Genomic DNA, 55,036 nt, shown 5'->3' with positions numbered 1-55,036 from the left:
TTTTGTAATTTCTAAGCTACCCTCAATCTTTTTGTTTTTTACGATGTGTTTAATAATTTCTCCATCCGTTTTAATTTCAAAGGAGAATGTTTCTTCATGTGACACATAACCTTGTGGTGCAAATGTTTCTTTGTATGTGTACTTTCCTGCTGGGAGTTTATCGAACTTCGCAATGCCTTGTTCGTTTGTTTTTCCTTTCACGACTTCCTGTCCTTGCTCGTTATAGATCGTAAACTCTGCACCTGGTAACTTGTTGTTTCCATCGGCTACGTCTACTTTTGTAATTTCAATTGTTCCTCTAATCTTCGTATTCTTTGCAACTAGCTCAATTGTTTTCCCATTTTCAGTGATGCTAAACGGAATCGGCTCTTTTACCAGCACATAGCCCGCTGGTGATGTCTTTTCGATGAATTGGTACTTTCCGAATGGAATATTATCAATTTTGATTAACCCGTTTTTGTCTGTCTTATGCTCACTGATCTTCTTACCTTTTTCATCAGCTAGGATAAAAACAGCACCTTCTAATTTCGTTTTTCCGTCTTCATCTACTTTTACAAGCTGTACATTTCCTTTTACTTGATCGTTTTTCACTTCAAACGTAAGTGTTTGATTATGCTCTTTTACTTCAAATGGATACTTTGTTTGATTTAACAAGTAACCTTCTAATCCTTTCGTTTCCTGGAAGTAATACTTTCCAAACGGAAGAGAATTTACTTTCGCAATCCCTTCTTGATCTGTTGTTACTTTTGTGACTACCTTTCCTTCTGGCGTAAATACTGTAAACTCAACGCCTGGGAGAATCTTGCCTGTATCACTTACCTTTTTGATCTCAATATTGCCTTTAATTTGTACATTTTTCATTTCAATAACAGCAACTTCACCTGTTTTTACTTCAAAAGGCTTTGGTGTAGCATCTAACACATATCCAACAGGTGCTTTCACTTCTTTTACAGTGTATGTGCCAAGTTCTAAGTTACCCATTTCAGCGATACCGTTTTTGTCAGCTGTAATCGTTCCCATAACTTGTTGATTGCTGTTTGCGATTTCAAATACTGCGCCTGGTAGCGGCTTTTTATTTTCATCCACTTTCATGACTTTTAAGGCGCCATTTGCTTTCCAGAATACTTGTAAGTCTGTGCTGACTTGTTCTGTACTACGCTCTAATAATACAGTTGCATCTTGAATCGTACTTGTTCCTTTGTACACAACTGCATGGATATTTGTTAGATTTGAAACGACTTTTAGAGATAGTTCACTACTCTTAGAGGATTTTGGTACTTGAATACGGAACTTTTCTCCTAATTGGAACGTTTCTTTTCCTTCACCTTGTTCTGTGACAATACGAGTGCCTTGTGGTGCGTTGTTCATTTCTACGTGGAATGTACCTTTTTTTGCATTTGTTTGAACGTTGTATGTTGTTGTTTCAAAATATTCACCGTTTAATTGTGCTTCTTGTTTATCCGTTGGGATGACATTCATCCAGACATCTTGTGTATCCTGGCTTTGATTTGCCGCATGAATGATGTTCTTTGCCGCTTTTTGAACAGCCGCATTTTTGAACTGTAATTCATCAACAGAAATCTGGCCAAGTGCATTCCAAAGAGCTAATTGTGTCGCGTAATGGGCTTCTTTCCAATTAGAAACACCTAAATTTTCTGGTGTTTTCTGTGGGTACCCGTTCATTAAGACACGATAGGATACATCATCTGTTTTACCTGCTTCGGGTAAATCCTCTCCATTTGGGGATTTTAAACCGTACACTAGACAATACGCAATTTGACCACTAGCGTTCTTTAGAAGCTCTGTACGAACATCTTTGCCATACTGCGGACTATAGGCCCAATCCATCTGATACCTTTCTCGATTGATTACCTCCGCACTGGCTTGATTCAGTGGAATCAAGAAGCTCATCACAAATAAAAGTACACTCGTAAAGAGTAGTAGTGTTTGATACGATCGTTTCAAAACCATTTTTTACAGCTCCTTTAGGATTATTCAGTTTTCAAAGGACAGGATATTTAGAATTTTACCTTTCTAAATATAGAACAATATACTTTAGTCATAATTATTTCGTCTTTTAGCCGAATTTCATTTACAATACAGTTAGATAGATGTAATCAATAACATGAGGTTTATTCATTCTGTGATGGGTATTGCACGATAATATGTTGGTCTGAAAAGTTTCTCGATCGGAACTTCAAGGAAATCAGCTATTTTTTTAGCTTTATTGTCTTTCAGACTCCTTCTTCCAATTTCAACATCATATAATGTGCTGATCGGAATTTTAGCGCCTTTGGAAACTTCCTTAATACTTAAACCTTTGGATTCCCTGTATTCTCGTACAACGGTTTTGTTTTCATGTGACGCTAGCATTTTTTCACCCTCCCTTCCCTTAATTACATTGTATTCGGCTTAAAGCCGAAAGTCAACACAAAACGAATAATTTTTATTCAAAAGCGCAATTTTATTTTAAAATCCATGCAAAGGAGTTTAATTATGACCAATACATTTCTAGGACAAAACCTTAAATATCTCAGAAACTCACAAAAGCTAACTCAAAAAGAGCTAGCTTCCAGAATTGATATCTCTTATTATGCTTATAACAATTGGGAAAATGATTTAAGGGAACCAGATTTGCTATCTTTAAAAAAGTTTTCTATTTACTATGACCTTCTTATTGATGAATTAGTTAATACACAAATAATTTCATCAGATTCTATAGAAATACAAAATCAAAAACTAGATATGATAAAAAAATTAGAAAAAAAAGATGTACTAAAACCACTTGAAGAAAACTTAAAAAGACTAAGATCATTAAAAGGACTAAGTCGCAAGAAAATCGCAGAAGAATTAAATACTCCCTATAGTACCTATGCTGGTTGGGAAAATGGATTCAGAGAGCCTGACATTTCCACGCTCAATAATATAGCTTCATACTATAAAGTAAGTATAAATGATTTATTGAATCCAGAAGCGGCCGTTAGGGATGAAGATACATTAAAGCTCATCTCGCGCTTATCTAAAAACTTATTTGAAACATACATAAGCGTTCCAGATGAGCATAGAGCTGAATTAGAGAAAAAATTGATTGCCTATATGAATGAATTTAAATCTCAAAAAAAGATCAAATGAGTTTAGTTAAAGTAAGTACGTTTAAATTAACCTGTCTTTTCTATATTTTTTCCTGTACTTTCTTGTTTACATATTTGAATTAAGTCCATATATAGGTTGAAAATAGTATATACATCAGTTGTACAACAATTATTCTTAATGTTTTGCTCTAACCAACGAATATTTAATTCCATGACAATGCCACGTCCTTTTCTTATAATTTAAGAATCAGTGTCAAGGTGGTGTATTTTTTTTACAGAATCAAAAATCGCACCACCCCCTACAAAGTACGAAAGACGCTACAATAAGTAGCGTCTAATCATTTCAAAATTCAGTTTTTTAAATTTACACTCAACCAGTCCCAGGGTCTACCATCATATAAGATGTAGTTAAAGAGGGATTATCTTGAACCTTAGCAAACTTTTGAACAGGTTCGTTATGTAAGGAAGTTACTGAAATCCCTAAGATAAGTAACATGCACATTAAATATTTAGTCAACTAAATTCACCTCGCTTTTCAATAGCGCTTGTTTCACACCTCTAGCATAAAACAAGTTTCCAGATCTTTCAAAAGATATTAATGCCTCTTTTAAACCTTGTATGTCTCCAATTACTTTTGAATAAGAATATAATTGATGTGCACTAAATTCATTTTGTTCCAAAATTTTATACATTGCAAGCCCTTTTTCTCGATCTCCATGTAAACATTCATAATGAGCGTGTTCGCCAATATGAATATAATCAAAATCAATCTTATGAAGATTAAAATTATTTTCAATATAAAGATGTGCCAATGTTGTTTTAAAAGCAAAATATTTTTGAGATTTTCTAGGGACATGGATATTATCAAGAAGCTCCAAAGCTGATTCCATGTGCATTTCTGCCTTCAAAGGGTCCTCATATATGTAACTCTCTCCCAAACAACCTTTTGCAACAGCCTTAATCATCGGAATTTCTAAGTCTGATTTTAAGATTGATTCACAAACTTCTCTACATTTGTCAATTTTGTCACTCAACAAATATATATAAGCAAGCCTCTCTTTATATTGCATATATAAATGATCTTTTATATATGTCTGTTTAATGTCTTTTATAAATTTTTCAGCGTCTTTTGCGAAGGGAGCAACTGCATTTGATTCGTCCTCATCATACATAGCCACAGTATAAAGCAAATTTGATAACGCTTGACACTCTGCATTAGAAGAAAGTTTCAAATTTTTAATTTCATCAACTATTTTTTGCCCCTTAATTTCATTTTTATTTCTTCGATTAAATAAATCATAAATTAATAGGTACTGACTCACACTATCCGTATTAATATGTTTTTTTATTAATACATCTATAATCTCATAATCTCCAGAAACATGCGAATAACACAAGGCTTTCCTAATGTTCAAAGGACTTTTTATTAAGAGTATAAAGGTATTAATTTTTTGACGTCTTACCTCTAAATTGTCATATAAGATACTAACCACTTTTAAAAAGCTGTCTAATTTCATTTCATATTTGTTTTTACATTCAATTGCCCTAGTTATCTTTTCTCTACTTACTCCCGATAATTTGGCTATTTTACGTAATGTATATTTTTCGTTTATTTTTTGTGATATTTCATCCATAAGATGTTTCATTGTAGTTTCTTTTGTAATGATCTCGTTCATAGTGACAATTCCTCCTCACTAAACCCTATTAGCCCTTTACAAAATTTTAACATATCTTCATGTTTTTTATTTTAGAATATTACGAATCTTTGTCAACGTGGTTGAAAAAATAAATACTGAAAATTCTGAAAATTTATATTGGAATTTCGAATAGGTTTTATTCATCTTTTATTGATATTTTGCGAGGAACGTTTTACAATACAAATATAACAACAAAAAAAATAAACCCACCTCGAGCTTTTATCTGGCTGAAGTTTGGCGACGACACCAGATAAAAGCTCCCTAACAGGGTTCATTCACATAAAAAATTTATATGATTTTTTTTAGTATCATACTTGATACTGAAATTATACCATATTGTATATGTAATGTGAATATAGAACCTCTGTTTTTCCAGCATTTTTCTGTTTATTTTAGGTGGGAAAAATAGGAGGTTTTTTTATGCTACTAAATAACTTTTTGCTAAGTACAGCAAAACGAGAATTAAGTCCACACCTGGTTCATGTTCCGCGAGGTGCTATCAATAAAACAGTACAAAAAGTAATTAAAAATATTGATATTATTCTGTTCGATTGTGAAGGCAAAACCACTAAAGAATACTTCGTACAAACACCACGCCGCTATCAGGCATTGGAAGTTGTTTTATCTTACCTTGTACAAGAAGGATATTCTCAAATGAAACAAAATCAAATCAGTGAAAAATCGGGTATTTCTGTGCCGATCATCAACTTTATTCTGAATTGGTTAGAGGACCTTCAAGTATGTCATCAAATCAAAACAAGACGTCATGGTAAGAAGGCACCTTCTATTTACATATTAAGCCTCAATACCAATTATTTAAAAATCATTGAATACTTTAAACAAAAATGGGCGTTTTCAATTGATATGTTTTCTACATTTACAAAGTTTCTATCTAAAAAACTAAGTAAAAAACAGGAGCAATCTACAGAACAAGCCGAAAAACCAACTGTGCCTACATGCCAGGGAATAGACATATTAGATTCTGTTGCTCCTTCAAATGAAGAAGTAGAAGAAAAACAGCCAATAAATGCCCCTGATTTGGGTGAAAAGTTAGAACTAAGATTCCGCGAAATGGATGAGTTTATGAGTAAAGATCAAAAGAAACTGTATATGTATATCATAAGTAAAGATACAAATATTACTGAAAAAGATGCTTATACAATCGCATTGCGTATGCCGCCAGACGTAGATTGGGAAGCACGAAAGACTTTTGAGGATTGTGTACAGTTTTTTGAGATAAACAAATCACAAGAAAGTACGCCTGCACATTTCATAACAATCTATACAAAACAGTTAACTGCAAATAGGAAGCGTAGACAGCAACAAGCGAAAGAAAACATAAGAAATATAGGATTGAGAAAATCAAATAAGAGTAAAATCCCGTTTGATTTATTCAAAAAGATGCTCGATCCAAACGCTTAAATCGTATTTTTCACAAAAAAATAATTGTTTTATAGCCTTGTTCAAAAAAATCCCCCCTAACAAGGCTTTTTGTCATGCCATTCTTTATTTTAATAGATTAAACATATTATCAATCTATTATATTTTTATAAATTAAGGACGTTTTTCACAACAAATCCACTATGAATTTAAACCCGAATTGAACCTGCTTTTAAATTAGTAATTAAATAAGAAAAATTTTCTAATCCCTTGTGAGAGTAAGGCTTATTGAGCAAAAATAAATCCTAATGTATTTAATTGTTTTAATTTTTTTTAAAACAAGATTTATTAATAAAAAGTATCCTATATTGGGAGTTTCTTTTTTTATAAACTTCTACATATCATCACTAAATTGATCTATATACGAAAATAAAATCCTCATTTTCTCTTAATATGCAAATCTACAATATTTTAGTTACTCAACATATTTCCGAACAAACACACTATTTATGAGTAGCTTTATTCGTTTATTTTCCTACATATCATGATGATCTTTTATCTATTATCATTTCTAATCCTATCTAAACATACAGCAAAAACACTGATGTCTTAGTTATGTCAAAGTGATGCAAATATGATTCCTATCTAGTGTATACATGATGATAGGCGGCATCATTTCGGCATGAGTGAAAAGTCAGTTTGATATATGTAAACTCTAGCTTTTTTCTACTTACATAAAGAAAAAGAAAAACGAAGCTCTCCTGGTAAGGGTATCTTGATTCAGCTATGAATCAGATTCCGTTGCCAGGCAGATTTTCAAAAAACTACGTAGGCGGGGCGGCGGCCATTCCCATTCCTCGCATATCGTCCTCCCTCAATCTCGGCCCATCATTCGCCTTCTACACATTCCCATACATCTATATATTCCCCTATATCACAACTACACGTCCTGTCTAGCCAGGCCCATATGTCTCCGCATAGCCCCGCAATGTCTCGGCTATGGCATCTCACACAAGCCTCCTCGAAAAACGTCACGACCTAGAATCCCCTATTGCTTGTTTGTATGGTTCTCGCTTATAATTGCGGTACACAATTTTTAGGGCAAAGGAGTATATAAAAATGACATGGGAACTTTCTGTTGATGTTTTCCTTTCTGATTTATTAAAACATGGCCGTAAATCTTCCACCGTTAAACAATACCGCTACGATCTCACACTTTTTACATCTTGGATTCAGAAACACGTCAAATTGCCTCCAGAATCGTTTTTCCGTTCTTTTGATACAAATGTATTAGACAGATACTTAAAAGCGTTTAAAAAGGAACGTGGAGCGTCAATTTCTAATATCAAACGTGTACGAGGTATTCTAATTAACTTTTTACAATTTCATGGTGCGGCCCAGGATTTAAAAAGTAATGTCTCCCCTCCTGGACTGACTTCCAAACACTTTGCATCAGACAAAGAAATTAGAAAGCTATTCCGCGTCATGCGTAGTTATAACGGGTTAACCGACTACCAGGCATCAGGCAGAAAGTTTATTCTGGAACGTAACCTTTTATTGATCCACTTCATGTTAGATTATGGGCTATCTATCCAGGACATTCTCACGCTATCCATGCATGATATACACTTTGGGAGTAATACGATTACCCCAGGAGGGCTACACGCCCACAAACGATCCATTACCCTTTCAAAAGAACATGTAAAACTTGCCTTATCGTATTACAACAAGATTCCTAATCTTGTTAGACCGCGCCAACAAACGGGCGACCCCTTCTTTGTGGCGTTTGATTTCGGCCCGCAAACATTCCGCTGGGACTATGAAAACGATCAACCCGCCCCTTTAACTCGAATCGCTATACAACGCATGTTACAGAAAGAAGCGAAACGCGCTGAAATCCATATAACGCCTACCATGCTACGGAACCGTTTTATATTAAATGCGCTACAGAATGCCATGAAACCCATTGAAATCAAAGCATTTTTGGGATTAAAAAGCGTTGAGGCCCTACATAGATACGTTCAATTTTGGAATAAACAGCAATAAAAAGAGTTTCATGTAAGCAACAAAAGCCCTGGTGCAATCAAAACCAGGGCTTTTGTTATGCTGTTTTTTAACACTAAAAATAATTTCTAAAAAAATTCAAAATAAGTAAAAAAATGCTTGTTTTGTGCGCTAGCGCATGATAAAATAAAATTAACAAATGCGCTAGCGCATTAAAACAATAAAAAAGGAGCTGTTGACCATGAAATTCTTTCAAAGCGTCACTACCTTAGAGGAACTGAAAAAGCAATATAAAAAATTAGCAAAGAAACACCATCCCGATTGTGGCGGGAAACATGAAGATTTTATCGCATTAAAGAAAGAGTATGACAGACTTTTTGAACAGCTACATAGTAACTCTGGAACACAAAACAATGGAGCATACCAAAACATCATAGACGAACTTATCAAATACGATATTGAAATTGAGATCATTGGGACTTGGATTTGGGTAACAGGAAACACTTATTCTTTAAAAACTGAATTAAAAGAGTTAGGGTTTAAATGGGCATCTAAGAAAAAGGCTTGGTACTGGTACGAAGGAGAGTATAAGAAGTTTCATAACAAAGACTTCTCACTCGATGAAATTCGCACAATGCACGAAGTGAAGCGCATCAAGAAAAACAAGCCAAAACTTGAAGCATAAGAGGGGATTCCCCCTCTTATCTTTCTCAAAAAAGGAGATGCCCGAATGTATGTAAATGCAAATTGTGAAAAATTTAAGCACATATACGATATGAAAAGATTAAAGAGTTATAGTGACATGGTTGATCGGGATATAGAAAGATTAGAAGAAATAATAAAAAAACTTAAAAATTATCAAATGGATATATATGAACATGCTCAAACTGTTGCAAATACTGAATTTAAAAGCGTTGTGACACTTATTAGAAGAAGAGATTATTCTACAAATCATGTGAAATACCAAGTACAACTAGAAATGCGACCAAACGTCAGTACAGATTATATAGAAAATGAACGAGTGTACGGTTTTTACAAACATGAAAAAATGTTTACAGGTAGAGAACGTCACCTGGCTTTAAAATATGCGGATCATCTTGCAAAGCAATATCATTGCGAAATTGAAAGGAAGGGATTTTATGCAAAGAAAATTTAGGCTTCCAGACGATGTCTGGGAGCAATTTCTAAAAAAAACAAGTGCCCCAGGAGAAACATTACGCTTATTAGTGATTAATTACAATAATGATGATAGCGACCCATTAGAAGAAGTCATGGGCGTTGAAGAAGCCGCCGAAAAGTGGGATATGCCACCAGGAACAATTAAAAATTTATGTGCCGCGGGAGAAGTAAAAGCCAAAAAAATAGGTAACAGGTGGATTATTTCAAAAAGACAGTCGGCCCCTCGATCTAAAAACAATTAAATTATGTAAAAATCAATAAAAGTCAATACAAATGAATACAAGTAAATACGAATCAATACGAAAAACACTTGTATTTTAATGATTTTTATAGATTTTCACTAATAATTTTGTATTGACTTGTATTAAATTGTATTAATTTGTGTGTAATTGTATTGACTTTTCGAAAGGGTTTAGCATATAATGGAATTAAGTTAATCGATAAAAAATAATCTTTAGGAGGTTTTTATATATGGCAATTCTTAAAGCTGGTGCGGATGCGGGAAACAGTGGTTTAAAGTTAAATGTATTAGGTCTTGATCCTTTATTCATACCAAGTATTTATTCACATCACATTGGAGAAGCAACAAACATTTTGAGTGATGAGGATATTTCTGTTGAAGATTTAGAAAACAACATTGATGTTACAATTTCATCACCTACCTTAAAAGCAAACAATCTGCGTTACATTATTGGTCAAAAAGTGATTGATGAAAACATTAAAGGTATTGAAATGGAAAAGAAATCGGATAAATCGAAAGATGATCTTGTGCTACTTGTTACATTAGCTGGTTTAGCAATTACAGCTATGAAAAAACAACCAAATAAAGATAAAATTGATGTTACTTATGATCTTTCTGTTGCATTACCTGTCGCAACAATTACGCCTCAAACAGCACAAGAATTTGTAGAGCGTTATATGAATCATCATACGGTAAAATTCCATCACCCAAGCGGACGTGAAGTAGTAGTTAATATCCAAATTGAATTTTGCAAGTGTTTACCAGAAGGTGCGGCGGGTTCATGGGGAATCGTTTATGATGAAAAAGGTAAAACCATCAAAAGAAAAGTAGAAGCTACAGAGGGCAAAACTACAGAAATAGACTTTGTTGACAAAACAATATTATCTTTCGATATTGGCGCTGGTACGACAGAAGAAGTTGTTTCTCATGGCGTTAGTTTTAAACATAAAATGAGTCGTGGTTTACCATATGGAGTGAAAGAAACTTTACTTGATATTATCAAGGTTTGGAACTTAAACAATAAACAAAAGACAATAGACAGTATTGCTGAATTTAATGCAATTTATCTTGATTCTGAACATCCTCGTCATATTCGTTTAAAAGAGGCATCACGTGGCGCATTATTAGGTTTAGCAAATCGAATTGCAACTGATATTATTAATAAAATTGATGATATGAAAGATGATCCGTATGTATTCATTTATGGTGGCGGTGCCGCAATCGTAAAAGAAAGCCTACAGCAAATTTTAGAGCAAAAAGGACGTTTAACAAATGTTATTTTCTTAAAAGACCCACTTTTCGTAAATGCACGCGGATTACTTGTGTACACATGCTCTCCAAGATTTGAAGAATTAAAAGAAAAAGCACTTGCTCCTGTCGGTGAAAAATAATGGCTCGTAAAATATACAAAGCTGGTGATAGAGCAAATGTCTATATTAAGAAAGACATTTCACCAGACATGATCGATTTTATTAACAAACAAAGTGATCTTACAATGTTCTTTTTGTATGCGGCACAACAACTTCATAAACAAATCGGTAATGTAGATGTAGCGGAAATTTTACCACGTAAATATACATTTGCACTGGATAACGAAATACAACCTTTACCAATCAAACATGATGAAGGTTCAAAAACTGTTCATACACCTGTTTCGAATCAAACTCATATCGAAACAAGTCAAGAAATAACGAATCTTAGGGAATCCAATGATGAAGAAGAAAATACATCGTGGACTAAACTGAATGATTTAGAAGATGATCCATATGCATAATGCAAAGAAAGAGTTGTTCTTTTATAAGAGCAACTCTTTTTCTTTTAATTTATAATAAAAGTATCAAAGAAAAGGGAGAGAAGTTCATGGCTTATGATCTCGTTGCAGACAAACTTTATAGTGTTGACTTTGAAGAATTAGAAATTATGTTTAAAAGAAATAATTTACTGAATTTTCAGCATCAAGATGAATGGCTTAATAGTTGGTTAGAAATATTAAAAAAAGCGGATCAAGACACAAATATCCAAATCGAAAATAAAAATAAAAACAACCTCTCTTTTGAAGGGTTTGAAATTTTTCAAAAAAAAATAATTCTTCCTTCATTTACATTTTATTTGAATTTTGTAATCACAGGAGCCCGCCTTTTCATAAAAAAAACAAACCCAAGAATCCAAAAAATCTCATTGTATAGTATACAGAATAAGTCATTTCCCTTAGATTGGACCCCTACTGACAACTGGAAGGGTTCTGTAAATAACCAAAAACCGATTATATGCACACAGTTTCCATTCGACATGAATGAATACCTATTAATTGATGGAAACCATCGATTAACAGCGAAAATAAATACACGACAAAAATCTGTAAAATCGTATATTATTAGTGCACGAGAAATCATAGATCATAATATATTACCAATGTCAATTGATGCAACTATGTATCTATTTATCATGGAAACCTCAAACTTTTCGAAAGCATTATCAGAAAATAAATACACCCATCAACAAATTTTTGATTCTTCTTTAATACATTCAACATTTAAAGGAGTTTTAAATTAATAAAAAAGAGTTGTTCTTTCATAAGAGCAACTCTTTTTTACTAGGAATATCTTTGTATTGATTTGAAAATCATGAAGATTATTAAAGAAAATACTTACAAAGACTTGATTAAACAAAGATTACACTTCAATATTGAATTTGAACGACCTTTGAGCGAGGGAGGATAAACATATGAATGATACACCATCACAAGAACGCGCTTACTGGACACATGAAGTGTCTGAACAACTACAAATATCTGATAGCACTTTAAAACGATGGGCGAACGAACTAGAAGTGAGCGGGTATAAATTCGCAAAAGGTGCAAATGACAGTCGCGCATTTACCGCTCATGATATACAAGCATTAGAAAAATATAGGTATTTGACCAAAAAACAAAAAGTAAAAAAAGAAGAGGCCGCAACAGCTGTTGTAGAAGAGTTTAAAGAAAAAACGAGCGATTGGGCGCCCCCCGCTCATCAAGAAAACGAACTTACTTTGACTAGCTCACAAGTCGCTCAAACTTTAGAAACTTTCATGAGACAACTTCAAGAGCAAGAGAAAACGAATCAACAGATTCTACAAGAATTACAGTCTGCTAACGAGTTAAATAAAAATCTATTGTTGCAATATGAACAATTGAAACGGGATTTTGATGAAATGCGTGAATCACAAAAACTTATAGCGTCCACCCAAGAGCAAAAACAAGGATTTTGGTCTAAGCTCTTTTCAAAAAATAAAGACGTATGATGAAAAACTACATCATGCGTCTTTATTTTTGTTCCACTACACAAATTATTTTTCTTCAAAACTAAATTCTAATTTGCTGTTTGCAATTTAAATCTTTTTTTATATTTTCTTGCATGTAAATGTCAAAATGTTTTTGGAAGCCGCCTTGCAAAGATTTGTTGTATGATGCGTAAGTCAAATCTTTGCATTATATGTATACCAGATTACTAGTTAAAAATTAACAGAATCGTTCGTTGGATTGTTTCATAAAAATTCTACTTTCTCCCCATATTTTAAAAAATATTAAACTCTATAGAATAGATTCTAAAAAATCTGTCCAAACTTGTAACCAAATTATACAAGTTTAGGAGAGATGAAAAGTGTTTTTCAAAGATAATAAAACCATATTAAAAAAATGGCTGGATCGTCATGGAATAGAACAACAAAAAATCGCACGTACTGCTGGTATTTCTTTACCAACAATGACAAAGGCTTGTCGTGACAAAACGTATATTCCAACACCCCTTGTAATGAAAAAACTCTTGAAAGTTATTAGAAAAATAGACCCCTACGCACAACCACATGATTTTTGGAAAATGTAAAAAGGCACAAGAACCATTGCTCTTGTGCCTTTACTTTATCCGTACTGTTTTTGTAAATCGATCCAGGATCGGCCATACATGCGAGAATGCCTTTTTGTTAGAAAACTATTATCGTATTTTGCTTTAACCGGTGGAGCCATTTTACAAATGAACGATGGTTGCATTTCTCCACCAGCTCTTACACTGATAATCGCATGATGTGCGGGTATTTTATATGCTTGTTCTAATGAAATTGTATCCTCAAATCGATGCTTAGACAGTTCGAATGTCTTTGTATGATCGTTCATAAATAAAAATTGTTGTACGCCGCCACCTTGTAAATTCTCTTGTAATGATGGTTTCAATTTATTCCAATGATGAAATGCATAGATGCTCCCTAATCTCTCTTTTCTTCCCTCTGTACTCACTCTACCCATCAGTTTTGTTAATCCTTCACTTTCAAATTGTTCGGGTTCATTAAAGATAATAAACGCCCCATTTTCTTGCTCCTTTTTAGGCATTAATAATCTGGTCATGAAGGTTTTTAGTGTAATCCAATGAACCAGGGTTTTTACCGCATGTTCTCCTAATCCCCTGGCATTCGGAACCCTTAAAATGATAACTTTTCCTTCTTGCATCCATTTACCAAAATCAAGTTCTTTCAATGGGTCTTGTGCAAAGATATCATACAATCTTTCATTCCCAAAAAAGCGGTTTAATCTGGTTATGATGGGATCACACTTATTCCCAAATTGTTCATTATCTCCCCACTGTATCAGCTCATTAGCAAGACGCAAATTCCCTTCATTCACTAATTCTTGAATGCGATTTACCCGAAAGTCCTCATCTTCTATAATACGTTTAATATTAAATAGACTTCCTTTACTTGCTTTGGCCGCATCCGTTAAATATTTTTCACTTCGGCTTAATCCTTCAATTTGCATGAAATCAATCATTTCATCTGCAAATCTTGAAGCACCGTTCCGCCCTAGCTTTGTAATTACTTCTGTTAAATCTAGAGGTGGGATATAATCACTGTCGTTTAAATCCAGATCAATAATGTTTTCTGGTGGTAATGCATCACGAATCCCGTCTGCCATACCCCGCCCACCTTCTTCTACAATTGCATCTGGTATGATAAAACTAATCTTATGTTTTGTATTTCCCTCAATAACAAAATTCTTAATTGCTGTATCTTTACCAGCCCCCTGTCCTCCTATAAAGACGTAACCTCTATAAAAATTATCTGGATTATCTATTGGCATATAGATTGGTATTTTTTGATCTTTCAATTCCGAATGTCCCAAAAATATTCCTTTCTCATCCCGCATAATCGCTGGTATCTCAATTTCAACTTTCTTTTTTACACTCAATGCATCTGCATATTTTCGTTGCAACTCTTTTACAGGCATTTGCAAAGCTAATTTGCTCATTTCATCGGTACTCATCAAATTTACATTCGGATCAAACTTTGTCTTGCTTGATAGTTCGAATGTATTTAATTCCTGTAATATTTCTGTTTGGCGTTTTCTCATTCTTATTTTTACGCCATGTAGTTCATTCGTTTCTGATAAATCCATCATAGAAAGTGCTAAGGTTTCCCCCATTGTCTCCCTGGTTAACCGATCATGGGAATGTGAGGCCACCCGTATACGCGTTTTAAAAACAGGCTGATTTCCTTTGTCATAACTCACACGATTTGTTCCAACTTCATCAGCGGTTGTATGTGCCTTTTTAATGATGTGCTCTTTGCTAAATTTTTTATCTGATTTAAAAAAAGCGTTCGAGAACGCCTGGAATGTATCAGTTAATAAATCATTTATTTCATTAATAACAGCCGCAACACCAATTTTAGCCCCTGTTACAAGTCGTTTGCCGCTCATATTAACCCGTTGGGGTGGTTTCCCCTTCTTTAACTTTTCAATGGCCCAGGAAGCGTTTTTCACCCATTTCTGGCGGTTTTCCGCTTCATTACAGATACTCAATCGGCAAATGTCTCCATCATAACTTAGTTCATCAATAACACTTAAAATATTACCAATAGGCGTTTTTGTATCGTTGCTATTTGTATTTAGAGAAAAGATATCATGTTTCAAATATCGCATTTCTTGTACAATTGTATTTTCATTAGAAATTTGCAAATCTGATATACCCGCTTCCTTAATTGTCACACTCATTTTGTTCTCTAGTTTTCTTTTGAGCTTTAATGCTTGATATTCGCTAGTTGCTACATAAAATTCAATTTTCTTCTGGCCCTTTTCTTGTTTGAAAACAACATCAAACCAGAAATAGTCCTTTTCACGATAATGAAATGTAATCCCTTTTCTTTCTATACGACTTCCCATACTTTCGTACATTTCATACATCTTATGGATCGCCCGCCATAAACGCTTTGTATTATTAGATACATCGGCATGAGGAATAATCCGATATACAACCATTTTGTTTTTTTCTACTTGTAAAAATTGTTTTAAAGAATATATCTCTTTTCTTTTAAACCATGATTTTTTTATTTTCTTAGGTTCATATAATACTGGCAAATATTCATTTTGTGCCAAAACAGGAAGGTTTGTATTTTCTTTATCGCATATAATAAAGCCTTCTCCCTGTATCATTTTTAGGCCCCTCCTAATATACATATTGCTAAGATAAGTCCGCCTGCGAAATAGGCGAGCGGCTTCATCATGCCGCCTTTGTTTGTCATTGAACCTATCATGATAAATCCAGCTGTCACCAATGCACCATATCCCATAATATCGGGCAAATTTAGAATAAACCAATGACCTAATTCGCTTACTATATCAACCATAAATTCACCAACTGGCTTGAAAATCCATTCCATTTCCTTCCCTACAATAGCATCACTAAAATTATTTAATTGATCTAAAAAAGAACCCTCTTTTGCCTTTTCTCCAATATACCCAGCTGTATTAGCCGCAATCATTTTTCCACCTTCTAAAATGAATTTCACAAGGACCCCTCCTTTTAAATTCCCTTTAAAAAGTCTCTTATGTCAACCGCATGTCTAGCCAAGATATACCCACAACATGCACCAATTAAAATTTCTATTGCCTTTGTACGGTGACCCAATGCCCAGGCCGCGCCCGAAAAGATAATAACTAAAACTACGCCCGCATCAAACCCGTTCATAATGGCACTATGAACATTGCCAAACGTCCCATTAACTCCCGCGGCAAATGTTACCTTTGGAAGTATTAATATTAATGAACTCCCTGTAGCGGTAAAAACCTTTTTAAGTACGTTCTTACTATTTGTTTCTTTATGTGCTTTCTTTTTATAACTTTGGTCCATAAAAGAGCGAAAAGAAATCGTTTCTGTCTTAGTCATGATGCAACACCCCTCGTATAATTTTAAAAGAACTACACATACTACTTATAAATGAAAAGTAGGAGGTCTAACGATATGCATGTTGCTATTGCTGTCGCTGTAGGCGCGATTATTGGATCACTTGTAAATATTTTTGTTGGGTAAAAATATAGGCAGTGAGCTTTTTGAAGGCTCCTGTCTTTTTGTTTGCGCCTTAATTTGTTCAATACGTTCCGCGGCACTTAATTTCTTCTTTTCTGTTACATTCTGTTCGTTTTGTTGAATTGGTGACGGTACTTGTTTTCTATCCTCTTCGCATGTCATTTTCTTATGTTTATCGGGTATATCGTTCCAGATCAATTTCTTTACATAACCCGAAAAATTTTTACGTTTTACATGCTGTAACATGATCCGATCCTTTTCATTCTTCTTATTAAATGCTACAGGTTTACTAAACTTTGATCTTTCCATTCTATTCACCCTCCCCGATGTGACCGATAATATCGGTATTACTAAAACGTATTCCTTTCTGTTTGTACGTTATTCACCTTTTTATACAAAAAAATTCTCTACTTTTTTATTTAATCGATATGAGCGGTAATATCACTTTTCCCATAAAAAAATGACCCTTTTAGGCCACATTTTTAATCATTAGCTATCAGCGTGCTTTACGCTATTAGCTATATGTATGAGATATTACATTTGTGCAAGTACAATTTTAAATTTCAGAATTTATAGACATTTATCTCTCAAATACCATTTCTATACTACACAAAATGGTATAATCATACTGTTATTTCACAAAACAGCAAGGGGTGTCACTTATGGGAGAAAGGCAAAGAAAAGTAAAAGTTTTACTAAACAAAGGTGGAATTGATATAGAACATCTTGAAATTGTTCCACTTCATGAGAATTTCAAAGAAATTCTGAAATGTGAATGGATTGAGTTTAATTCACTAGGTGGCGGATTTGTGGGAGTCTGTGACGCCCAAGCAAAGTTAAAAGATTTACAAGAAAATCCTTTTGGATTTAGGGGATCAATGATTTTGTGTAAAGTTTATGAGGGTAATGAAGAACATCGACAAGGTGAATTTATAGATATCACAATTGAAGATGAAATAAAAGTAATTGGCGTTTTTGCTTACGCATTGTATGGAGAAGATGCATTTGTTGATGATGATGAAGAGGAAGAAAATGATACATTTTTAGAGGTAATCCCAGGTGGTAAAGGCACTTCTAATAATATAGATTAAATCCATATAAAACCAATGGGTTTTAATCTGTTGAAACGCTATATTTTATGGTATAATTAGTGATTGAGGGTACATTTTTTCAAGAGAAAAAGGCAAACAATATAAATACTTTCTGAAAGTGTTCAATTCAAGTTCAACAAAAAGCATTTGTTATTCTATAACAAATGCTTTTTGACAAATTACATTCTTTTTTATAACATAAAAAAGGAATTGAGTGTACGAGACTCAATTCCTTAGGTGAAGTCATTTGCCAACGAATACCTGGTGAAAGAATCCTTCTTTTATGATTGGATTCTTTTACTTTGTTTTGAGCATGAAATGTAATACTGTATATGCCATTCTTCTTGTTGAGCATCCTCGTTTGAGTGCCAATTGTTGTAAGAGTTTTTGCTGAAATGGTGATAATTCAATTTCTACAAAATGCTGAAAAGCATGAGATTGCCTTACAGGTATATCCTCCATATAGATATAGTCTAAACCTTCTGTTACTAACTCCGATGCAATTTGATCTAAATTTTCGTTATACAATGCGAACTCTTCCAATCTTTCATGCAAATGTGGTTCTAATGAAATTAATAACTTCTTATTATTTTTTCGGAATTTCTGTTTCTGGCCTTTCCAGTAATTTTGCTCTTGCATAACTGCATGTAACATTTTAATTCCCCCTATTTATAATTTAAATTTTTATTTCTTCCTTAAAATCAAATCCTTACTTATTGTTTCTTACGGTATCAATTGCGGCTAAACAAGCGGCTATCCCAAGACGCTTTTCACTATATATTTTCTTGTTCACTGTTAGGTACCAGCACCCATTTTCTTTTACACTCAATAGATCGTCATATTGCCTCCCTAATTTTTCTAGAATAAAAGTGGATTCCTCAACAGGATTGAAATATTCAACTGGCATTCTAATAAATGGTGTACGATTCTTACCCCAATATGTACCGCATTTTTCTAGCCCCAAAAACTCTTTTGCAATGACATAATCTAGCCTTTCTGTTGCAACAGATAAATCATGATAAGGTATCCACCAATTAGAATCACTCATGGCCACAAATTCTTTTGCAATACTGTTGTATAAGATTTGGCAGATACTAATACCTTCAAAGTCATCTTGTGTGACAACAAAATCAGACTGTCTTAATTTGTGCCCGTTTTTATCCGTTGTACCAATTTCAAATTCTTCACTTTTCAATAATTGAACTGTTTTCATCACATGAAATTCCCCCTTTATTTCCTAAATGAACATGTTAAAATATTTTTGAAGGCATCTTATTTCTTGTGCCCTTCACCAATACGATCACTCATCACACTTCCCCTTTCTGTTGCTTTATGGCAATGGAAAGGGATTGTTTTGTAAAGCGGCTTTTACTTTCTTGCATAGCGTTTTGAAGCAATTTCAACTTTGTTTCTTTGCAAAGAACTCTCCATACAGATACACCGATTTTCATTTTCTTTCCTCCCTTTTATACTTCTTCTCCACACTCATGACAGACCGTTATAGATTCATCTGTTCCCTGGATTTCGATTGTTTGATTATCTACATGCCTACAAGAAATCTCTTTCTCTTCTATCTGTTTTTTCATATAAATTACGACTTCTTCAATGCAGTAATAACATAGTCTTCCTAACGCAAATCCTTCCGCGGCGATCTTTCCACACGCTCTACATTTGTAATCTTCCATATGATTGCTCCTTTCTCTCTTAAAGGACTAATTCACTAAGCTGACAGCAATCAACGCACTAATTAAGATCAAGCCAATAAATTGCATGGTATTCTTTAATGATTGAATCAATTTTTTCTCTCCTTTCTAGAGAGCTGATTTTAAAAATAGGCGTTCTTCCATATGGTTTCCCTCTAAAATCCATATAGGATACCCGAAAATAAGTAAGTGAAAAGCATCATAAAAATGGAGGTTGCAAAGAAACCATAAAACCAAATCTGATCGGAAACATTTTCTTCAATACCAAAATAACGATTTAACTTTTTGTAATTTTCTGAAATAAGAGAGTAAAATTTTTTGGAGGATTTAAATTTGTGGTGGGGTTGTGTTAAAATTAACTCACCACTTTTGATTTTTAAAAAGGGTTTTGTCAACACAATTCATCCTTTCTTGAATCAAAGTTTATAGGTTTTGAAAAAGTCCTTACTAAGTTGGCAGACCTGGGAAGGGCTTTTTCTTATACACTTTTACTTTTTCAATTCTTTTAGCGTTACATCCCTAAAAAACTGTGAATAGGATTTTTCGCTATCTTCAATACGTTTCCAGGCTTCTTCTGGTAAAGTGATGGAAACTTTTTTAGTAATTCCAAGAGATGGGCGACCAGCGCCTTCTCTTTTACCTCCATGTTTTTGCATTTTAGCTCCTTTCTTGATTTAAGTTACTTTTATTTTAATGTTTTAAGTTACTTAAATCAAGTGTTTTTATTTATTTTCTTTCGAATTTTTTCGACAAATAAAGCAAGGTGTCTTCCCACATTCATTAAATTTAATTTTTCACATCCAACTTTATTAGGGGTATCATAGAAATAGATTTTAATTTCATCAAGGAGGATTTACTATGGGATATCAACTATGGCTTAAAGAAAACTTAAAAAATATAGCTGAAACAAAAGGTTTTTCCCTCATTAATGGAAGAACCCATATAAATTCAGAAAAAGACACTCTAATAGAAATACCTAATCTAGATGAATTCCTAGATTTTCATGTACATGTGGAAAATAAATTATTATTTTATTCTTACTCCTATGATCCTAAAGAAAATTATATTATTCCTGACGAGTACCACCAAAAGTATGAAAATGAAATCCAGGAACAAGTAAGTCAAAAAATTAATGAATATAATAAAATAATAGATAAAATTGATTTTGATAAGCCCTCGGCTGTATTCATGTATTATATAAAAGAAGGGTTTTTATTTTTCAATGTTACAGAAAGAGAAGAAATTCTCGATCTCCTTGAATATGAAGATATGGTGGAGGTAATCCTTGAAGAAGTAGTGCAAGAAACTCCAGAAGAAAAGCTAGAAGAGATTAAGAGTCAACGTAAGAATAAAATTGACAAGCAAGTAAACGAATTAAAAGAAATTATTTTTGCCGATCCAAAATTTAAAAATGCTACAAACGCTTCATTGAGAAGGGTTTATTCATCTCAATTTTTCGAAGAAAATCGAGAGTATATAGAATTATTGCGTCATGCTGACTATTATCATCCTAGCATTTTTATAGAGGACATATGGAGAGAGTTCAAACAAAAGGGATTACATAAATAATAGCGTAACACCGTATACTGATTAAACTAAAATTTTAATATACCCCTAGAGTTCATCGGCCTATTCTGTTAGTTTTATAATCATCGTTATGTACTCCTGTTTTTAAAGATACAGATGCATTTAAAATGCATCTGTGTTTTCTATTTTACAACAATTTTCACTTTTGCCCCGTTTGGTAACTTCTCAACTTTATTACCTATATACGAACCAGCACCACGATTATCAGCTGGTTTTATGTGCCTTATGTCCGCACCTTTTCCACCTTCACGACAAAAAGCCATAGGGTATTCATCTCGATCATAGCCTTTTTTCGTTGGAACATTTGCTAAAGATTGTTTTCTTCTATCAGCGGCTCCTTCCCGATCAATTGTACAAATATCTGTCTTACCACTTGCAATCGCGTCTTTAATATGTGCCGCGGTTTCTGGATATTTATTTGATGGAAACTCTATAACTTGTGCAATATCTTGTGATCCACTTGTTTGTTTAGCATGATTTGAATTTTCGATTGCTGAACATCCCGAAAATAGTAATCCCATTACTAAAAAACTACTTACAGCCCCTTTAAAATTCATTATGCTCCTCCTTATGAAAATCTTAATTGAATTTGCTAAAAACATAGTCATAAAATGCATCTGCAACATTCTCCACAAGATGATAAGAAACATACTTCTCTAATGCTTTCATTAACATAGGCTTTTCATCTATAAAATTAATTGTGTAATCCATTAAGAAACTCCAATTCCAGAATGGAATTGCTATCAAACAACTATGTTTCATTTCATGTTCACAAAAATAAACCGTTGGTGATCCACATTGCTTTAATACTTCAAACTCAACACACTCCATTTGTTATCCCCCTTACTCTATAGTGTGAAATCCTCCATTGTTTTACGGATTTCATCAGCTTCTACACCAATGTATTGTAGTGTTTGTCTTTGTGTCGCATGACCAAATAACTTCATCAAATAATACACATCTTTCATTTTTTTATAATACTGATAGCCAAACGTTTTTCGCATACTATGTGTTCCCCAATGCTCCGAATCAATCCCACAAGCCTGTGCCGCTTTATGCAAAAACGTATGAGCCATTTGTCTTGTAATTGGCCTATCTCCTTGACGACTTGGGAATAACCAATCGGAATCTGCCATGTTACTGGTATATTTCGCAATCTCTTGTTGTAAAACCGTATTGAAATATACTTCTACGGTTGTATCTGTTTTTTCCATTTTAATTTTTATAACATGTTTCCCTCGAACATCTTTCACGCGCAATCGTAAAATATCACTAATACGTAAACCTGTGTTAATTCCAAAATAAAATAAAAAGTAATTTCGATATGAGGAATTTTGCAACAGCCAATCTTTCATGTCTTCAATTTTTTCTATTGAACGGATTGGCTCTTTTGCCCCAGGTTTTCGTCCCCCTTTCGCCATAAAAAATGACCTCCTAATTCTCTGTTGTAAGCTATAATATGTAAAACTTAGTTTAACTATAACTTTAATTTGTTAAACTGACAATCTTTTTCTTTTCATTTCACAGCGAAAAAAAACAGTAATACCATAGAAAAACGCATGATATCACTGGTTTTTATGAGTTTAACATTTTGTATGTTTTGTAAAACTTGTTCTGAAATTTTAATTTCTTTTACTTCGGGGAAATGAAAAGTTGGAATACCTAATTCTTGACTTATTTTTTCTTGATAATTATTTATCTTTATAGGTTTTGATCGAATTTTAATATTAAATACAATTTAACCTTCTAAAATATTACTCTTTTTATTTGTTCTCTATTATATTATTAATAACCAATCTATCTTTTCCAATTTTATGTATAGATTTATATTTTTTAATGGATTAATATTGATTAGAACACTATCCATTATTGTTTGACCATACCATAGTACTAAAATATGCATAATGTTAGAAGAATTTATAGACTTATAAAATATTATATAAGGAGTGTTTTTTTTGCAAAGTTTAGCGAATAAGTATTCTTTAGAAAAAAAGCTAGCTTCTACTAATCAAAGTAACCTTTATAAAGGATATAGTATTAAAGGAAGAAGGCCCTTAACTATAAAAATTTTAAATCAAAAATTCAGTGATTTAAATGCCGATGAATTACACGAAATTTTTTACAGAGATTCTAAAGCGCTCTCAATGATAAATCATTCAAATATCATTGAATATAAAGATTCTGGAATTGAGGGTGATAACTTCTACATAATAATGGAATACTTCGAAGGTGAGACTCTTGAAAAAACAATTAAAAATAATCAACTTTCTCATATAAATAAATTCGAAATAATGATTCAAATTTTAAACGGTGTTCAAGCTGCTCATGATAAAAGGATAATACATAGAGATTTAAAACCAGCAAATATATTGGTTAACTCAAACTTTGAAGTTAAAGTTATAGATTTTGGTATAAGTAAAATTATGGACATTTATACTTATAAAACGGGACACACATTAAAGGAATATATAACAAAAAGATATGCTTCTCCCGAACATTTACTTGGACAACAAATTGATTTTAGTAGTGATATATATTCTCTAGGAGCTATTTTTTATTATTTATTGACTGAAAAAGAACCACCCGAAGATAGAAAAGTTTTATATGAATCAATTGGGAACTTATCTGTATCTGAGACCGTAAAAGATATACTACAAAATGCACTTAGTTTTGAGAAATCTAAAAGATATAAAAGTTTAATCTCTTTTATTGAAGATATAAAAAAAGAAATTGAATTGAATACTGTGCATGGAAATATAAAACTGTTTATACCTCAGATAATTAATAAGAACCTTCTTGATATAGGTAAAGTTTCAAATGCAAATTTCAGAACGGTAAAAGATTATATTGAGAGAAGCTTAGTAGAAGCTAGTATCTATAAAACAGAGCAAAATTACTATTTAGTTGGGAACGGTGTTAAGTATCACATTAAACCCGATTTAAGTAAGGGTTTCTTAAGAGTATTTAGAGCATTTCCTATTGATATGTATCATGAAAATGAGATAGAGAAAAATAAGGGGATTGAGGTAAAATTAAACCTCGATATAATTCCATCACCACCACCAAAAATGGACAACTCCGAATTAGTCAAATTAATTAATGAGATTGACAGAAGTTTCGAATCCTTCAAGAATAAAATTGCTCAATCCGAAAAGAAAAATAAATTAATTTCAAATTGGGTTGAAGTTTTAAATACATTAAAACAAATTAATTTTAGTAGAGAACGTTTTGGTAATTATAAAAGCTATGAGTACGATAGTTCAAATAATTTTCTAACCATAAATATGGATGAAACTTTTGATTCCTCAATGCTACAAGATGGTGATTATATAAAGCTTCAAACTAAAACAAATAAATTTATAAGAATTGGACCTTTAAAAAACATTGATGGTAATTTATTGAAAGTAGCTGTACTTTCAGAAGTGGATCTTCAAGAAATAAGTAATCGTGGAGAGGCTCGAGTTGATGTTTCTTTGAGTAATCAAATGTATAAACGGTATAGTAATGCATTGTACTCATTAAAAAATAATGAATCCGTAAATCGTAATCTACTTGATTTTCTAATAGACCCAGCACAACTTACTATGAAGAAATTAGATTTGAATTTAAAATTTGTAAATAATAACATTGATGATGCAAATAAATCCGCAGTAATAAATGCATTAAAAACAAATGATATATTTTTAATCCAGGGACCTCCAGGAACTGGTAAATCAACAGTTATAACAGAAATAATAAATCAAATTTTTTTAGAGGATTTTGATTCCAAAGTTTTAATTACTTCACCTTCTCATGTAGCAGTAGATCATCTTTTAAAAAATATACTTGAAACACAATCTGATAAAAGAATTGTACGAATTGGTACTAGCGAAAAAATTTCGAAAGATGCTACAAATTTATTAGCAACTGAACAACTCAAACAATGGGCTAGAGAAGTAAAAACACATTCTATAAACAATACAATAGACTATATTGAGGAATCAGTACCTAAAGATAAAAGTTTAAGAAAATTTATGCAACATCGCTTGTTAAATAATCCACATATTAACCCAAAAGAAATAGATGTAAGATTATTTGAGCAAAAAACTGTAGAATTAATCAATATTATTAGAGATTGGACCAATAGATTAGAGCTGCTAGATGAATTTGATGACATTTTTGCTAGAGAAGCGTCAATAGTAGCAGCAACTTGCGTAGGAATTGCTTCACGCCATACTCTAAGAAACCTAACTTATGACTGGGTAATTATTGATGAAGCCGCTCGAGCAACTGCTCCAGAATTAATTCTACCTATGTTACTCGGTAAAAAAATAATATTAGTTGGCGATCATAAACAACTACCGCCAATAGTAAATTTAGTTCACGATAAAGGGTTAGAAAAACAGATAAATACTAAAAAACTTGAAAAAAGTCTATTTGAAGATATATTTGAAACCTGTACATCAGAAGCAAAAAAGACTTTGACAGCACAATTTCGCATGCATCCTGTAATTTCAAACTTAGTTAACACAAGTTTTTATCCAACATATAATATAAATACAAAAATAAAAGCTGAAAATAGAAAACATGACTTAGATTTTGATGAAGTTGTATTATGGCTTGACACTTCAATGAACTTAGATAATAAAGAAGAAAAATTTAAAGGTTCTTATAGAAATAATTTAGAAGTTCGTGTGATAAAAAAAGAAATTGAAAGAATAAATAAAATATATGCTGATAAAAACATTAATGCTAGTGTCGCTATCATTTCTGGTTACAATGCCCAAAAACAATTATTAATAAATAGTATTGAGCCTGGAAATCCAAAATGGACAAACATAAAGATACAAGTTGACAATATAGATGCCTTCCAAGGTTCTGAGTGTGACATAGTATTATATAGTTTAGTACGTTCAAATGAGAATTATGATTTAGGCTTCTTAAGGGATCAAAGAAGAGTAAATGTAGCTTTGTCAAGGGGGAAAAACTGTTTATATATCGTAGGAAATAAAGAATGTGTTCTCAACAGTAATGTTAAGCAAAAAGAAGGATTTGCTAAAGTAATACAATATATAAAACGTACTCCAATTAATTGTATTATTAAGGAGGCTCAAGTATGAAATTAGTACGAGATGCAGCTAAATCAGATTATCCAGACTATAAAATAATCAATATTACAACAGCAGGGTTTCCATTATTCAAAAAATCTGTAGTTTGCTTAGCTACTTTGCAAAAAGGGTTACCTGTAGTGATGGATTTCACTCTTAAATTACTTAATTTAGGACTTAATAAAAACCAGATATCGAAATTGCTTTCTATTGATGAAGTATTAATTAACAATGCGTTTTATGACTTAGAACGAAATAATATGTATGATGCTAAATTAAACAAGCTCACAGATGATGGAAGGAAGTACATAAGTACTAATAAGTATGAATCTTTACAAAGGGTAGAATTACCAATAATAGTAGATGGTTATTCTGGTTACATAAGCAAATCTAGAAACCACATTTCTAATAGAAGTGCAAAATCTTTAAACTTAAACACATTAGAACCGATTTTGGATAAACACAATAATAATAGTATACAAGGAAGGTATATCAAACAGATTTTGAAAGAATATATTACTGAAAACAATCTGGATTATGAAGGTGAATTAGTTGAAATTGTTAAAGTAATTAATAAAGAAACTGAATATATAAAAATGTATATTGTAGTTATGGAAAGTCCAGACGGAAGATGTAAATTAGTTGTTTATGATAAAAATACAAAAATTGACTATTTAGAATCTCAACTATATAGTGCAGAAGAAATAGGAATTAAATTTTTTGCAGATAAAACAATTGATTTGTTTTTAAATAACATAAATGAAAATGAGAATTTTGATCTAAGTGAAGAAGAAGAAATCCATGATATTTTAGATTCAAATTTTTTCAACAATGACTACAATCAGATTTATTTTGATATCCCTATGATAGAAGCATATAAAATCAATGACGAATGGATTAAAGATTTAGAAAGATATTTAAAAAGAAGATTAAATGTAAAAATCCGATTTAACGGTTCTAAATATCCAACGACTTACATTAAAAACAGAGTATTTGATATAATTATGTTGAGTCAAAAATACAAAAATTTAGAATTAGAACATAGTATAAATTATGAATATGCTAAAGTAATTTTTGATAAAAATTCAGGTTATATCGACAAAATTTCCAAATATAATTTACCCTTAATAAATAACTCTAGTTGTATAACTCATAAATTTTTCAAAGTAAATAATGTTCCTTCAGAACTATTTAAACAAAGTAATGCAAGTGGCAATGTAAAGTTTATTAGTAGCACTACTGAATTAAAACAAATAACCAAAAACATTATAGAGTCTGCGAAAAGCCTTGACATCGAAATGGAGAACTATTACGGAATCGGTTGGTTAGATAACGGAGAATTCCTTAATGAACATAATTTTGCCAACTTAAAGTTAGCAAGTAATAATAAGAATTTTAGTGATTTTACTAGAAACCTTAATGCTTCGATGGTTGAAGTAATTGAAAGAGTAGGAACAAATAATCAAATTAACAAATATTATTACAACGAATTTCAAACAAATTACCCTGACTTATTCTATGCATTAGATCGATTAAAAGTATATCGTAATTCAATGCAACATAATGATTTAAACTCACATACTTTGGAAAAATATTTAAAATATATAGAAACAGATTTAGGTGGATCTTTCCCTGAATTTCTTCCTAATGGATATCTAATACTACAGAGTGTAATTTTAAATGATATATATAGTGCAATCAAAAAAACCTCAGGGGCGTTAAGAAAGGTATTGCTATAAATTTCAAAGTTATAACAATAAAAAATATTTAATATACAAACTGCATTTTGATATCTATTATGTTATTGTATTTTTAGACTAACAATTAAATCAAAATAGATATAGATGTTTGGAATGTATATATAATTATACATAACTATTAATTGTAAGAATATCCATCCGTCTGATATCCATCACCTTTTCTTTTTTAAATGGCTCAAGTATGAATTAATGTGTAATTTCTATATGACAAATACAAAAAAGTACCTACTTTTATAGGTACTTTTTTGTATCTGATTAAAGGTGTATCTATTTCCAATAGCAATTTCATTTGTATTTTTAACCAAAGCTTAATAATTCTACCAAAGAGGAAATTTTCATCTACTTAACAATTAGAGTACATCATAATTCCCTTCTTTTTTCTTGGCTTTATATTTATTATTGGGTGTTTTTGCCCAAACCCCCGAAATGGGGGAATAAGACTATGTTATTTAGATGTTATACCCAATGTCAAAAAGTATACTTTTTGACATTGCTAAAAATCTAGAGTTTTTCATTTCAAAAATACAACTTATACTTATTTGAAACGTGTCAATTACATTGTATATGTTTTGACACGTTTATTTTAAAAAGAACTTAAAATCCTTTATTTATAAGGGTTTTGTTACTAATTTTCTTGCTATTACCCCTTCTCGAGGGGATGGACAAAGAAACCCTAGTATACAATAAATAGGAATAACATATAGTCATTTTACTATTTTATCAATACCGGTTTTGATATTATTACATTATATTTATTATTATATATTTATTATGTGTTTTTTAGACTAAAAAATAGGTACTGAAATTTTTATGTTAATTAGACTACATGGTTGTAAGAAAGGATTGTTGGTAGAATGGTATTTACAGATTTAGAACGCTCTTTACAACAGGGGTTTCTCACTGATATTCGAGGAATTGTTCGTACGCTTCTCCAGGATATGGACTATGTTGTTGTAGAGGAAGATAAATCTTTTATTACGGATGCGTTTGTTGAGCAAGTAATGGTCTATCTAGAAAAAACACGTTTTTTTCAGAAGTGGATAGAAGTGGATTTTTCTACTGTTAAGCTAACAGAGCTATTGCAACAGATGGAACACTCTATGCGGAGAAGAAAGTCTACCTTAAGACAGCGGAACTATTTTAACAGTTTACTATATGATTTAAGTCTGCGAGAAGATATTCCAAAGGATTATTTATATATGAAAAAGAGACTATTGCAATTGGAGCATCTGAAGGAACAGCAGAACAAGGAAAAACTTCAAAATTCGGTCTCTACGAAGCAAATTAAAGTATTAAAAATTTCTTGGAGGAAAACGTTTGGACGCGCATTAGAAATACCAGAGAATATAAAACAGAGTGAAGTAAATGAGTTATTTAGTAAAATACATCGGAAGCAATGTAAGATACAAAGAGGAAATAGGGAGAATTTTGAGGAATAATATAGTTATAAGAATATAGATACTTAGATGAAGCCCTTGCATATATAAAACATTGGCGGAACAAATAGATGATATTAAGATATAAAAAACGTTCATCCAAAAAGGGGAAGAGATTATGCCAAAAGCTTTCTATATGGATATTAAGTATTACGAGAGACCTGCAGATATATTGCGGATGCTTGGACATCCTATGCGTTTGATGATCGTTCGAGAATTAATTTCGAAAGGTCCATTAAATGTATCCGAGTTGCAGAAGTTACTACGTGTTCCACAATCTACAATGTCACAGCAGTTAATAAAGTTAAAACAGTTTAAGATTGTTTCCTATGAGCGAAAAGGAAATGAGGTTTATTATATAGTGAGTGACGAAAAAGTGATTGAGAGCATGAAGAGAATAGAAGGTTTGCAACAGTGGACGTAAGAAGACCTGGAGAACATTTCTACAGATTGAGATAAACTTTTTTTATAGTATATATGGTTTTAAAATAATGTAAACGATTACGCGATATGTGGAATATTCTATTTGTAAAAAAGGAGAGCATGCTTATGAAAGCGACAGGTATTGTACGAAAAGTAGATAATTTGGGACGAATTGTAATACCAAAAGAAACAAGAAAAACTTTACAGGTGGAAACAAGTGATGCTTTAGAATTTTTTGTAGAGGAAGATGCGATTGTCCTACAAAAATATACACCTCATGGTACTTGTCCTATCACAGGAGAAATATCTTCAAGGAATGTAAATCTAGTAGGTGGAAAGCTGACATTGAGTCCAGAGGGTCTAAAACAACTGTTAGCTGAACTAGAAAAATACAAAGTGACTGTATGAGAAGAATAGGAGGAGAACTCATTGGAAACGAAATTACAATCATTTCAAAAGGATAGAGGTAAGAACATACTATTTTCACAGGAACACTTATTACAAGAAGCGTTTCAAAAGAAGAAGGATATCACGTTAATCCTGTTAAAAGGACTACATATAAAAGGAATAATAAGAGGATATGATACTTTTTCTATTTTAATAGAATATGAGGGGAAACAACAGCTTGTATATAAACATGCAATCTCTACGATTCGATTCTAAAATAAAACAATAAACGACAGACAGCACGTTCGAGAAATTCGAATAGAAACATTTGCAGGTACCTAACACCTTTAGAAAAATAACTAGGAGTATAACTTTTATGTTATAATTTAATACTCAGCCAATATTTATACTGTACAACGACGTCTAAAACAGCAATTGAAAAACCCATTCCTATTCTATATAGATATGGGTTTTTCTACTTCTGATTTATCATATAAAACCCAACATGAAGCGGAGAGAATGGTACTATGTATCCTAAATTTTTTGATAAAATGGCCTTTTCAAAAGAGCATAAAGATTTATTAATTCAGTTGTATAATAAAGAAATTACAAGAAATGAGTATAATCGTATATTAAACAATTTATATGAGACAAAGCCTAAGGTAAATGAAAATAAGAACCAAGATAACGTGCTGGATTCTGTTACAAAGTGTTTTTAATAAATAAAAGGTTGGTATGATTACAGTTTACCCTTTTTTACAAGTATTACCCCGATGTCAAATATTAAAGCAAGACTTCTAAAATAGAAATCTTAGAAGTCTTAGTTGTACCATATATGGGTCTTGCAATATTATCTTTCTTGTCCTTCTGTTTGATTCGCTTGGAACTCCATTTTCATCGCAATACTATCTCCCTGGAACATATTCTGATCCATATTATTATCTTCGAAGATAAACTTTATCCAGAACCAATCCATCTTACCCGCCTTTAATCCACCCGTCTCTGCCCATTTTGCAAGGAATACTTTATGAGACGTGACTTCCGGATTTTGTGATTTTAATTCTGCAAGAGTTGTTTCGTATACAGGACTTTTAGCTGGATCCCAATCCCAAAGAAATTGTACTTTAATATGTTTACCGAAATCGTCTTCCTGATTATCTCGTTTTAAATCGTTCACGGTATAATCCACTTTCATTAGAACATCCTTAATATCTAACGTACCACTATTTTTAAAATTGAATTTCTTTAAAATTTTATCCCCAGGTTTTAAATTATCTAAATTGAGAGAAGTGGTAGGCTGCATAGCAAGATCTAATGTCCCCGCGGCTAATGTGTTATTCGTCACAACTTGATCACTAAAATACGCATATGTCCCCCCGCCAATTAAAGATAAACCAAGAGCGGCTGAAACGACTCCCATACCTAATTTCTTTTTCAAAGACATGTTTTATTCCTCCCTATAGTATTTTTCCCTATTAAATCAAAAACCTTTTCTCATACAGGTGTAACATAAATTTGAATTTTTTTATTGATTATAAGATACACCTATATTGAAAAAATCACAGGAATATTCTTTATGTATTAGGATCGCGTGTCCGTCGACATAAGAAACTTTATTTCCCCAATTATCAAAAAATCTTATTCTTTCTAAATAAGTTAAATAGAAAGAGCGAAGAAGTAACCGATAAAAAAGAGACTAAAAAAATATTTCGTAGTCTCCTTTTTGATTTTACTTATTGAACCATAGCAGATACGATTACAGTAAATTCAGAGGTAGCATTCTTAGGGTTAGCAATATAAAGAGATCTTTTTGATATAACACTTGTCCGATTGCCACTTAATACACCAGAGAAATGAGTAGGGTCCGTTGCAGCGGACTTATCTTCCATTACATTAAAGCTAATAAAGTCCGGATCTCCGCCTCCTATAACCTCCCATTTCAAATATTTTGTTCCTGCAGGTAGATTCTCAGTACTAAAGTTGCCACTTGAACGATTTTTCTGTCCTGGTTGTGGCTCTTTACCTGATCTTACTCTTGCAATCTCTACTGTCGCTTTTGTTTCCATATCCATTCCCCATTTCATAATAATTGTATATTTTAGTTAGGTTACTACAGTAACCTAACTAAAATATACATTTTGTAGTTAGGTTACTCCTAACTAAAATATACAATTTGTAGAAAAAATGGGTATTGAGAAATATTGCGGCGTCTTTATTCATAAATTAAAGCATATATGTTTATTCCAACTAATGATGTAGCATTCCGAACATTATCAATGTAGAGTTCTTTATTTTGTACTACTTCAGTTCGATTTTCGTGTAAAACATCACTAAAAATAAGGTCATCTATGTCCCAGAATTTATCTTCCATTACGTCAAAAAGAACATCATCTAAATCACCACTACCTGCTAATTCCCATTTCAAAAAACTCGTGCCTTCGGGTAAAGTTGCAGTACTAAATAACTGACCTGGATATATAGTTGCTACCAATTGCCTCTTTTTTATCTTCATATTCATTAGCCCCTTTTCCAATAAGCATCATTTACTAAAATATATATTTTTTAGAGGTATTTAGGTATTGATAAAATCTAAAGAATACTTATTATTGGTGAAAGCGAAAACATAAAGATAGTCTAAAAAAATTACTTTATTAGGTTGAGATTTTTTAACTGTTTATAAAGGTATACCTTTACAAACACAGGAACCCTATCTAGGAAACGTTGGAACATCAAGTTTACAAAGGTAATCCGAATTATTTTATAAACGTTTATTTTTAACTAACACCTTTATAAATGAAAATGGTATAATTATGGTAACAACTGTAAGGAGAATATGAAACGTGGCAAATATTTATGGATATATACGTGTAAGTACAAAAGAACAAAATGAACAACGTCAGTTACATAAGATGATGGAACGAGGAGTAGAAGCTCGACGTATTTTTGTTGATAAAGCAAGTGGACGAAATTTTGATCGCCCTCAATATCAATTATTAAGAAAAATATTGAGTCAAGGTGATATTGTGTATATAGATGCTTTAGATCGTATGGGGCGTAACTATGATGAAGTAATTTCGGAGTGGAAATATATAACAAGAGAATTACAAGCAGATATTATTGTTTTAGAAAACGAAACTCTGTTTGACAGTCGTAAATTTCGTGAAATGGGGGACATGGGCCGTTTAATGGAAGATCAATTTTTATCTTTGCTGTCCTATGTTGCGGATCAAGAACGTAAAAAGATTCGTCAGCGACAAGCGGAAGGTATTGCTGTAGCTAAATCTCAAGGAAAACACCTAGGACGTCCCCAACTTAACCTTTCAGCATTAAATCAGAAGAAACTATATATAATAGAAGAAACTTATCCTAAGTGGAAAAATAGAGAGATAACTGGAGTTCAATTTATGAAACTATTAGAGCTTAAAAAAAATACTTTTTATAAAATAATCAAAGAGTATGAAGCAATTAAACAATAATTTATAGAATGGAAGTTAAATCTTTTAATTAAAAACTGAGCAACCAAAAACCTTCCGCTGTTCCTCCTATAACAATTACAAAAGGAGGAACATTTTTTCTATATTTTTTCTATATTATTATGTAATTTCTCCACAAAGTGTATTTTTTCTTTAGCTTAGCTACTTTAAACTTACATAGTATAATTCAAAAAAAGAAATGTTATCTTCTTTTTTCTTCGTTCCTTAGTAATTGATTTACAGATGTTGATACTATACCCCAAGCTTCCTTAAATACTTCTAATTGCTTAAATCCTTTCTTAGTTAAATGATAATACTTACGTTTAGGTCCTTGATTTGAAGTTACTAAGGTTCCTTCAATTAACTTTTCTTTTTGCATACGTAATAATAGTGGGTAAATACTCCCCTCACTGACATACGTAAAACCGTATTGATTCAATTTTGTGTTCAATTCATAACCGTATACTTCCTCTTGTGAGATAATATATAAAATACAACCTTCCAAAACTCCTTTTAACATTTGACTATGCATCAGTTCATTTCCTTTCTATAGGTTGTTATACAAGTTTCTTGATGTTATTTAATCAAAAAACAATAAATAAAATTCACATGTTGTTTAGGGACTCATTGTAAGTTTTATTAAACTAAGTTACACTTTAAAAAATTGAGAGGAAAACCATTTACGAAGGGGAGTATTTTAGTAGCAGTAGGTGATTATTATATGTTTTCTTGGTCATCAAAATTTGCAGTTGAAGCCAATAAAGGGTAAAAAAACAGGGTTCTCTCTTGATAAATAAGTTTATGAAATATGATTTCATTATATCTCTAATACCGTGGATGTTCTTTTTCATACGTCAGAACCAAACTTATTTAGTTTGGTATGGTATAATATATTCAATAAAATTTTTATTACTGAGAGGAAAATAATGAAAAAAATAATTGATAATACCTATAATGATGTTTATTATGTTTTATTTTGCATAATATCAGTTTTAACATTCAAAAAAATTAAACGCATTGAAAAGAAAAAATTATTTCTGGAATCTTTAGAAAGGGATATTTATAAAATATAAATATCCCTTTCTATTTTAAAATATGTAATTATTTTATGCCTCATTTTATTTATCAAAATGAAACATGAAATAATTCTCTAAAGTATCGAATTCTTCTATTATCTTATTTATATCTGTTACTTTTTCCTCTATCGTCCCTTCATTCATTAGAACTATTTTATCACAGAACGTTTGAACTACTTCTAATTGATGTGTGGATAGAATAATTAATGTGTTTTTTTTCAAATCAGTTAGTATTTCTTTTGTCCTCTTTAAAGTTACAGGATCTAATCCAGATATATATTCATCAAGTAATAATATTTTAGGTTTTCTAATTAATGTACTTATTAGTGCTAATTTTTTTTTCATTCCTAATGAATACTCATTTACTTTCTTATTTAAATCATATTCATCGAGATTCAGGATTGTTGATAACCTTTTTATTTCATCTGTATTATTAGGAATATTAAATAGCTCGGTTATAAATTCTATATGTTCTACACCGGTTAATTCTTCATAAAAGAAAGGCTCAGCCTCAATATAACCAATCATATTTCTGTCATTAGTTATTTGATTATTATCTTGTAATATACGCACTGTCCCTGAAGTCGGTGCTAATAATTTTGTAATAAGCTTAAATAATGTTGTTTTCCCGGCACCATTATGTCCTAACAGGGTTATAAGATTGCCCGAATGTAATTCTAGATTGATGTTCTTTATGATATGGTCAGCATTTATTTTTTTGTTTAAAGACTCTAATTTTAAGGTTGTTAAAGGCATAATTGTCTTCATCCTTTTATTTTTTATATAAAATATACAATTTATACATCTAAGTTTTCAGTCGAGCTTATCTTTTGTAACCTTTTCTTTATTAATAGTAAGATAATAATAATTATAGTGATTATTATTGTGTTTACTATTATATATTGATACAAAATATATTGATTATACGTAAATTTATTTACCATGAAGAAAGCACTTGGAATCATTAATATTGGATTAAAAAATACACTTACTCCGCTTACTATCAACCCTTTAATTTGCATTTTCTCAGGATAATCATCAATGTCTTCAATATTTAAATAATTAAAGTGCGGACTCACTACGCTCGGAACTTGTAAAATAATTACATACAATATCGAAATGATCATATTTGTAAAAATTATGAATATAGTTAAATGTATTGGGATATGACTTACAAAAAAGAATACTATTTGATAAAAAACATATATTGGAATTAACAAAATAAAGATTAACATTAGTTTTTGTTTCATTACATCCCAAAGTGTTTTACCCGCTAAAAAATAAGTAACAATTAGTTTCCCATCGCTTTCTAAAGATAAAATCCCAACGAGCTTATCCAGTATAGGATTTATAAAATGGAAGGTCAAAAAGTATAGACAAAACGAAATTATAAATATTGAGATTTCTGATTCATAGTTCTTTAAATTTCTAAGTATCCCCGAAAATATGCCTAACTCAAGCCAAAACATCATACTTCCAAATAAAATTGGAAACACATTATGAGTATATTTACTCCTAAAAAAAACTTTAATTAATGTTTTTAGTTTTTTATTGGTGAACATTGAAGTATATAGCCGCTCAATGCTACTTAAATATGTACTCTCTGCATGTGTAGTATAATGTATATCTCGCTTGTATATGAGTATAACAATAACAATAGCAATTACAAACAATACAAAACTAAAAAGTGGGACTAAATAATAGTTCTCTTGTATCATATTTATTATATTGTAGAACATTGGCTTCATTGGTTCTTGAATCGTAGTAAACCCTTCTTTTACCCATAATTCAAGCCTACCTGTTTTCTTCTCTAATGATAACTGAGGAAAATTATTAATCCATGGTGTTAAAATATTTGCTATTATAATGCCTAATACAAATAAAGATGTTTTAAATATTACTGAAGTTATTAACCTTAGATAAAAATTCTGTTTTCCTGACTGCTGCTTTAAATAGTAATTATGTATTGTGGCCACTATAATAATTAAACTAATATATAAAAATGTTATTGATAGTATCAAACCCAATATGAACAATGCATTAGTCGTTGTATTAAGTATGAAAGCTATTAATATAGGGATTATTATGATAGATAAATCTCTTAATCTCCATATCATTTCTTCAGTAAATAATAAAATTATTGTTTCTTTTTGTGTTAAATTTAAATGTGATACCATCCATTCTTTATCCTTGGAATAATTAAACCTTTTCGATGAAACTATTCCAATTTGAATAGCATATAGAACTGTTATAATAATAATTAAGATTAAAATAGAAAATTGTGATCCAAATAAACTTGAAATTAATTTAATAGTCAAGTTTATAAAATTTAAATCACTATTAGTATTCACTGGATTATTTAAGAAATAATAAAATAAGAAATAAAAAATCCCAAGATTAACCATCATTGTAGTTAAATCTTTTAATATACTAAGTAAAAAGAATATTTGCCCATTTAATTTTAAATTTAGGAATGAAAAATAATTCCATGTATTCCTCCATCTTATCTTTATTTTCCATTTCAACCATTTAAGCATGTATCCTTTCAATTGATAAACCTCACTTTTATTTATTATAAAAATATAGGTGTTATATACACTTCTATCATAGAAGCTATAAAGCCTAACACTATAGTTAATATTATTATCCTAACTATCTTTTTATAATCCTTATTTTTACTTTGATAAAAGTATATTCCTTGCATCCCAATATAAGCAGCTAAAATTAATATTGGTATCTCTAATATGCCATGTGGGAGAATACTCAAAATTATATATTTTATTGATAGTCCTGAAGATAAGCTTGCTTTAATGGTAGCCCCTATCCAAAATCCATTCATAAATAATAGTAGTATGGTTGGCAAACATAATAAAAATATCCCTGAAATAACTAATATATCAATCTTAATATTATTCATAAAAATTGATATAACACCTGAAAATCCTTCATTATTTTTATAATAATCTGCACCATTGTAATCAGTAGCATTTAGATCGAATAAAGTTATTAATTTATACCCAGTAAGGAAACCAATAGATAGTATTGAAAATATTATTGTAAATATTACTATTTTTTGTGATCTATTTAAACTCATGTGTTCTCCTCAATTATAAAAGTAAAGTAGGCGGGTCAAAACCGCCTACTTTACTTTTTAATAGTATTAATTTAATTAATAAATAATTGCTATTAGAATTTAACAGCTGCTTTTTTACCTTGTTTTTTCAAGATTTGTTTACCAGTTTGAATAGCTAAAGCTCCAACACCAAAAGTTGTAAACATTGCCACAACAGTAGCAACATCAGAGCCTGCATCTAAAACAGCAACAATCTTCTCTGCAATATTAGATGATAAGTTTAATTTAGAAATTAACTCTAAGAACATATTATTTCACCTCCTTTAAATGAAAAGTTATTTAGTTACATCGATTTGAATACTACATTTAACGCTGTTTGTAAAATCCAATAAGCTATAATAAGGTTTCTTACATTTTTTGAATTAGAATCCGCACAAGTTAGTACTCCTAATCCTATTAAAAAACAAGACCATATATTAAATATTTCTACTTGTGAACCAAAGTGCATTAAAATTGGAAATCCTGTTTTCTCAAGTAAAATCCCCATACTGGTAATAGGTGATTCTATCCCGAACTTACTTAAAGCATAATAGTTAATCGCATTACTAAACATTATAGGTAAGTATGCTACAACCAATATTGCAAACCCATCTGCCATTTTAACTTTAATTTTAAACACCTTTGCAAGCACTACTAGAATTATGCTTGATAATAGCAAAGTAAATATTAATTGGATGTTATTCATAAATAAAATTAATATTGAGAATATTGGTTTGAATTTTTCATAAGTTTCTATAGGGAGAGAAGTATCAACCTTATCTGTTAAAACACTATCAAATATAGTTCCTGAAAACATATATATGATAATAGAATTTAGAACCAGTAAAGTTATAATGTTTAAAAACGTTGACCTTTTTTGTTTGAATTTATCAAAATAATCTACCGGTTTAAATAATACATTGAAAAGGATATTTTTATTTTTTAACATTCTTTCACCTTTAATTCCTACTAATTTTATAATAAGATATTACGCTATTGATGATTTACACATTTTATTATAAAATTGTAATGTTATTACTTTTTTGAAGTGTGGTTACCAAAATTAAATGTTATTTTATAACATTTATTAGTAACCTTTTCTAAATTTAGTAATATCTTGCTCGCAAAAACAATATATCATTAATCTAGATATATTGCTATACGTATTTTAAAAGTCTAAATATTAAGTTTATTTAAGGAGAGAAAGTTATGAATATTAGATCTGTTATTTTAGCTGTAATTACATTAATAGTAGTTATTCCATTAGTTTATATGTCTCTTAAGGATAAAAACTATATTAGTGCCCTTAGCATTATTGTTAGTGCCGGAATTGTGTTGAGTTTCTACAAAGATGGTTTTAAGAAAAAAGATCAAAAAAATTAAAGAACATATAAATAAGTCATTACCACTAACTATTATAGTTTTTGAGACATAAAAAAACGAAGTCTTTTGAAAGACTTCGTTTTTTTATCGTGCCAACAAAGGTACTCAATCCTTTTACCATTATTTACTTTACGTATTCCATAAGAGACGCTAATACTATGGTAAAAAAGCTTGTAACAGCTGATTGAATAAGAAATATCACAACAATTGGAACCGCAGATTTCACCTTACTTAATCCTGCTGTCGTTTGTAATCCAATCCAAATTAAAAACATGTACCATAAGTGAAAGATTTCGATTGTACTAGCAATTCCATACGCAATTGTCCCTTCTGGAAATAAGAAAGCCAAATTAGTATAACCAGTGATACCTCCACCAAAAATAAGCGTTAACAGTGCATTTAGGAGTGCCCCTGTAAGAAGTACAATACTTGCATAGGTAATAATTCCAACTATTTTTTTATATGATGTATCATTCCCAAAAAACACCATGAATATCTTATATACTATTGCTACAAATAATGTTCCAATCATTGCTCCCAAGAATCCTGTTCCTATTGCTTTTCCAATCAATAGTCCCATAGATTCCTGCATATCGTCACCAAATTGTTTTTTTAGTTCAAGCATTTCTGGAGTATTCTGTGATACATAGGTAGTTACTCCATTGATAAGTGACTGTAAGAAAGCAACCAAGAAGAAAATTCCCCACACCTTTTGGGTACTTTTAAGCTTTGTAAATTGTGCGCTAGGAGAAGTAAACATTCCTAGCAGTGATGGTTTTCCAACCAGATTCTCTGTTGTTACATTTGTTTCCATTATAAATCCTCCTTGTTTATATATCACTCGTTCTAGCTGATGGTTCACATATTCTTCGAAAAACTAGAAACCACCAACTGAATTATTTAGTATGTAGAAACTTCTATCATACTAGCAAGCTTATTCGTAACGAAGTGCTTCAATCGGATCTAGTTTCGCAGCTTTATTTGCTGGCATTAATCCGAAAATTATACCGAGTATCATAGAAAATAATACCCCTCCTATAACGACTTCCCATGAAACAAGCGGTGGCCATTTCGCAAATTTCGAAATAGCATATGCTCCTCCATATCCAAGACCAATTCCAATTAATCCACCAAGAAGCGTTAACATAACAGCTTCAATTAAGAATTGAAGCAAAATTTTACTACGAGTTGCTCCAAGAGCTTTGCGTATACCAATTTCACGTGTACGTTCTGTGACAGATACAAGCATAATATTCATCACACCAATACCACCAACAACTAATGAAATACTAGCAATTCCTCCAATAATCATAGTCATAATATTTGTTACCTGAGAAATACCCTCTTGAAGTGCTTTTAAGTTCAGCACTTCATATTTTCCAGTTGCATCACTTGGCTTGCGGCTATTTAATACAGCCACAGCTTTTTCGCCTGCCTTTTCCAAAAGATCTACATTTTTTGCTTGTACAGAAATATTTTGAATTTTATCTTCCCCATACAATATCGGCCATAATGAAATAGGAATTAATGCTTCAGACGAGCCTATTCCCATAAACTCATTATCTGATTTATAGACACCAATAATTTGCATTGGTTGACCTTTCATTTCAATAATTTTACCGACTGGATTGGCATCTTTAAACAACTTTTCTTCCATTTGTTTACTAATCATAACAACGTTATTACCTTGATCCACATCGGATTCTTGTAAGGAACGTCCTTTTAACAACTTTATTTTATTTACTGCAAAATACTCACTATCTAGACCAGTAATATTCACCATCTCTTTTTTATCTTCAATATCAAGTGGCTCCGTACTGGAATTTGTTGTTACAACATGTGAAATTTCTTGAATCTTTTTTATTTCAAAAATGTCTTCCTCTGTTATTTTAGGGGAATCAGACATGTCCATTCCCATAGGATCATTTAAATCAACATTATAATTAATAGAGACGGTTTGATTTCCAGATCCAGCAAATTGCGATTTTAACATTGCCTCCCCGCCTTGTCCAATCGCAACGACAGTAATAATAGAACCCACGCCAATAATAATCCCAAGCATTGTAAGAGCAGAACGTAATTTATGAGCTATTATAGAAGAAACAGCAATTTTTAGACTATCTAATAAACTCATATCGCATACCTTCTATCTTCTGTAATTTTCCCATCTCGCAGTACAATACGACGAGAAGAATAGTCAGCTACCTCTTCTTCATGTGTAATCATAACAATGGTCGTACCTTCTATATTTAAATTTGTAAATATATCCATAATTTGCTCACTAGATTTTGTATCAAGCGCACCTGTCGGCTCATCAGCCATAATAAATTTTGGGTTATTCGCAATTGACCTTGCGATTGCTACACGTTGCTTCTGTCCACCTGATAGCTCACTTGGTAGATGATGAAACCTGTCAGACAATCCCACTTTATCAAGTGCTTCAAGCGCACGTTGGCGCCGCTCAGTTTTTTTTACCCCACTATAGATAAGCGGAAGTTCAACATTTTCCATTGCTGAAAGACGTGGTAATAAGTTAAAGTGCTGGAATACGAATCCGATATATTCATTGCGAATCAAAGCCAATTTTTCCTCGTCCGCTGTTAAGATATTGACATCATTTAATATATATTCACCATCTGTCGGGCGATCTAAACAACCAATAATATTCATCAACGTTGATTTCCCAGAACCAGACGGCCCCATAATAGAGACAAACTCACCACTTTGAATCGTTAAACTAATACCGTGTAAAATTGGCACTGTCAACTTACCTTGATAATATGTTTTAGAAATATTATTTAACGTAATCATTTCTCTTTCACTTCCATTCCGTCATACACGTTGTCGGAAGGATTTTCAACCACCTTTTGCCCCAATGTTGCGCCTTCAATAATCTCTGTCCAGTCTCCATCAGTAGCACCTTTCTTTACATTTTGCTTATGAAGTCTTCCTTTTTCCTCGATATAAACAAATGTATCATCGCCCTTTTCTACAATGCTCTTGCTTGGAACAGCAAGCATCGGTTTGTTTTCTAGGTTTACTTGTAAAGAAACGTGATAACCTGGAGATAGGCCATCTTGACTATCAAGACTTGCTTTATATGTATATTGAGACATAGTTTGAGTTCCTTCCCCCATGCCGCCTGCAGCCTGAGCCATTTCTGCACTTGTCGGGAATTCACTTATTTCTGTAATCTTACCTGTCCATTTTTTCTTACTATTTGCCTTTGCAGTTACAGTAAACGTTTGGTCCTTTTGAATTTGTGATTTCTGAAGCTCTGTTAATGTTCCTTGAATTTGGAACGGATCTTTGGAGGCAATTTGTAAAAATGCTTTTCCTTGTCCACCAATAGCCTGGGATGAACTTTGTGCCGCATCTTTATCTAACTTTTGTACAACGCCAGCGAAATTACTATAAATCGTAAGTTCTTTCTGTTTCTTTTGTAGTTCTTCTTTTTGTAACTTTCCTTTTTCTTTCTCAAGCTCAATTGTTTTTTGCTGCATTTCTAACTCGCTTACTTGCTCTTCCATTGAGGCTGTTACTTCATTCTGTTTCTTCTGCATTTCTTCTTTTTGTAACTTTTCTTTTTCTTTCTCGAGCTCAATTGTTTTTTGCTGCATTTCTAACTCGCTTACTTGCTCTTCCATTGGAACTATTACTTCTTTTGTAGCAACGCTATTTTTTGCTTTCTTAATTTCCTTCTTCAATGACTCAATTTTCTTTTTTCCTTGATCATAACGCATATCTATCATCTTTTGATCAAGCTCAACCTGCTTCATCTGTAAATTAATTTCTTCATTTTCATAAGAAAATAATTTTGTTCCTTTTTCTATCTCTTGTCCTTCTTTTACCTCAATCTCTTTCACTCTTCCTTTTGTTGGATCTGTGTAAAAACTTTCTATATTTCCTGGTTTTACTTGCCCCGAAATTAATTTCGTACTATTAAACTTACGCTCTGTTACTTTCTCGAAACTTACAGCTTCCGCTTCTTTTACATTCATTTTCTTTCCTTGCATCATAAAAATATTGATACCTACAACAATAGCCATTAATATTATTATCCCAAGGATAAACCATTTCTTCTTTTTTTTCTGGTACTGTAATTGCATAAATCTTTTACCCCTTTATGAGATTATTTAATTAAGAAATATTATCCAACTTAAATAATACTATATGAAAATCAATCAATTTTCCATAATAATAAAAACATATAAAGACCCTTATAATTACTATTAATTTTATATCTTTATAAATTCTCTTTTTTAAATTTCACTTCAATATGCTCTTAATAAGTAATTTAGAAAAATAAAAAAGCTTCCTCAAAATAAGGTAGCTTTCATTTAATTACTATAATAAATCTCTAAACCATTACATAATAACCAGATTTAGAAATTCCATAAGTTAAATATTAATTTTATTGCTAAGACGATGAACCACCGCCCTAACTTAACGTAGTTCGAAATACAAATAGCTGTTTTATAATCTTGAAATGCTTTTATGCCGTACAAATAAATTTTTCTTTTGATCCTCATTGTATATGTTAATGATATCCATATTTTTAACAAGTTTGAATTTTAACATTCAAACTATATTACATGTCCTCTTATTAGTTTTACTATTAGATTAATAATTATTTTAATAGTAATTTTGCAAAAACATTATATTTCTATATATAATATTCAGAAACATCAATATACAAAAAGATGAAACTGAAATATAATTAAATGTGCATTAACATGTATTTTTATTAGTTTTCACATTGGCTAATTAGTATATTTTAGCTTACTTGTTTTTTCTCACATGTAAAAATATACATCCCACTACTAATCTTTGTAAAGCTTTCCAGTTTATCTTCTTTTTTCCTTATTATTCTGCTATGATTGTTCCAGATATGCAGATTTTGTGACAAAGATTATTATATAAAATTAAAACCCCAACAAAAATTTTTAAATGGTCATTTAGCTTGGCGGCAGATACCCTTTAAAAATCCGGAGCAGAGGTTTTGTAGATACGTAAATTAAGTTGGTACTTAAATAGTAGCATAACTTAAAAAAAACGTAAATATGAATCCTCTATTTTGGTATGTCTACATTTTGTTGGGGCGAAAAATGGAGGATTTTTTATGTCAAATGACGTATTTAAACACGCACGAAAACGGGGACATAGCGTTGTAGAAAACGCCCTACTTGATGATTTTAACCTTACAGGAATGGCAAAATACCTATTAATTCAATTTTGTTCGCATCGTGAGGGCGTATGGAAAGTTACCATGCCAGATATTATTAAGCGTTCTAAAAACGGACGTGATGCACACTATAAGGCCCTTAAAGAATTAATACATAACAAATATGTTGCTCGCGTTAAAGTTTTAGATAATGGAAAACATAAAGAACAAATTTACATTTACGGACAAATTAAAGAAGATGTTGCGGAAATGTTAGAGGAAACTTTACAGGAACTAAAAACACAAGGTTACGCAGTTCGAATAGAATTCGGGAATCCACTTACTGAAAATCCGAATGTGAAAATCCCGAATTCGGATTTTCAGTATAATATAAAATACCAAAGAAAAAATACTAATAAAGAAAATACCAATATTTTTATACAAGATATAGTGAAATTTGATGATGATAAGCGAAGCTTTCCTTCTCTATCAGAAAAACATTTAAATCTAATTGTTAATACTCTTCGAGAAGCTACAAATGATGAATTAACAGATAGAAGCTTCAAATCTGTTTTAAGAAAAGTAATGGACAAATATAATCAAGGGAAAATCTCTAATTTTAGAGATTATTTCATTACGGCCCTGGTTAATAAGATTGAAGAATTAGATCTTAGAAGAACAAAAGAAAATGCAAAAAAACAATTACAAGAAGATAAATTAAATCGTAATATAATACTTCAATCGCTTTCAACACACGAATACACTGGTAAAATTCCCTTCTATAATTGGTTGGGTTCATAATATAATATAAAACTATTAATAGAGAGTTTATTGTTAGTAAAATAAGCACATATGATGCTATCTCAAAATAAAAAGAAGATTAAACTAGTCTATTTTTCTAGTTTAATCTTCTTTTTTATTTAATGTGAATTTTTGAATTTTGACTTTTGTATAGCAATGAAACAAAATTACGCAACAAACATTAGTGGACACCATACTACTAAAAATAAGTCTTTTATGTGCACAAATATTGAACATAAGTTTTTGTTTCATTGCTACATATACTATAGATGTTATTTTTACTTATAGTTGGATAATCTCACGTATTTCTTCTATGCGTAAATTTGTAAACTTTGCAATATCTTCAATTGGCATTCCATTTTTATGCATTCCACGAATTAATTGGATTTTCCCTTCTTCAATTCCCTCTTGACGCCCTTCTTTCTTTCCTTCATTACGAGCATGAGCAAATTTTGCGGCTTCATCCATCAACGCTTTCTCCCTTGCTTCATACGCTTGTCGGAAAGAAGAATCTTGACTCATACGTTCCCATTTATCCATTGCTTTTTGTAAAATCGGGTCTTGGTTCATCGCAATATCCTCCAATGTTTGGGCTAATTGTTCATCCTCATTCGCTGGAAGTAATAACAACCAACGAACAAACGAATCTTCCCAGGGATTTATTTGTTCATTTCGCCACTGTTGCATGAGTTTTGGAATCTCCACAATATGAACTTCAATATCATCACTCAATATTTTCTGTTGTTGTTGATTCCATAAAATTCCTGTTGTATGAAATGCTTCATATTCTGGAAACATGACAAAGTTTAATAAATTAATCGTAATTGTTTTATGAAGAGAACTATAGGGCATTCCTTTTTGAAGTTGGGATGTGTATAGCCTTCCCCAGTAATATAAACTTCTCTTAATCATGTCATGATTATTATTTAGCTGGATTTCTACATTTACCTTTGTTCCCGTATCTAATGTTGCGGAAATATCTAAAATCGATAATTTATCTTCTTCATGTTCTCGGTGCAAGTGTGGGTCTTCTAATTGTAAGGAAACAATAGGGGATTCTAAAGAATCTTGTAACAGAGCATTTAAAAAAGCAATCAGAATATCTTCATTTCCACTTGTGCCAAATAATTGTTTAAAAGCAAAATCAATGCGTAAATTTACTAATTGTTGGTTGGACATGGGTTTTCCTCTCCCCATCTCATATGATGTTTTTCTTTCATTGTACATAAAAGAGTGATCTATATGCAAACAAGCTCTTATATCCGTAGACATAAGAGCTTGTTTGCTACCATACATAATTAACAGATTAGTTGGCTTTCATAGAAATTGAAAGATTGCCTACTGTAAGGAAAACTCACGTTTAGTATACAAAATACAAATAAAAATGCAATACATAAATTGATACAATATAGTCCAATACATTTAAAATTCTATCCAAACATGTACTGACCCGCTCTCAATTTTAAAATCAATATCAACATTACATATTTAAAAGATGTATTCCCTTCATTCTTACACTATACTAAAAATGATCAATTAATATGTGCCTCCATTATGCGGAGTTAATATGAAAAAAGTTCCCTTTTTAGGGAACTTTTTTTATTATCTTATATCGGCTATCTTCTGAAACACATAAACTAGCCGCATTCACTTTTATTCTACACTTTCCTAATCGTTGCTTTACTTCCAATTGTAATATGTCATATATATGTATGTTAAACTATACCTGATATACAATATTTATTTTTAGCTGTTTGTGGAACTCTTGCGTTTTGGTACAAGTCTTTCCACTATTTAAACCTATAGGTAATCTTACCTTTGATGGAAAAAGAGAGGGGAAGTCGACTGTGGACTTAATGTACTTACTAACTAATGAGAACGGTTTAGGAACTTTCAAAATTACAAACTCTATCTCAGATACTTGGACAGGAACAATTGTAAGCGTAAGGGAAAGAAGGTTAATAAAGAAAAACGTTACATATAGAGCTATTATGGTTTTATCTGTAGAAGATAGACGTATAAAATCTTATGTAGATAGAGCTTTACCCATAATTGGCGCGGTAACTACAGCACAATTCGAAAGAATAGATGAGTAAAGAACACACCACCCAACTGACTTAAGCCCCGCATTGGGTGTATCCATACTTTCCCCTACTGATCTTAATTAATTGGTAGGGGAATTTGTTGTTTATGCAAAGAACTTACCATACCCATGTTCATGTGCCCAATGTTTAAAATTATCTTTCCAAATTAACTTAGCACAATCCTCCGAACAACCCCTATCAAAATTATCAACTTTAAAATTACGGTCATATACTGAATAGTAACCTTCATCAGTCTTACTAGATACTTTCTCACCACACCAATTACACTTAAAAGACCAATTTCGTTTATCACTATTAAACTTCTTATATGTATACCTAGCCTTAGGAATCAAATACTTCCCCATTTCATCTTCTTCTAACGAAATAGATACACATCTCATATAATCTAATAACTGCATATACTTATTGTAATCATCTATATTAGGAATATCTTCACGCATATAAAACTCTTTAATTTCTTCAAACAGTGCTTTTACATCTTCTCTTGAATAGACAGTGCCTCTTTCATCAGCTAAACAAGAATATTCTCTAGATTCCCCATTATCTTCTTTTAGGGGTACCGCCAGCATTTCGGAAAAAAACCACGCTAAGAGAATTTATCTAAAAAAGAGCCGAACTTTACCCCGTTACGAGTAAATCGGCTCTTTCTTATTTAAAGGGCGTAAGGATTGTAAACTTGTTGCATATAATCCCTCAAATTTATATTCTCCTAAGAAATTGATGTGTTCCCAACCTAAAGGCCATATATACGGCATTAAATCTTCTCGAAATTCGCCTGTACGTTTTAATTCTTCTACGGCTTTTTCCATATAGACCGTATTCCATACACTTATTGCATTAATGATAATGTTAAGTGCACTGGCCCGCTGCAATTGATCTTGAAGGGCTCTTTCTCTAAACTCTCCGCTCTTTCCGAAAAATATAGCTCTGGCTAAGGCATTTGTGGCTTCACCTTTGTTTAAGCCTTTTTGTATTTTTCTCCTCACTGATTTACTCGAAATATAATCTAAGGTAAAGATCGTTTTTTCTATTCGACCCATTTCACCAAGGGCGGTTGCTAATTTATTTTGTCTTGCATAAGATCCAAGTTTCCCCATTATAAGTGAGCTAGATACTTTACCTGTTCTTACGGAGTATGCTAACCGTAAAACATCATGGTAATTTTCTTGAATAACTTTTAAATTAATTTTCCCTTTTAATAGTGACTGAACATTTGGATATTCTTGCACACCGTTAATAGTAAAAAGTTTCGTATCCATTAAGTCACGAATACGTGGTGCAAAGCGGAACCCTAGAAGATGTGTTAATCCGAAAACTTGATCTGTATATCCGGCGGTATCTGTATAATGTTCTTCAATCATGAGGTCTGTTTCATGATGAAGTAAACCATCAAGGACGTATAGTGCATCTCGGGCATTTGTATTAATTACTTTTAAATAGAAGGAAGCAAATTGATCACTTATAAACCTATAGATAGTTGCTCCTCTTCCTGTCCCATAATGTGGGTTTGAATCAGCATGTAAAGAGCGAACACCAATAGGTACCCGCATTCCATCTGAGGACGATGTATTACCGTCTCCCCAATATGTTGCTAGTTGTCGCCTGTGTTGAAAGTTAACTAGAACAGACTGAGCTCGAACCATAGCATCATCATACATTCTCCATTGCGCAGTATTTGCCATTTGTCTATAAGAGATTCCAGGAGTAGCCTCTGCCATTTTTGTAAGACCAATATTTGTTCCCATTGCCATCAGAGTTGCTAATACTATATTCTTCTCTTCTTGATCAGGAGATTTGTTTGTTGAAGCATGAATAAATTGCTCATGAAATCCAGTCCAACTTGCTACTTCTAATAGTAAATCTGTAAGCTTTATTCTTGGTAACATATTATGTAGACGGATACTAAATGCTTTTGCTTCTTCTGGAGTCCCTTTATCTAACCTCTCCACATATAGCTTTCCTTGACTGATATCAACACCTTCTAATTTTTCACTGTTTTTTGATAATCAGTCCAAACGTTGGTTTAGTGAAGTAATCCTTTCTGTTAAGTACTCCTCGACCGTCAAAGGAACTGCCAAGTAATTTTCCGCATTTATTATGTTTCTCCAATCTTCTTCAGATATTAAGTAATCATCAAATGCCTTATGTTGTCTACTTCCTGAAACAAATATATCTCCTGATCTTATGTAATTTCGCAACTCTGTTAATGCTGCAAGTTCGTAATAATGTCGGTTAACATTACCTTCGTCGTCATACACGTGTTTTTGCCAACGATTTGATACAAAATTCAAAGGTGCACTCATCGGTACTTTTCGTTTTCCGTTTATGTTTAAATCATGTATAGTATGAAGCGCTTGAAGTACTGACTCTGCAGATTTAGTTGATCCAAACTGGAAGACCCTTAATAGGGCAGGCGCATACCGCCTGATATAAGAATATCTAGTCTCCAACAAATCTAAATAATCATAGCTTATAGGTCTTGATAACTATTTGGCTTCCTCAACCGATTCCACCATTTTATCCCACGGCATAACGTCATTTAGAGCTATAAAAGCATCTTTTCCTACTTCTTTCGCTTCAATAAGTGCTCCACATATCTTGATAAATTGTACAAGTTTTTCATTCAGTTTTTTACCATTTACTTTTTGCATCTCATCTTGTGCTTTTTTTCCTTTTAATTGAAGATTCATCATGATACGGTCGTGTATTTCAATTGCATAATCGATTAAATCTTGTGTAATTTCTAGCATAAAAGCAACTAAAATACTGTATCTTCTTACTTCATCAAACCTTCTAAAGGCATATGGTTCATATTTTGATCCTAATCTTGCAAGCTGCCGAAGGCGGTTGGAATTAATCTTGCTCGTATCAACTACAAGTCCTATATCTTTTACATATTCAAATCGCTCCACAACCTTGAGAAAAGACTCTGGTGATGGTTGAGAGGGAAGTTGTTTTAACCAAGCCAATGGCGAAATTCCATTGTTTGTGGGTAGAAGTAAAGCATCTATTCTTTTCTTTTGCTCAGATGTTAAGTCATCATACAAAATACTGTATACCTTTTGATCTGCTTGCTGTTTGGCTTCCCAAACTATCTTTTCAATTACATACATGGCAGGAAGAATAACTTTTGATTTCCGTAACATGGACAGTGCTATTTCAATTAAATGAAGTGAATTGCTGTTTTCCATAGCTTGTTGTGTAAGATGTTTCAATAGATTTTCTTCCTGTTTAGAAGAAAAATTACTGTACTTATACTCTTCACGAATTTCACTAAGGTGCTCCCATAATGTGTTACTCCGATTGGCATATCTAGAAAACTCTTCTGCAGAAATCTGTAACTGTCTTGCGATATGCTTGATTACTGACATAGGAATATCTTTATACTCAGTTAAAGCTCATCCAGGATAACGAATTAATGCCAGTTGAAGAGCGAAACCTAAACGATTATATCCTCTACGATGCTTGAATATTAAATGTAAGTCATGTTTAGAAAAGGTATGAAATGTTACCAAATCCCATTCTGTTAAACGTGATAAATCCATTAATTCATTTCGTTGTGCCTCCGACAGTAATTGTTTAACTCCCATTCTTTCTTTTTTCCTCTCTTTTAGAATTTATTTTTATTTTTTAGTTTAAATTGTCTAAAGTTATGGAGTGCAATGTTGTATGTACGGTTAATCCCTTAATTACTTGTTGAAAGATTTCTGTAGATATTATAGGGGAATATAAAAAGGGTGAAGTAATTTTAAACATTAATTTTTTCATTTTAAAATAGTCTATATTATAGCTGTATTAGCTCTAGATATCAAAACTTCATGTATACTCATTTAATCTCACTCCTTTCCATTTCAAAATTTTTTAGACCAAATGATATATACTTCCTTTTACTTTCAGCATGTGAAATGATTTCGGTAAATTTTAATTATTTTCCTTCATATCAAGAAATTGATTGATATTTGTTCAAATTAAGTTCAACTGTGTCATTTTCTTTTTTGAATGGTGGCCAATTAGTTGTGCATAAAAAAAGACACATTTTGTGTCTCTTAGGATTCTTGAATAGTATGAATGAAATAGTGGAGTTTTTACAAAAAAAATATAGCATACCAAAGCAGTAGCAAAAAAATCCATCCAATTGTAAGCACTAAGTATCTTAAAAATCCTACAAAAAAATGCATACATACTCCTTTTAGGTATATTGTATGTTATTTAAAGAAAATTTATTATGTCATACTGGTTTACATACGAATGGGTAAATTCACTTTCTAATTTGTTCCTCTATCTATCATAATTTCCATGAAATTCTTAATAAACTGTTTTCGATTTAATTTCAATCCAATTCTAGCTCCCTCAGCTTTTGCACCTGGTCGAAAATCTGCGACAGTCTGTCCCCTTAAAGATTCTAAATCAATCTCTACTTTTCGATACATGTATTGAAGAAAATCTAGATTGACAATTGCACTCATCGCAACAACATCATGTAAAGGAGCGCCTTTAATACCAGGGTTTAATTTTTTGTAGGCACTAAAATAATAATCATAAATTGGTTTAATTAATGATTTAAATGGGGTAGTAGTGTGTTCTGCAATATATTCTGCTTCATTTGGAAGTAAATAGCTGAATTTGTTACGTTTAAAGGAATTATTGTTAAATTTTTAGATTGATTAATTACAAACTACAAACCGGGTTGAAACTGGATCACCATACGCATTTGCTTCAGCTACAGTTGAGACGTTTCCTGGTTGAAGAAATACTCCGGACATTATGTATATTTCTTTTATGCTTTGCATTGTTTCTTTCCAAAGGTTTAAAGCGATTGCAAGGGAAGTGGACCTACCTACATCAACAATTGTTAATTCTTCCTTATATTTTTCAACAATTGACAGAATTAGACTAAAATTATGAATAGGAATTGATGCTACACTTTCTGGTGGTTGGATAGGTCCAAGGCCTTCAGCACCATGTATTTCTGGATAATAAACAGTGAAACCATTAAGAAATGGTAAAGAGGCACCACTGATAACAGGGATATCTGTTCTTCCAGCTAATTGTAATAAGTAAACAGCATTTCGAGTTGTTTGTTCTTTTGTAACATTTCCGTAATTTGTAACAATTCCAACAATCTCAATTTCAGGATGCAATAAACCGTATATAATTGCCAAAGAATCATCTATACCTGGGTCTCCAAATAATAATACTTTTTTCAAGGGGGGGTCTCCCTTCTTACATAACTTAATATTTAATAAGACAAGCTCTGTATTATATATGTAAGAGGAGCATATATTTATGATTTATATTTTAAAAATTGTTACAGATGGTTTCGAATTAGAATTTTCGATTTTCATTTAAAATGTTTTTATTAACGTAATAGAATTTGATAATAGACATGTTTGTTTAGTAAAACCTAATTTATTAAGTAATAAATTAGGTTTTTTTTCAGAAATGCTGGAGCTGCCCTTCATAAGTGATGTATAAAAACTTATTGAAAGAACATTACCAAAAACCAATATTTTTGTAACATTTCTCATCCTGCATCTATTTCTATATTTATAAGGTTTTTCAGGTTACAAAAAATAGTTACCAAAAGTATTACCAAATACCTTTACAATAAATGAACCTTCAGTAAAATGAAAGTATATGATTGAACAGGAGGAAACAAATGATTATTGGTTACGCACGCGTATCTACTCTCGATCAAAATTTAGATCGTCAAATCCATTCACTTACTGAATACGGATGTGAAAAAGTCATTCAAGAAAAATTCACTGGAACAATCCGAGAAAGACAAGGTCTTATAAATTTGTTTGATGTGATAAGAAAAGGAGATACTGTTGTAGTTGAAAGTATTTCACGTTTAGGACGAAAAACATTAGATATCCTAAGTATTATTCAACAGTTCGAAGAAATAGGAATTCAATTTGTATCATTGAAAGAGAATATGGATACAGGAACTCCTACAGGAAAAGCTATGTTGCAAATGATGTGTGTTATCGCAGAATTAGAAAGAAATTTGATTGCAGAACGGGTAAAAGAAGGATTAGAAGCAAGTAAGAAACGTGGCCAAAAGTTAGGTAGGCCAAAATTAGAAAGAGAAAAGCTCTCGATCGCATTACGCATGTATGAAAGTAAAGAATACTCAATTAAAGAAATTGTAGAAGGAACTAATATATCACAAGGCTCTCTTTATCGAGCAATCAATCAAAGAAAACTTGAAGAAACACAGAGGTGACAAATCTCTGTGTTTTTACTTTGCGGTCTATGACAGCGACCCTGTCACTATCCCTATTTTTGATTGATGTAATCATACTAACTTTTTAACATAAGTTTAGATTTCAAACTTAAAAAAGATACATATGTCAAAGTTGCTAAGAGTTTTTCAAAATATGAATCATAAATAAGATAACTTCTTACATATACATATTATAAGGCTTGTCCAATAGAATTTGTGATTTAAGAAGGGAGACCCATCTTGAAAAAAGTATTGTTATTTGGCGACCCAGGTATTGATGATTCATTAGCTATCATATATGGTCTATTAAATCCTAAAATTGAAATTGTTGGAATTGTTACGAGTTACGGTAATGTTACCAAAGAACAAACAACTCGAAATGCCTTGTATCTTTTGCAATTGGCTGGAAGACAAGATATTCCTGTTATAAGTGGTGCTACTTTACCATTTTCGAATGGGTTTACAGCTTATTATCCAGAAATACATGGTGCAGAAGGACTTGGTCCTATTCAGCCTCCTGAAAGTGTAACAATTGGTCCTGTTCATGATTTTAGTTTAATCCCCAAAATTATTGAAAGGTACAAGGAAGAGTTAACAATTATTGATGTAGGAAGATCTACTTCTCTTGCAATGGTATTAAATATTTGGAAAGAAATGATGCAAAGTGTAAAGGAAGTATATATCATGTCTGGGGTGTTTTTACAACCAGGAAATGTCACTTCTGTAGCGGAGGCAAATGCATATGGTGATCCAGTTTCAACTCAGTTTGTAATCAATCAGTCAAAAAATTTAACAATGATTCCTTTAAATGTAACGAATTCAGCTGTATTGCTCCCAAACGAAGTGGATTATATTGTGGAACATACAAATAGCCCATTCAAATCATTAATCAAACCAATCTATGATTATTATTACAGTGCCTATAAAAAATTGAATAAAAGTATTAAAGGAGCTCCTTTACATGATGTAGTTGCAATGAGTGCAATAGCTAACCCTAATTTCTTGCAATATATGTATCGTAAAGTGGAAGTTGACTTAAATTCTTTCAGAGGACAAACAGTTGCTGATTTTCGTCCTGGCTCAAAAGCTGAGGGCGTTCGAATTGGGTTAAAATTGAATCATAAAGATTTCATTAAAGACTTTATAGATATAATGGTAGGTCAATACAGAATAATAAAATAATATTAGTATGAATTTATCGATTTCTGATGAATTACAATTGTTTTCTAGAGAATTACGTCAACATATATCACCACATACTCTGAATCATTTAGCTAAAAAAGTAGAATTTGTTC

The 55,036-nt window shown here is 31.7% G+C and carries 58 protein-coding genes and 2 pseudogenes; 26 read left to right on the top strand and 34 right to left on the bottom strand.

The annotated features are described in order from the left end of the window. Together DN401_RS12580 and DN401_RS12575 are read right to left on the bottom strand one after the other, a co-directional pair. Window positions 1-1,971 (bottom strand): thioester domain-containing protein (locus DN401_RS12580; protein ID WP_149287718.1); only part of this gene is annotated, 1,971 nt, incomplete at its 3' end. A gap of 165 nt (window positions 1,972-2,136) precedes the next feature. Further along, window positions 2,137-2,373, bottom strand: a complete 237-nt coding sequence (locus DN401_RS12575) for a helix-turn-helix domain-containing protein (RefSeq protein ID WP_097842849.1) — start codon at window positions 2,371-2,373, stop codon at window positions 2,137-2,139. A gap of 123 nt (window positions 2,374-2,496) precedes the next feature. Between DN401_RS12575 and DN401_RS12570 the strand changes: the two genes are divergently transcribed. After that, complete coding sequence (locus DN401_RS12570) at window positions 2,497-3,132, top strand: helix-turn-helix domain-containing protein (RefSeq protein WP_000185548.1); 636 nt, start codon at window positions 2,497-2,499, stop codon at window positions 3,130-3,132. Between the two features lie 330 nt (window positions 3,133-3,462). Here DN401_RS12570 and DN401_RS29815 read toward each other — a convergent pair whose 3' ends face one another. Then, entirely contained in the window at window positions 3,463-3,609 is a 147-nt protein-coding gene (locus tag DN401_RS29815; RefSeq protein WP_000170515.1) for a hypothetical protein, read from the bottom strand. Continuing rightward, window positions 3,602-4,768: an AimR family lysis-lysogeny pheromone receptor gene (locus tag DN401_RS12565; protein ID WP_149287717.1), complete on the bottom strand. Its 1,167-nt coding sequence runs from the start codon at window positions 4,766-4,768 to the stop codon at window positions 3,602-3,604. Before DN401_RS12565 ends, DN401_RS29815 begins: the two co-directional genes overlap by 8 nt. Window positions 4,769-5,209: 441 nt before the next feature. On the opposite strand from DN401_RS12565, the gene DN401_RS12560 reads away from it, so the two are divergent. The 10 genes from DN401_RS12560 to DN401_RS12515 all read left to right on the top strand — a co-directional run bounded on the left by DN401_RS12560 (window position 5,210) and on the right by DN401_RS12515 (window position 13,456). Further along, window positions 5,210-6,211: a Replicase RepFR55 gene (locus tag DN401_RS12560; RefSeq protein ID WP_149287716.1), complete on the top strand. Its 1,002-nt coding sequence runs from the start codon at window positions 5,210-5,212 to the stop codon at window positions 6,209-6,211. Window positions 6,212-7,288: 1,077 nt separating this feature from the next. Beyond that, window positions 7,289-8,215, top strand: coding sequence for a tyrosine-type recombinase/integrase (locus DN401_RS12555; RefSeq protein ID WP_149287715.1), 927 nt, complete (start codon window positions 7,289-7,291; stop codon window positions 8,213-8,215). 199 nt (window positions 8,216-8,414) lie between these two features. Next, window positions 8,415-8,858 (top strand): molecular chaperone DnaJ, encoded by a 444-nt coding sequence (locus tag DN401_RS12550; protein WP_099685963.1) that lies wholly within the window; start codon window positions 8,415-8,417, stop codon window positions 8,856-8,858. Between the two features lie 45 nt (window positions 8,859-8,903). Beyond that, window positions 8,904-9,329 (top strand): hypothetical protein, encoded by a 426-nt coding sequence (locus tag DN401_RS12545; protein ID WP_149287714.1) that lies wholly within the window; start codon window positions 8,904-8,906, stop codon window positions 9,327-9,329. Then, a complete protein-coding gene (locus tag DN401_RS12540; protein ID WP_001189040.1) occupies window positions 9,313-9,594 on the top strand; it encodes a helix-turn-helix domain-containing protein in 282 nt (93 codons plus the stop codon). Before DN401_RS12545 ends, DN401_RS12540 begins: the two co-directional genes overlap by 17 nt. 229 nt (window positions 9,595-9,823) lie before the next feature. Next, entirely contained in the window at window positions 9,824-10,984 is a 1,161-nt protein-coding gene (locus tag DN401_RS12535) for a ParM/StbA family protein (protein WP_098164928.1), read from the top strand. Continuing rightward, window positions 10,984-11,367 (top strand): hypothetical protein, encoded by a 384-nt coding sequence (locus DN401_RS12530; RefSeq protein WP_123805425.1) that lies wholly within the window; start codon window positions 10,984-10,986, stop codon window positions 11,365-11,367. Before DN401_RS12535 ends, DN401_RS12530 begins: the two co-directional genes overlap by 1 nt. An 86-nt stretch (window positions 11,368-11,453) precedes the next feature. After that, window positions 11,454-12,146: a hypothetical protein gene (locus DN401_RS12525; RefSeq protein WP_255481307.1), complete on the top strand. Its 693-nt coding sequence runs from the start codon at window positions 11,454-11,456 to the stop codon at window positions 12,144-12,146. Between the two features lie 171 nt (window positions 12,147-12,317). Then, window positions 12,318-12,875: a MerR family transcriptional regulator gene (locus DN401_RS12520; RefSeq protein WP_098976784.1), complete on the top strand. Its 558-nt coding sequence runs from the start codon at window positions 12,318-12,320 to the stop codon at window positions 12,873-12,875. Window positions 12,876-13,234: 359 nt separating this feature from the next. Then, complete coding sequence (locus DN401_RS12515) at window positions 13,235-13,456, top strand: helix-turn-helix domain-containing protein (protein ID WP_000465160.1); 222 nt, start codon at window positions 13,235-13,237, stop codon at window positions 13,454-13,456. A 35-nt stretch (window positions 13,457-13,491) separates the two neighbouring features. Here the strand turns inward: DN401_RS12515 and DN401_RS12510 are convergent, their stop codons facing one another. The 4 genes from DN401_RS12510 to DN401_RS12495 form a co-directional block, all read right to left on the bottom strand. Next, window positions 13,492-16,050 carry an ATP-binding protein gene (locus DN401_RS12510; RefSeq protein ID WP_149287712.1) on the bottom strand — a complete coding sequence of 853 codons (2,559 nt, stop codon included), beginning with the start codon at window positions 16,048-16,050 and terminating at the stop codon, window positions 13,492-13,494. A gap of 2 nt (window positions 16,051-16,052) precedes the next feature. After that, on the bottom strand, window positions 16,053-16,406 hold the full coding sequence (locus DN401_RS12505) for a hypothetical protein (protein WP_000668764.1): 354 nt from the start codon (window positions 16,404-16,406) through the stop codon (window positions 16,053-16,055). A gap of 14 nt (window positions 16,407-16,420) precedes the next feature. Continuing rightward, window positions 16,421-16,783: a hypothetical protein gene (locus tag DN401_RS12500; protein ID WP_000167718.1), complete on the bottom strand. Its 363-nt coding sequence runs from the start codon at window positions 16,781-16,783 to the stop codon at window positions 16,421-16,423. A 117-nt stretch (window positions 16,784-16,900) separates the two neighbouring features. Then, entirely contained in the window at window positions 16,901-17,233 is a 333-nt protein-coding gene (locus DN401_RS12495; RefSeq protein ID WP_149287711.1) for a hypothetical protein, read from the bottom strand. Window positions 17,234-17,586: 353 nt separating this feature from the next. Here DN401_RS12495 and DN401_RS12490 point away from each other — a divergent pair, with 353 nt between their 5' ends. Continuing rightward, the gene (locus tag DN401_RS12490) at window positions 17,587-18,015 is read left to right on the top strand and encodes a hypothetical protein (RefSeq protein ID WP_149287710.1); all 429 of its coding nucleotides are present in this window, start codon (window positions 17,587-17,589) and stop codon (window positions 18,013-18,015) included. A gap of 297 nt (window positions 18,016-18,312) precedes the next feature. Here the strand turns inward: DN401_RS12490 and DN401_RS12485 are convergent, their stop codons facing one another. The 6 genes from DN401_RS12485 to DN401_RS12465 form a co-directional block, all read right to left on the bottom strand. Then, window positions 18,313-18,669, bottom strand: coding sequence for a hypothetical protein (locus tag DN401_RS12485; RefSeq protein ID WP_000902061.1), 357 nt, complete (start codon window positions 18,667-18,669; stop codon window positions 18,313-18,315). 55 nt (window positions 18,670-18,724) lie between these two features. Further along, a complete protein-coding gene (locus tag DN401_RS12480) occupies window positions 18,725-19,228 on the bottom strand; it encodes a hypothetical protein (RefSeq protein WP_002109175.1) in 504 nt (167 codons plus the stop codon). Between the two features lie 94 nt (window positions 19,229-19,322). Then, window positions 19,323-19,466 carry a hypothetical protein gene (locus DN401_RS29810; RefSeq protein WP_000690451.1) on the bottom strand — a complete coding sequence of 48 codons (144 nt, stop codon included), beginning with the start codon at window positions 19,464-19,466 and terminating at the stop codon, window positions 19,323-19,325. A gap of 15 nt (window positions 19,467-19,481) precedes the next feature. After that, complete coding sequence (locus DN401_RS12475) at window positions 19,482-19,700, bottom strand: hypothetical protein (protein WP_149287709.1); 219 nt, start codon at window positions 19,698-19,700, stop codon at window positions 19,482-19,484. Window positions 19,701-19,873: 173 nt separating this feature from the next. Then, a complete protein-coding gene (locus DN401_RS12470) occupies window positions 19,874-20,116 on the bottom strand; it encodes a DUF3961 domain-containing protein (RefSeq protein ID WP_253724515.1) in 243 nt (80 codons plus the stop codon). A 90-nt stretch (window positions 20,117-20,206) separates the two neighbouring features. Further along, window positions 20,207-20,374: a hypothetical protein gene (locus tag DN401_RS12465; protein ID WP_001169068.1), complete on the bottom strand. Its 168-nt coding sequence runs from the start codon at window positions 20,372-20,374 to the stop codon at window positions 20,207-20,209. Between the two features lie 202 nt (window positions 20,375-20,576). Here DN401_RS12465 and DN401_RS12460 point away from each other — a divergent pair, with 202 nt between their 5' ends. Then, complete coding sequence (locus DN401_RS12460; protein WP_016123534.1) at window positions 20,577-21,287, top strand: hypothetical protein; 711 nt, start codon at window positions 20,577-20,579, stop codon at window positions 21,285-21,287. 140 nt (window positions 21,288-21,427) lie between these two features. Here DN401_RS12460 and DN401_RS12455 read toward each other — a convergent pair whose 3' ends face one another. The 3 genes from DN401_RS12455 to DN401_RS12445 are packed head-to-tail and all read right to left on the bottom strand — an operon-like array spanning window position 21,428 to window position 22,726. Beyond that, window positions 21,428-21,862, bottom strand: coding sequence for a NucA/NucB deoxyribonuclease domain-containing protein (locus DN401_RS12455; RefSeq protein WP_149287708.1), 435 nt, complete (start codon window positions 21,860-21,862; stop codon window positions 21,428-21,430). 22 nt (window positions 21,863-21,884) lie between these two features. Further along, a complete protein-coding gene (locus DN401_RS12450) occupies window positions 21,885-22,136 on the bottom strand; it encodes a hypothetical protein (RefSeq protein ID WP_149287707.1) in 252 nt (83 codons plus the stop codon). 17 nt (window positions 22,137-22,153) lie between these two features. Next, complete coding sequence (locus DN401_RS12445; protein WP_149287706.1) at window positions 22,154-22,726, bottom strand: tyrosine-type recombinase/integrase; 573 nt, start codon at window positions 22,724-22,726, stop codon at window positions 22,154-22,156. A gap of 534 nt (window positions 22,727-23,260) precedes the next feature. Here DN401_RS12445 and DN401_RS12440 point away from each other — a divergent pair. From DN401_RS12440 to DN401_RS12410, 7 genes are all read left to right on the top strand, one after another. Further along, on the top strand, window positions 23,261-26,404 hold the full coding sequence (locus DN401_RS12440; RefSeq protein WP_016099469.1) for a serine/threonine-protein kinase: 3,144 nt from the start codon (window positions 23,261-23,263) through the stop codon (window positions 26,402-26,404). Then, window positions 26,401-28,131 carry a hypothetical protein gene (locus DN401_RS30150; RefSeq protein ID WP_224765039.1) on the top strand — a complete coding sequence of 577 codons (1,731 nt, stop codon included), beginning with the start codon at window positions 26,401-26,403 and terminating at the stop codon, window positions 28,129-28,131. Before DN401_RS12440 ends, DN401_RS30150 begins: the two co-directional genes overlap by 4 nt. Before the next feature lie 875 nt (window positions 28,132-29,006). Continuing rightward, window positions 29,007-29,591: a hypothetical protein gene (locus tag DN401_RS12430; RefSeq protein ID WP_149287705.1), complete on the top strand. Its 585-nt coding sequence runs from the start codon at window positions 29,007-29,009 to the stop codon at window positions 29,589-29,591. A 115-nt stretch (window positions 29,592-29,706) separates the two neighbouring features. Continuing rightward, the gene (locus DN401_RS12425) at window positions 29,707-30,012 is read left to right on the top strand and encodes an ArsR/SmtB family transcription factor (RefSeq protein ID WP_149287704.1); all 306 of its coding nucleotides are present in this window, start codon (window positions 29,707-29,709) and stop codon (window positions 30,010-30,012) included. Between the two features lie 125 nt (window positions 30,013-30,137). Then, the gene (locus DN401_RS12420) at window positions 30,138-30,419 is read left to right on the top strand and encodes an AbrB/MazE/SpoVT family DNA-binding domain-containing protein (RefSeq protein ID WP_149287703.1); all 282 of its coding nucleotides are present in this window, start codon (window positions 30,138-30,140) and stop codon (window positions 30,417-30,419) included. Between the two features lie 21 nt (window positions 30,420-30,440). Beyond that, window positions 30,441-30,674, top strand: coding sequence for an RNA chaperone Hfq (gene hfq / locus DN401_RS12415; RefSeq protein WP_000448532.1), 234 nt, complete (start codon window positions 30,441-30,443; stop codon window positions 30,672-30,674). A gap of 251 nt (window positions 30,675-30,925) precedes the next feature. After that, a complete protein-coding gene (locus DN401_RS12410; RefSeq protein ID WP_149287702.1) occupies window positions 30,926-31,117 on the top strand; it encodes a hypothetical protein in 192 nt (63 codons plus the stop codon). Window positions 31,118-31,248: 131 nt separating this feature from the next. Here DN401_RS12410 and DN401_RS12405 read toward each other — a convergent pair whose 3' ends face one another. From DN401_RS12405 to DN401_RS12395, 3 genes are all read right to left on the bottom strand, one after another. Further along, window positions 31,249-31,842: a TasA family protein gene (locus DN401_RS12405; RefSeq protein WP_086390764.1), complete on the bottom strand. Its 594-nt coding sequence runs from the start codon at window positions 31,840-31,842 to the stop codon at window positions 31,249-31,251. Between the two features lie 289 nt (window positions 31,843-32,131). Then, complete coding sequence (locus tag DN401_RS12400) at window positions 32,132-32,464, bottom strand: hypothetical protein (RefSeq protein WP_000448097.1); 333 nt, start codon at window positions 32,462-32,464, stop codon at window positions 32,132-32,134. Window positions 32,465-32,610: 146 nt separating this feature from the next. Continuing rightward, window positions 32,611-32,910, bottom strand: coding sequence for a hypothetical protein (locus DN401_RS12395; protein WP_072191037.1), 300 nt, complete (start codon window positions 32,908-32,910; stop codon window positions 32,611-32,613). 328 nt (window positions 32,911-33,238) lie between these two features. Between DN401_RS12395 and DN401_RS12390 the strand changes: the two genes are divergently transcribed. Further along, on the top strand, window positions 33,239-33,874 hold the full coding sequence (locus DN401_RS12390; RefSeq protein ID WP_149287701.1) for a recombinase family protein: 636 nt from the start codon (window positions 33,239-33,241) through the stop codon (window positions 33,872-33,874). Between the two features lie 199 nt (window positions 33,875-34,073). On the opposite strand, the gene DN401_RS12385 is transcribed toward DN401_RS12390, so the two are convergent. The 6 genes from DN401_RS12385 to DN401_RS12360 form a co-directional block, all read right to left on the bottom strand. After that, the gene (locus tag DN401_RS12385) at window positions 34,074-34,403 is read right to left on the bottom strand and encodes a PadR family transcriptional regulator (protein WP_065211889.1); all 330 of its coding nucleotides are present in this window, start codon (window positions 34,401-34,403) and stop codon (window positions 34,074-34,076) included. A gap of 586 nt (window positions 34,404-34,989) precedes the next feature. Beyond that, entirely contained in the window at window positions 34,990-35,703 is a 714-nt protein-coding gene (locus tag DN401_RS12380) for an ABC transporter ATP-binding protein (protein ID WP_065211888.1), read from the bottom strand. 41 nt (window positions 35,704-35,744) lie between these two features. Beyond that, window positions 35,745-37,496: a hypothetical protein gene (locus DN401_RS12375; RefSeq protein ID WP_149287700.1), complete on the bottom strand. Its 1,752-nt coding sequence runs from the start codon at window positions 37,494-37,496 to the stop codon at window positions 35,745-35,747. 23 nt (window positions 37,497-37,519) lie between these two features. Next, window positions 37,520-38,041 carry a stage II sporulation protein M gene (locus DN401_RS12370; protein ID WP_065211886.1) on the bottom strand — a complete coding sequence of 174 codons (522 nt, stop codon included), beginning with the start codon at window positions 38,039-38,041 and terminating at the stop codon, window positions 37,520-37,522. 92 nt (window positions 38,042-38,133) lie between these two features. Then, window positions 38,134-38,328 (bottom strand): circular bacteriocin, circularin A/uberolysin family, encoded by a 195-nt coding sequence (locus DN401_RS12365; RefSeq protein WP_065211885.1) that lies wholly within the window; start codon window positions 38,326-38,328, stop codon window positions 38,134-38,136. 35 nt (window positions 38,329-38,363) lie between these two features. Then, the gene (locus DN401_RS12360) at window positions 38,364-39,008 is read right to left on the bottom strand and encodes a YIP1 family protein (RefSeq protein WP_149287699.1); all 645 of its coding nucleotides are present in this window, start codon (window positions 39,006-39,008) and stop codon (window positions 38,364-38,366) included. Between the two features lie 260 nt (window positions 39,009-39,268). Here DN401_RS12360 and DN401_RS29805 point away from each other — a divergent pair, with 260 nt between their 5' ends. After that, complete coding sequence (locus DN401_RS29805; RefSeq protein ID WP_153599411.1) at window positions 39,269-39,442, top strand: hypothetical protein; 174 nt, start codon at window positions 39,269-39,271, stop codon at window positions 39,440-39,442. 124 nt (window positions 39,443-39,566) lie between these two features. On the opposite strand, the gene yknW is transcribed toward DN401_RS29805, so the two are convergent. The 4 genes from yknW to DN401_RS12340 form a co-directional block, all read right to left on the bottom strand. Beyond that, window positions 39,567-40,256 carry a YknW family membrane protein gene (yknW, locus tag DN401_RS12355; protein ID WP_149287698.1) on the bottom strand — a complete coding sequence of 230 codons (690 nt, stop codon included), beginning with the start codon at window positions 40,254-40,256 and terminating at the stop codon, window positions 39,567-39,569. A 120-nt stretch (window positions 40,257-40,376) separates the two neighbouring features. Next, window positions 40,377-41,576, bottom strand: coding sequence for an ABC transporter permease (locus tag DN401_RS12350; RefSeq protein ID WP_149287697.1), 1,200 nt, complete (start codon window positions 41,574-41,576; stop codon window positions 40,377-40,379). Then, on the bottom strand, window positions 41,573-42,253 hold the full coding sequence (locus DN401_RS12345; RefSeq protein WP_065211881.1) for an ABC transporter ATP-binding protein: 681 nt from the start codon (window positions 42,251-42,253) through the stop codon (window positions 41,573-41,575). Before DN401_RS12345 ends, DN401_RS12350 begins: the two co-directional genes overlap by 4 nt. After that, window positions 42,250-43,551 carry an efflux RND transporter periplasmic adaptor subunit gene (locus DN401_RS12340; RefSeq protein WP_149287696.1) on the bottom strand — a complete coding sequence of 434 codons (1,302 nt, stop codon included), beginning with the start codon at window positions 43,549-43,551 and terminating at the stop codon, window positions 42,250-42,252. The genes DN401_RS12345 and DN401_RS12340 overlap by 4 nt, the downstream gene beginning before the upstream one ends. 1,013 nt (window positions 43,552-44,564) lie before the next feature. Between DN401_RS12340 and DN401_RS12335 the strand changes: the two genes are divergently transcribed. Then, a complete protein-coding gene (locus tag DN401_RS12335; protein WP_149287695.1) occupies window positions 44,565-45,407 on the top strand; it encodes a hypothetical protein in 843 nt (280 codons plus the stop codon). Between the two features lie 282 nt (window positions 45,408-45,689). Here DN401_RS12335 and DN401_RS12330 read toward each other — a convergent pair whose 3' ends face one another. Beyond that, the gene (locus DN401_RS12330) at window positions 45,690-46,586 is read right to left on the bottom strand and encodes an Rpn family recombination-promoting nuclease/putative transposase (protein WP_179953572.1); all 897 of its coding nucleotides are present in this window, start codon (window positions 46,584-46,586) and stop codon (window positions 45,690-45,692) included. Window positions 46,587-47,254: 668 nt separating this feature from the next. Here DN401_RS12330 and DN401_RS12325 point away from each other — a divergent pair. Next, window positions 47,255-47,503, top strand: a complete 249-nt coding sequence (locus DN401_RS12325; protein WP_141522025.1) for a hypothetical protein — start codon at window positions 47,255-47,257, stop codon at window positions 47,501-47,503. A 92-nt stretch (window positions 47,504-47,595) separates the two neighbouring features. On the opposite strand, the gene DN401_RS12320 is transcribed toward DN401_RS12325, so the two are convergent. The 3 genes and pseudogenes from DN401_RS12320 to DN401_RS12310 form a co-directional block, all read right to left on the bottom strand. Further along, entirely contained in the window at window positions 47,596-48,081 is a 486-nt protein-coding gene (locus DN401_RS12320; protein ID WP_149287693.1) for a hypothetical protein, read from the bottom strand. A gap of 57 nt (window positions 48,082-48,138) precedes the next feature. Further along, window positions 48,139-51,102 (bottom strand): annotated as a pseudogene (locus DN401_RS12315) (Tn3 family transposase). Window positions 51,103-51,777: 675 nt separating this feature from the next. Continuing rightward, window positions 51,778-52,719, bottom strand: a pseudogene (locus DN401_RS12310) (nucleoside hydrolase). A 452-nt stretch (window positions 52,720-53,171) separates the two neighbouring features. Between DN401_RS12310 and DN401_RS12305 the strand changes: the two are divergent. Both DN401_RS12305 and DN401_RS12300 read left to right on the top strand, forming a co-directional pair. Further along, window positions 53,172-53,741 (top strand): recombinase family protein, encoded by a 570-nt coding sequence (locus DN401_RS12305; protein WP_149287692.1) that lies wholly within the window; start codon window positions 53,172-53,174, stop codon window positions 53,739-53,741. Window positions 53,742-53,981: 240 nt separating this feature from the next. Beyond that, the gene (locus tag DN401_RS12300; RefSeq protein ID WP_149287691.1) at window positions 53,982-54,923 is read left to right on the top strand and encodes a nucleoside hydrolase; all 942 of its coding nucleotides are present in this window, start codon (window positions 53,982-53,984) and stop codon (window positions 54,921-54,923) included. Window positions 54,924-55,036 lie beyond the last annotated feature (113 nt).

Source organism: Bacillus sp. BF2-3, assembly GCF_008368795.1.
Lineage (GTDB): Bacteria > Bacillota > Bacilli > Bacillales > Bacillaceae_G > Bacillus_A > Bacillus_A cereus.
The sequence above is the reverse complement of the archived record's forward strand: the minus strand, read 5'-3'. Positions and strand labels throughout refer to the sequence as shown.

Excerpts from the sequence above, each read along its gene's own strand:
- DN401_RS12555 (WP_149287715.1), top strand. The coding sequence starts at position 7,289 with ATGACATGGGAACTTTCTGTTGATGTTTTCCTTTCTGATTTATTAAAA.
- DN401_RS12525 (WP_255481307.1), top strand. The coding sequence starts at position 11,454 with ATGGCTTATGATCTCGTTGCAGACAAACTTTATAGTGTTGACTTTGAA.
- DN401_RS12305 (WP_149287692.1), top strand. The coding sequence starts at position 53,172 with ATGATTATTGGTTACGCACGCGTATCTACTCTCGATCAAAATTTAGAT.
- DN401_RS12365 (WP_065211885.1), bottom strand. The coding sequence starts at position 38,328 with ATGTTCTTAGAGTTAATTTCTAAATTAAACTTATCATCTAATATTGCA.
- DN401_RS12345 (WP_065211881.1), bottom strand. The coding sequence starts at position 42,253 with ATGATTACGTTAAATAATATTTCTAAAACATATTATCAAGGTAAGTTG.
- DN401_RS12540 (WP_001189040.1), top strand. The coding sequence starts at position 9,313 with ATGCAAAGAAAATTTAGGCTTCCAGACGATGTCTGGGAGCAATTTCTA.
- DN401_RS12545 (WP_149287714.1), top strand. The coding sequence starts at position 8,904 with ATGTATGTAAATGCAAATTGTGAAAAATTTAAGCACATATACGATATG.
- DN401_RS12570 (WP_000185548.1), top strand. The coding sequence starts at position 2,497 with ATGACCAATACATTTCTAGGACAAAACCTTAAATATCTCAGAAACTCA.
- DN401_RS12340 (WP_149287696.1), bottom strand. The coding sequence starts at position 43,551 with ATGCAATTACAGTACCAGAAAAAAAAGAAGAAATGGTTTATCCTTGGG.
- DN401_RS12490 (WP_149287710.1), top strand. The coding sequence starts at position 17,587 with ATGGGAGAAAGGCAAAGAAAAGTAAAAGTTTTACTAAACAAAGGTGGA.
- DN401_RS12385 (WP_065211889.1), bottom strand. The coding sequence starts at position 34,403 with ATGCATAGTCAAATGTTAAAAGGAGTTTTGGAAGGTTGTATTTTATAT.
- DN401_RS12320 (WP_149287693.1), bottom strand. The coding sequence starts at position 48,081 with ATGCTGGCGGTACCCCTAAAAGAAGATAATGGGGAATCTAGAGAATAT.
- DN401_RS12480 (WP_002109175.1), bottom strand. The coding sequence starts at position 19,228 with ATGAAAACAGTTCAATTATTGAAAAGTGAAGAATTTGAAATTGGTACA.
- DN401_RS30150 (WP_224765039.1), top strand. The coding sequence starts at position 26,401 with ATGAAATTAGTACGAGATGCAGCTAAATCAGATTATCCAGACTATAAA.
- DN401_RS12425 (WP_149287704.1), top strand. The coding sequence starts at position 29,707 with ATGCCAAAAGCTTTCTATATGGATATTAAGTATTACGAGAGACCTGCA.
- DN401_RS12550 (WP_099685963.1), top strand. The coding sequence starts at position 8,415 with ATGAAATTCTTTCAAAGCGTCACTACCTTAGAGGAACTGAAAAAGCAA.
- DN401_RS12380 (WP_065211888.1), bottom strand. The coding sequence starts at position 35,703 with ATGCCTTTAACAACCTTAAAATTAGAGTCTTTAAACAAAAAAATAAAT.
- DN401_RS12495 (WP_149287711.1), bottom strand. The coding sequence starts at position 17,233 with ATGGAAAGATCAAAGTTTAGTAAACCTGTAGCATTTAATAAGAAGAAT.
- DN401_RS12530 (WP_123805425.1), top strand. The coding sequence starts at position 10,984 with ATGGCTCGTAAAATATACAAAGCTGGTGATAGAGCAAATGTCTATATT.
- DN401_RS12465 (WP_001169068.1), bottom strand. The coding sequence starts at position 20,374 with ATGCAAAAACATGGAGGTAAAAGAGAAGGCGCTGGTCGCCCATCTCTT.
- DN401_RS12410 (WP_149287702.1), top strand. The coding sequence starts at position 30,926 with ATGTATCCTAAATTTTTTGATAAAATGGCCTTTTCAAAAGAGCATAAA.
- DN401_RS12395 (WP_072191037.1), bottom strand. The coding sequence starts at position 32,910 with ATGAAGATAAAAAAGAGGCAATTGGTAGCAACTATATATCCAGGTCAG.
- DN401_RS12420 (WP_149287703.1), top strand. The coding sequence starts at position 30,138 with ATGAAAGCGACAGGTATTGTACGAAAAGTAGATAATTTGGGACGAATT.
- DN401_RS12560 (WP_149287716.1), top strand. The coding sequence starts at position 5,210 with ATGCTACTAAATAACTTTTTGCTAAGTACAGCAAAACGAGAATTAAGT.
- DN401_RS12565 (WP_149287717.1), bottom strand. The coding sequence starts at position 4,768 with ATGAACGAGATCATTACAAAAGAAACTACAATGAAACATCTTATGGAT.
- DN401_RS12400 (WP_000448097.1), bottom strand. The coding sequence starts at position 32,464 with ATGGAAACAAAAGCGACAGTAGAGATTGCAAGAGTAAGATCAGGTAAA.
- DN401_RS12445 (WP_149287706.1), bottom strand. The coding sequence starts at position 22,726 with ATGGCGAAAGGGGGACGAAAACCTGGGGCAAAAGAGCCAATCCGTTCA.
- DN401_RS12475 (WP_149287709.1), bottom strand. The coding sequence starts at position 19,700 with ATGGAAGATTACAAATGTAGAGCGTGTGGAAAGATCGCCGCGGAAGGA.
- DN401_RS12510 (WP_149287712.1), bottom strand. The coding sequence starts at position 16,050 with ATGATACAGGGAGAAGGCTTTATTATATGCGATAAAGAAAATACAAAC.
- DN401_RS29810 (WP_000690451.1), bottom strand. The coding sequence starts at position 19,466 with ATGAAAATCGGTGTATCTGTATGGAGAGTTCTTTGCAAAGAAACAAAG.
- DN401_RS12335 (WP_149287695.1), top strand. The coding sequence starts at position 44,565 with ATGTCAAATGACGTATTTAAACACGCACGAAAACGGGGACATAGCGTT.
- DN401_RS12370 (WP_065211886.1), bottom strand. The coding sequence starts at position 38,041 with ATGAGTTTAAATAGATCACAAAAAATAGTAATATTTACAATAATATTT.
- DN401_RS12350 (WP_149287697.1), bottom strand. The coding sequence starts at position 41,576 with ATGAGTTTATTAGATAGTCTAAAAATTGCTGTTTCTTCTATAATAGCT.
- DN401_RS12450 (WP_149287707.1), bottom strand. The coding sequence starts at position 22,136 with ATGGAGTGTGTTGAGTTTGAAGTATTAAAGCAATGTGGATCACCAACG.
- DN401_RS29805 (WP_153599411.1), top strand. The coding sequence starts at position 39,269 with ATGAATATTAGATCTGTTATTTTAGCTGTAATTACATTAATAGTAGTT.
- DN401_RS12535 (WP_098164928.1), top strand. The coding sequence starts at position 9,824 with ATGGCAATTCTTAAAGCTGGTGCGGATGCGGGAAACAGTGGTTTAAAG.
- DN401_RS12520 (WP_098976784.1), top strand. The coding sequence starts at position 12,318 with ATGAATGATACACCATCACAAGAACGCGCTTACTGGACACATGAAGTG.
- DN401_RS12575 (WP_097842849.1), bottom strand. The coding sequence starts at position 2,373 with ATGCTAGCGTCACATGAAAACAAAACCGTTGTACGAGAATACAGGGAA.
- DN401_RS12330 (WP_179953572.1), bottom strand. The coding sequence starts at position 46,586 with ATGTCCAACCAACAATTAGTAAATTTACGCATTGATTTTGCTTTTAAA.
- DN401_RS12485 (WP_000902061.1), bottom strand. The coding sequence starts at position 18,669 with ATGTTACATGCAGTTATGCAAGAGCAAAATTACTGGAAAGGCCAGAAA.
- DN401_RS12430 (WP_149287705.1), top strand. The coding sequence starts at position 29,007 with ATGGTATTTACAGATTTAGAACGCTCTTTACAACAGGGGTTTCTCACT.
- DN401_RS12460 (WP_016123534.1), top strand. The coding sequence starts at position 20,577 with ATGGGATATCAACTATGGCTTAAAGAAAACTTAAAAAATATAGCTGAA.
- DN401_RS12360 (WP_149287699.1), bottom strand. The coding sequence starts at position 39,008 with ATGTTAAAAAATAAAAATATCCTTTTCAATGTATTATTTAAACCGGTA.
- DN401_RS12500 (WP_000167718.1), bottom strand. The coding sequence starts at position 16,783 with ATGACTAAGACAGAAACGATTTCTTTTCGCTCTTTTATGGACCAAAGT.
- yknW (WP_149287698.1), bottom strand. The coding sequence starts at position 40,256 with ATGGAAACAAATGTAACAACAGAGAATCTGGTTGGAAAACCATCACTG.
- DN401_RS12405 (WP_086390764.1), bottom strand. The coding sequence starts at position 31,842 with ATGTCTTTGAAAAAGAAATTAGGTATGGGAGTCGTTTCAGCCGCTCTT.
- DN401_RS12455 (WP_149287708.1), bottom strand. The coding sequence starts at position 21,862 with ATGAATTTTAAAGGGGCTGTAAGTAGTTTTTTAGTAATGGGATTACTA.